Annotated in this window: 41 protein-coding genes and 1 tRNA gene (1 of these 42 only partly in view); 24 read left to right on the top strand and 18 right to left on the bottom strand. The window is 66.8% G+C overall.

Features of this window, described 5'->3' with window-relative positions:
* From ACFOPI_RS11905 to ACFOPI_RS11875, 7 genes are all read right to left on the bottom strand, one after another.
* Window positions 1-4,418, bottom strand: a 4,418-nt coding sequence (locus tag ACFOPI_RS11905; RefSeq protein WP_382174088.1) for a tandem-95 repeat protein, incomplete at its 3' end; no start/stop codon positions are given.
* A 121-nt stretch (window positions 4,419-4,539) separates the two neighbouring features.
* Window positions 4,540-5,334 (bottom strand): efflux RND transporter periplasmic adaptor subunit, encoded by a 795-nt coding sequence (locus ACFOPI_RS11900; protein ID WP_382174086.1) that lies wholly within the window; start codon window positions 5,332-5,334, stop codon window positions 4,540-4,542.
* On the bottom strand, window positions 5,331-6,875 hold the full coding sequence (locus ACFOPI_RS11895) for a TolC family protein (protein WP_382174084.1): 1,545 nt from the start codon (window positions 6,873-6,875) through the stop codon (window positions 5,331-5,333). Before ACFOPI_RS11895 ends, ACFOPI_RS11900 begins: the two co-directional genes overlap by 4 nt.
* A 235-nt stretch (window positions 6,876-7,110) precedes the next feature.
* Window positions 7,111-7,187 (bottom strand) — tRNA-Met (locus ACFOPI_RS11890).
* A 36-nt stretch (window positions 7,188-7,223) separates the two neighbouring features.
* Window positions 7,224-8,651, bottom strand: a complete 1,428-nt coding sequence (locus tag ACFOPI_RS11885; protein WP_382174083.1) for a VWA domain-containing protein — start codon at window positions 8,649-8,651, stop codon at window positions 7,224-7,226.
* Window positions 8,652-8,728: 77 nt separating this feature from the next.
* On the bottom strand, window positions 8,729-10,090 hold the full coding sequence (locus ACFOPI_RS11880; RefSeq protein ID WP_382174081.1) for a hypothetical protein: 1,362 nt from the start codon (window positions 10,088-10,090) through the stop codon (window positions 8,729-8,731).
* Between the two features lie 54 nt (window positions 10,091-10,144).
* Entirely contained in the window at window positions 10,145-10,933 is a 789-nt protein-coding gene (locus ACFOPI_RS11875) for an enoyl-CoA hydratase (RefSeq protein ID WP_382174079.1), read from the bottom strand.
* Window positions 10,934-11,085: 152 nt separating this feature from the next.
* On the opposite strand from ACFOPI_RS11875, the gene ACFOPI_RS11870 reads away from it, so the two are divergent.
* The 4 genes from ACFOPI_RS11870 (at window position 11,086) to ACFOPI_RS11855 (ending at window position 14,322) form a co-directional block, all read left to right on the top strand.
* A complete protein-coding gene (locus tag ACFOPI_RS11870; RefSeq protein WP_382174077.1) occupies window positions 11,086-11,892 on the top strand; it encodes an enoyl-CoA hydratase-related protein in 807 nt (268 codons plus the stop codon).
* Window positions 11,892-12,332 carry a hydroxyphenylacetyl-CoA thioesterase PaaI gene (paaI, locus tag ACFOPI_RS11865; RefSeq protein ID WP_382174075.1) on the top strand — a complete coding sequence of 147 codons (441 nt, stop codon included), beginning with the start codon at window positions 11,892-11,894 and terminating at the stop codon, window positions 12,330-12,332. The genes ACFOPI_RS11870 and paaI overlap by 1 nt, the downstream gene beginning before the upstream one ends.
* Window positions 12,329-13,624 (top strand): phenylacetate--CoA ligase PaaK, encoded by a 1,296-nt coding sequence (gene paaK / locus ACFOPI_RS11860; protein ID WP_382174073.1) that lies wholly within the window; start codon window positions 12,329-12,331, stop codon window positions 13,622-13,624. The genes paaI and paaK overlap by 4 nt, the downstream gene beginning before the upstream one ends.
* A 122-nt stretch (window positions 13,625-13,746) precedes the next feature.
* Window positions 13,747-14,322 carry a hypothetical protein gene (locus ACFOPI_RS11855; RefSeq protein ID WP_382174071.1) on the top strand — a complete coding sequence of 192 codons (576 nt, stop codon included), beginning with the start codon at window positions 13,747-13,749 and terminating at the stop codon, window positions 14,320-14,322.
* A gap of 16 nt (window positions 14,323-14,338) precedes the next feature.
* On the opposite strand, the gene ACFOPI_RS11850 is transcribed toward ACFOPI_RS11855, so the two are convergent.
* The 4 genes from ACFOPI_RS11850 to ACFOPI_RS11835 are packed head-to-tail and all read right to left on the bottom strand — an operon-like array spanning window position 14,339 to window position 18,573.
* Complete coding sequence (locus ACFOPI_RS11850) at window positions 14,339-16,150, bottom strand: M61 family metallopeptidase (protein WP_382174069.1); 1,812 nt, start codon at window positions 16,148-16,150, stop codon at window positions 14,339-14,341.
* Window positions 16,147-16,620, bottom strand: a complete 474-nt coding sequence (locus ACFOPI_RS11845; protein WP_382174067.1) for a DUF3429 domain-containing protein — start codon at window positions 16,618-16,620, stop codon at window positions 16,147-16,149. Before ACFOPI_RS11845 ends, ACFOPI_RS11850 begins: the two co-directional genes overlap by 4 nt.
* A 31-nt stretch (window positions 16,621-16,651) precedes the next feature.
* Window positions 16,652-17,365, bottom strand: coding sequence for a DsbC family protein (locus ACFOPI_RS11840; protein ID WP_382174065.1), 714 nt, complete (start codon window positions 17,363-17,365; stop codon window positions 16,652-16,654).
* A 47-nt stretch (window positions 17,366-17,412) separates the two neighbouring features.
* Entirely contained in the window at window positions 17,413-18,573 is a 1,161-nt protein-coding gene (locus tag ACFOPI_RS11835) for an FAD-dependent monooxygenase (protein WP_382174063.1), read from the bottom strand.
* 39 nt (window positions 18,574-18,612) lie between these two features.
* Here ACFOPI_RS11835 and ACFOPI_RS11830 point away from each other — a divergent pair, with 39 nt between their 5' ends.
* Window positions 18,613-19,512 (top strand): MOSC domain-containing protein, encoded by a 900-nt coding sequence (locus tag ACFOPI_RS11830; RefSeq protein ID WP_382174936.1) that lies wholly within the window; start codon window positions 18,613-18,615, stop codon window positions 19,510-19,512.
* A gap of 8 nt (window positions 19,513-19,520) precedes the next feature.
* On the opposite strand, the gene ACFOPI_RS11825 is transcribed toward ACFOPI_RS11830, so the two are convergent.
* A complete protein-coding gene (locus ACFOPI_RS11825) occupies window positions 19,521-20,171 on the bottom strand; it encodes a nucleotidyltransferase family protein (protein WP_382174061.1) in 651 nt (216 codons plus the stop codon).
* 90 nt (window positions 20,172-20,261) lie between these two features.
* Here ACFOPI_RS11825 and ychF point away from each other — a divergent pair, with 90 nt between their 5' ends.
* The 3 genes from ychF (at window position 20,262) to ACFOPI_RS11810 (ending at window position 22,930) form a co-directional block, all read left to right on the top strand.
* The gene (gene ychF / locus ACFOPI_RS11820; RefSeq protein ID WP_382174059.1) at window positions 20,262-21,353 is read left to right on the top strand and encodes a redox-regulated ATPase YchF; all 1,092 of its coding nucleotides are present in this window, start codon (window positions 20,262-20,264) and stop codon (window positions 21,351-21,353) included.
* A gap of 84 nt (window positions 21,354-21,437) precedes the next feature.
* Entirely contained in the window at window positions 21,438-22,127 is a 690-nt protein-coding gene (locus tag ACFOPI_RS11815) for a hypothetical protein (protein WP_382174057.1), read from the top strand.
* 29 nt (window positions 22,128-22,156) lie between these two features.
* The gene (locus ACFOPI_RS11810) at window positions 22,157-22,930 is read left to right on the top strand and encodes an RNA pseudouridine synthase (RefSeq protein WP_382174055.1); all 774 of its coding nucleotides are present in this window, start codon (window positions 22,157-22,159) and stop codon (window positions 22,928-22,930) included.
* Between the two features lie 15 nt (window positions 22,931-22,945).
* Here ACFOPI_RS11810 and ACFOPI_RS11805 read toward each other — a convergent pair whose 3' ends face one another.
* Entirely contained in the window at window positions 22,946-24,628 is a 1,683-nt protein-coding gene (locus ACFOPI_RS11805; protein ID WP_382174053.1) for a tannase/feruloyl esterase family alpha/beta hydrolase, read from the bottom strand.
* Between the two features lie 144 nt (window positions 24,629-24,772).
* Here ACFOPI_RS11805 and ACFOPI_RS11800 point away from each other — a divergent pair, with 144 nt between their 5' ends.
* A complete protein-coding gene (locus ACFOPI_RS11800) occupies window positions 24,773-25,582 on the top strand; it encodes a helix-turn-helix transcriptional regulator (RefSeq protein WP_382174051.1) in 810 nt (269 codons plus the stop codon).
* On the opposite strand, the gene ACFOPI_RS11795 is transcribed toward ACFOPI_RS11800, so the two are convergent.
* On the bottom strand, window positions 25,564-26,739 hold the full coding sequence (locus ACFOPI_RS11795; protein ID WP_382174049.1) for an MFS transporter: 1,176 nt from the start codon (window positions 26,737-26,739) through the stop codon (window positions 25,564-25,566). The two genes, ACFOPI_RS11800 and ACFOPI_RS11795, sit on opposite strands and share 19 nt — an antisense overlap.
* 33 nt (window positions 26,740-26,772) lie before the next feature.
* Window positions 26,773-27,255 carry a YqaA family protein gene (locus ACFOPI_RS11790; protein ID WP_382174047.1) on the bottom strand — a complete coding sequence of 161 codons (483 nt, stop codon included), beginning with the start codon at window positions 27,253-27,255 and terminating at the stop codon, window positions 26,773-26,775.
* Between the two features lie 143 nt (window positions 27,256-27,398).
* Between ACFOPI_RS11790 and dusB the strand changes: the two genes are divergently transcribed.
* The 7 genes from dusB (at window position 27,399) to ACFOPI_RS11755 (ending at window position 33,889) form a co-directional block, all read left to right on the top strand.
* Window positions 27,399-28,439 carry a tRNA dihydrouridine synthase DusB gene (dusB, locus tag ACFOPI_RS11785; RefSeq protein WP_382174045.1) on the top strand — a complete coding sequence of 347 codons (1,041 nt, stop codon included), beginning with the start codon at window positions 27,399-27,401 and terminating at the stop codon, window positions 28,437-28,439.
* On the top strand, window positions 28,436-28,672 hold the full coding sequence (locus ACFOPI_RS11780) for a helix-turn-helix domain-containing protein (protein WP_382174043.1): 237 nt from the start codon (window positions 28,436-28,438) through the stop codon (window positions 28,670-28,672). Before dusB ends, ACFOPI_RS11780 begins: the two co-directional genes overlap by 4 nt.
* A 50-nt stretch (window positions 28,673-28,722) precedes the next feature.
* A complete protein-coding gene (gene purH, locus ACFOPI_RS11775) occupies window positions 28,723-30,321 on the top strand; it encodes a bifunctional phosphoribosylaminoimidazolecarboxamide formyltransferase/IMP cyclohydrolase (RefSeq protein WP_382174041.1) in 1,599 nt (532 codons plus the stop codon).
* 151 nt (window positions 30,322-30,472) lie between these two features.
* Complete coding sequence (locus tag ACFOPI_RS11770) at window positions 30,473-30,889, top strand: SxtJ family membrane protein (RefSeq protein ID WP_382174039.1); 417 nt, start codon at window positions 30,473-30,475, stop codon at window positions 30,887-30,889.
* A gap of 8 nt (window positions 30,890-30,897) precedes the next feature.
* A complete protein-coding gene (locus tag ACFOPI_RS11765; RefSeq protein ID WP_308328397.1) occupies window positions 30,898-31,050 on the top strand; it encodes a DUF5989 family protein in 153 nt (50 codons plus the stop codon).
* Window positions 31,051-31,053: 3 nt separating this feature from the next.
* A complete protein-coding gene (locus tag ACFOPI_RS11760; RefSeq protein WP_382174037.1) occupies window positions 31,054-32,889 on the top strand; it encodes a carbamoyltransferase family protein in 1,836 nt (611 codons plus the stop codon).
* A gap of 4 nt (window positions 32,890-32,893) precedes the next feature.
* Complete coding sequence (locus tag ACFOPI_RS11755) at window positions 32,894-33,889, top strand: SGNH/GDSL hydrolase family protein (protein ID WP_382174035.1); 996 nt, start codon at window positions 32,894-32,896, stop codon at window positions 33,887-33,889.
* A 27-nt stretch (window positions 33,890-33,916) separates the two neighbouring features.
* On the opposite strand, the gene hemL is transcribed toward ACFOPI_RS11755, so the two are convergent.
* Window positions 33,917-35,215 (bottom strand): glutamate-1-semialdehyde 2,1-aminomutase, encoded by a 1,299-nt coding sequence (gene hemL, locus ACFOPI_RS11750; protein ID WP_382174033.1) that lies wholly within the window; start codon window positions 35,213-35,215, stop codon window positions 33,917-33,919.
* 11 nt (window positions 35,216-35,226) lie between these two features.
* Window positions 35,227-36,177 carry a bifunctional hydroxymethylpyrimidine kinase/phosphomethylpyrimidine kinase gene (gene thiD, locus ACFOPI_RS11745; RefSeq protein ID WP_382174031.1) on the bottom strand — a complete coding sequence of 317 codons (951 nt, stop codon included), beginning with the start codon at window positions 36,175-36,177 and terminating at the stop codon, window positions 35,227-35,229.
* Between the two features lie 127 nt (window positions 36,178-36,304).
* On the opposite strand from thiD, the gene ACFOPI_RS11740 reads away from it, so the two are divergent.
* The 6 genes from ACFOPI_RS11740 to ACFOPI_RS11715 all read left to right on the top strand — a co-directional run bounded on the left by ACFOPI_RS11740 (window position 36,305) and on the right by ACFOPI_RS11715 (window position 46,363).
* The gene (locus ACFOPI_RS11740; protein WP_066158881.1) at window positions 36,305-36,478 is read left to right on the top strand and encodes a rubredoxin; all 174 of its coding nucleotides are present in this window, start codon (window positions 36,305-36,307) and stop codon (window positions 36,476-36,478) included.
* Window positions 36,479-36,554: 76 nt separating this feature from the next.
* A complete protein-coding gene (locus ACFOPI_RS11735; RefSeq protein WP_066255881.1) occupies window positions 36,555-36,950 on the top strand; it encodes a response regulator in 396 nt (131 codons plus the stop codon).
* The gene (locus ACFOPI_RS11730; protein WP_066158730.1) at window positions 36,950-37,315 is read left to right on the top strand and encodes a response regulator; all 366 of its coding nucleotides are present in this window, start codon (window positions 36,950-36,952) and stop codon (window positions 37,313-37,315) included. Before ACFOPI_RS11735 ends, ACFOPI_RS11730 begins: the two co-directional genes overlap by 1 nt.
* A gap of 28 nt (window positions 37,316-37,343) precedes the next feature.
* Complete coding sequence (locus tag ACFOPI_RS11725; protein ID WP_382174029.1) at window positions 37,344-37,883, top strand: chemotaxis protein CheW; 540 nt, start codon at window positions 37,344-37,346, stop codon at window positions 37,881-37,883.
* Between the two features lie 123 nt (window positions 37,884-38,006).
* Complete coding sequence (locus tag ACFOPI_RS11720) at window positions 38,007-40,235, top strand: methyl-accepting chemotaxis protein (RefSeq protein ID WP_382174027.1); 2,229 nt, start codon at window positions 38,007-38,009, stop codon at window positions 40,233-40,235.
* Window positions 40,236-40,258: 23 nt separating this feature from the next.
* Window positions 40,259-46,363 carry a hybrid sensor histidine kinase/response regulator gene (locus tag ACFOPI_RS11715; RefSeq protein WP_382174025.1) on the top strand — a complete coding sequence of 2,035 codons (6,105 nt, stop codon included), beginning with the start codon at window positions 40,259-40,261 and terminating at the stop codon, window positions 46,361-46,363.
* Window positions 46,364-46,395: 32 nt separating this feature from the next.
* On the opposite strand, the gene ACFOPI_RS11710 is transcribed toward ACFOPI_RS11715, so the two are convergent.
* Entirely contained in the window at window positions 46,396-47,865 is a 1,470-nt protein-coding gene (locus ACFOPI_RS11710) for a cryptochrome/photolyase family protein (RefSeq protein ID WP_382174023.1), read from the bottom strand.
* A gap of 55 nt (window positions 47,866-47,920) precedes the next feature.
* Between ACFOPI_RS11710 and ACFOPI_RS11705 the strand changes: the two genes are divergently transcribed.
* Together ACFOPI_RS11705 and ruvX are read left to right on the top strand one after the other, a co-directional pair.
* Complete coding sequence (locus ACFOPI_RS11705; protein WP_382174021.1) at window positions 47,921-48,511, top strand: YqgE/AlgH family protein; 591 nt, start codon at window positions 47,921-47,923, stop codon at window positions 48,509-48,511.
* On the top strand, window positions 48,495-48,708 hold the 5' portion of the coding sequence (ruvX, locus tag ACFOPI_RS11700; protein ID WP_382174019.1) for a Holliday junction resolvase RuvX. The gene runs 206 nt beyond the window's last position; only the first 214 of its 420 coding nucleotides appear in the window; it begins with the start codon at window positions 48,495-48,497; its stop codon lies beyond the right edge, outside the window. Before ACFOPI_RS11705 ends, ruvX begins: the two co-directional genes overlap by 17 nt.

Genomic DNA, 48,708 nt, shown 5'->3' with positions numbered 1-48,708 from the left:
TGCTCGGAGAAACCCAGCGTGTCCTGGTCCAGGTCGGAGGCGGCGATGGTGCCGTTGCGCGGCGTGTCCTCGGGCGTGATGACCTCGTAGCGGCCGTCGGCGCTGTTCCAGTCCGGGTCGTTGACATCGCCGGGCACGGGCGGGTCGTTGAGCGGCGTGACGGTCACGAGCACGGTGACGTTGACGCTGCCGCCGTTGCCGTCGGAGACGGTGACGACGAAGGAGTCGTCGCCGGTGAAGTTCTCGTCGGGCGTGTAGGTCCAGGCGCCGGTGTCGGGGTCGAGCGTGAGGCTGCCGTGGGCAGGGCCGGTCTGCTCGGAGAAACCCAGCGTGTCCTGGTCCAGGTCGGAGGCGGCGATGGTGCCGTTGCGCGGCGTGTCCTCGGGCGTGATGACCTCGTAGCGGCCGTCGGTGGCGTTCCAGTCCGGGTCGTTGGGATTCCCGGGTGTGGGTGCGTCGTTGACGCCGTGGATGGTGACGGTGATCTGGTGCTGCGTGCCGTCGGCGGTGCGCACGATGAACACTTCGTCGAGCGAGTCGCCAGCCGCGAGGTACTGCACCAGCGCGTTGTCGACGGTGTAGGTCCATTGGCCGTCGCTGGTCAGACTGAGGCTGCCCAGCGTGCCCGGGTTGGAGGTGATGTCCGAGGAATTGGTGAGGAAATACGCCTGTCCTGCGTTGGCGTCGCTGACCGTCAGCGTCCCGGTGTCGCTCAACGTCGGGCTGGTGGCGTCCTCCGTGACGCTGCCGGCATCGTCTCCGCCGACCACCGCAGGCGTGTTGCCCGGGTCGGTGACGTTGAGGAATACCACGGCGGGAGCCGACTCGTCGGCACCGTCGCTGATCACGTAGCTGAAGCTGTCGCCGACGCTGTCGTCGGTGGCGGGCAGGTAAGCCAGATTGCCGTCGGCCTGGAGGTAGAGGGTGCCGTGGGCCAGCGGGACTTCCATCCAGCCGCTGGCGGCAGGGTAGTCGACCGCGTTGCTGTTGGCGGTGAACAGCATCCCGTTGACTTTGGTGACCGTCAGGGTGTCGTTCTCGATGTCGGCGTCCGTGCCATCGGTGCTGTCGGTGTCGGTGATCAGATTGACGCCGGTCAGCGCGGTGTTGCTCACCGTGTTGTAGGTGTTGTCGGCCGCCGAAGGTGCGTCGTTGACGGGGGCGATGTTCAGCGTCACCAGGGCCGTCGAAGTGGCGGTGCCGTCGCTCATCGTGTAGACGAAGCTGGCGCTGCCGGTCAGGTTGCTGCTGGGCGTGAAGCTGATCGTGCCGTCCCCGTTGAGGGTGACCACGCCGCCGATGGCGTTGGAAACGCCCACGATGCTCAGGCCGGTGTTGTCGACATCCGTGTCATTGGCCAGCAAGTCCGCCGTCGAAATGTGCACCGGTGTGTCCTCGGTTCCCGAGACGGTGTCGTTCGTGGCATCGGGGTGGTCGTTGGCCCCGTGGAGGTTGATGGTGAGTGTGGCGATGTCCTCGCCGCCGCCGGTGTTGCGGATGCGGTACTGGAAGCTGTCCTGCAGCGTGTCGCCGGTGTTGAGCGCCTCCACCTCGGGGTGGGCATCGTTCGGCGTGTAGGTGTAGGTGCCGTTGGACCACAGTCGCAAGGTGCCGAAGTCGCCGGTCAGGTCGGTGTAGCTGCCTGCGCCGATGGCGGACTCGCTGGCCGAGGCATCGGGGCGGCCCGCCACAACACTCAGCGAACCCGATGGCGTGGTGTCGTTGGTCAGCACCGTGCCGGAAGCGTTGCTGCCGCCGGTGTTGGCGGCGCCGCCCGCTTCGGTGGCGTTGCCGCTGTCGTTGACTGCATTCGGATCGGTGCTGGCCGAGCCGGTGACCGTGATGGAGAGCGTGGCCACGCTGGCGACGCCTGCATCGTCGCGCATGGTGTACTGGAAGCTGTCCACACCGGTGGCGCCCGGGGCCAGTGCGTCGTTGTTCGCAAACGGGGTGTAGACGTAGCCGCCGTCGGCGTTGAGCAACAGGGTGCCGTAGCGACCGGTGAGCGTGGTGCCCGCTGCCGCACTGAAGTTGAAGTTGCCCGAAGGTGTTCCCGTCAACTGCTGGCTCAGCTGCAGCACCAGCTGGCCCGATCCGTTCACGGTGACACCGGTCACGCGTGTGCCATCCGCAATGCCGGTACCGCTGATCGACATGCCGGCCTGGATGGTGCCTTCCGTCTGAGTGACCGTGACGGTCGATGTCACCACCGTGGTGCTGCCGCCGACCTCGGCGGTCCGGGTGTTGCCGCCCGAAGTGACGGTGGCATTGCCCGACGTGGCAAACGCCACTTGCGAACCGCTGTTCAGCGTGTAGTTGGTGGGCGTACCACTGAGGTTGAGGCTGTAGGAGCCGTCGGGCAGCTTGGTGTTGCTGGTCACCATCACCGGACTGCCGCCTGCGGTCAGCAGGGTGTAGTTGCCACCGGTCTGGATGTAGACGTAGTGCGAGGTGCCCACGTTCTGCAGCGTCGACGCGGTTGGCGAGAAGGTCAGGTTGGTGGTCGCGCCGCCCATGAAGTGGGTGACGTAGGTGCCGGCAGCGAACAGGCCGTCGATCTCGGCGGTTTCTCCGTATCGATCGGGGTCGGTGTCGTTGGCGAGCACATTTCCCTCGGCGGTTCGGCCCAGCGGATCCGACGAGGTGTACTGGGTGCTGTCGCTCAACAGCGACTCTTTGGCGGTGTCGGTGTCGTTGGCCGCGGTGGGGGCGTCGTTGGAGCCTTCGATGCGCACGGTCAGGGTCGCGGTGGCGGTGGCGCCTTCGGCGTCGGTGATCTGGTAGGTGAAGGTGTCGGTGAGCGTGTTGGTGCTCAGGCGCAGCGCGTTGACGGCGGTGCTGCTGTTGTCGACCTCGTACCTGTAGCTGCCGTCTGCCGCAATGTAGAGCGTGCCGTAGCTGCCGGTGACGGAGGTGCCGCCGGAGGTGCCGGCACCGCTGGTGCCCGCGGTCACGCTTTGCGTGCCCGACGTTCCGGTGATGGACTGCACACTCAGGGCAGCATTGCCGGTGTCGTTGCCCAGGACATTGCCAGTGGCGTTTCTGCCGGCGTCCGAAAAGCCGGTTTCGATGGCGGACAGGGCTCCGGGGGAGTCGCTGGTGTCGGCGTATGCCGTGGGGGCTTCGTATCCAACCAGCAAGTCGTTGAGGGCGTTGTCCACCGGGTCGCTGCTGGTGCCGTTGTCGGAGCCTGTGACAAAGACCGCGTTGACCTGCAGCAGATAGGCCGTCTCGCCGGCGTCGCCGGTGCCGATCAGTCCGTCGGCTCCGGTGGCGTAGAAATAGATGCCATCGACCGTGTTGCCGGTCTTGAACAGACGGCTGGCCACTCCATAGATGGACTGCGGAGCACCATTGCCGTCGAGGTAGGTCAGGTATCCGGTGACGTTGTTGCCGCTGAAATACGGATCTGACGGATTGGATGAGACGAACTGGAAGTTGCTGCCCACCAGAGGCGCGATGTTGTTGAGCGACTGGGCCTCTTCCGACATCGACGACGGGGTGCCCTGGAAGACGGCCGCGAAAGTGAGCGAAGCCGCTTCCACTTCCACCGATCTGCCGTCGATGAGCAGCGTGGAACCGTCGTCCTCGGCGGCGATGCGGGTCGCCTGCTCTTCGGTCAGGGTGCGTCCGAGCAGCGTCAGCGCGAAGCGCTCACCTTCGTCGCCCGCAGTGTCGGCTCCGCTGTTGAGCTGGTGGTCGATGGCGTGGCCCATTTCTTCCAGCAGCACGCGCGAGACCGTGCTGGCCTCGGTCTGCACGGCCAGCCAGTCGGCGTTGAGGTAGATCACACCTTCAGAATCGGCGGTCGGCGGCGCATAGGCCCCGATCAGTCCGTTCATCGACTGGTGATCGAGCAACACCACGGTCACCGGGGCACCGCCGCTGTGCAGGTGATCCAGCAAGTCATCTGCCTGGGCGGTCCATGACTGGGACGGGGCTTCCTGGCCCCCGTTGAACAGGGTGAACAGCTGCGCAGGAGCGGCGCTGTCCTGGGCGAAGGTGGCCAGTGTGCTGTCGGCCTGCGCCATGGCTTCGGTCAGGATCGGCGGCAGGGTGGCTGTGTTCACCGGTGCGAAGTTCAGCGAGGGGTCTTCAGCGACCGCCACCGGGGTCTCGGGCAGTGCCGTGGCCTCCTGCACTTGAGCATCAGGCTGGGCCGTTGACGTTTCATCCGCTGTGTCTTCCGGCTCGCCCGACGCTTCGGCTTCCTTGGCGTCCTCAGGCTCTTTGGATTCCTGCGGCTCGGCAGTCTGTGCGCCCGTCTGTGGCGTTTCCGCAGGCGGTGTGCTGGCTGCGGTTTCGGTGGACGGCTGGGACGGAGGCTCGCTGGCTGGGGACGTCGGCGCGTCGGAAGACAGCGCGGCCACCTCGAGCGCGGCGGCACCGTCGAACATGAAGCGCTGTTCCAGCGCCATCGGTTGCGGGCGTCTGGAGACCAGGCCCTTCGGTCGAGGACCGGCAGGTGTTGCGGAAGACTCGGAAAGGGCTTTCTGGCTTGTCATGGCAGATGTTTGTCGTTGTTGTTGTTTTCGGAGTTCACTGGGCCGGGGTGGCCGCGATCACCCGGCCACTCATGCCGGCGATCAGTTCCGGGAAGCGGCCGTCGATCGCGGCCGCCACCTTCACCGACTGGCTGACCGGGTCCACACGGGCTCCAATGCGGGTGAAACGGGCTGGATAGGTCTTGCGCGTCTCGTCGATTTGCACAGACAGGACTCCGCCGGGTTTGAGCCAGCTCAGCCAGTGCGACGGAACGAGAAATTCCAGTTCCAGCACACTGTCGTCGATGATGTCCAGCAGCGCCTGGCCAGGCTGCACATACTGCTGTTCGCGGACCTTCTGCTCCGCGATCCGTCCGCTGAAAGGTGCGTTTACGCTGCATTTGCCGAGCACCGCCTGATTTGCCCCCAGCTCGGCGCGGGCCTTGGCGCGGCCCGAGCGCGCCAGCTCCACCTCCAGCTGGCCACCAGCGTTGAGCTCAAAGAGCCGCTCGTGGGTCTTGAGCGACTGCTCGGCGCCGTCGAGTTCGGCGCGTGCCTTGGCCAACTGGGCCTGCTGCAGCGAGCAGTCGAAGCTCACCAGCAGCTGGCCGGTCTTGAAAGACCCGCCTTCGCCCACCGGCATTCGCTGGACCTTGGCGCCGATTTCGGCGGCCACCGTGGTGTAGCGCCGGGGCATGAGCTGAGCCCGGATCTCCCGCTCGCCACTGGGCTTGGCCGGCGCCACCGCCGAGGCCACCGGAGCTGGTGTTGTCGGTGCAGGGGGGGCCGCCAGGGCCGTCCCCAGACCCAGGCAGAGCAGGGGCAGCGTCCAGCAGTGCGATGGCTTCATGGCGCGGTCCTGGGCAGGTCGTTGCTCATTCGCAGCCACAGCGGGTCGAAACCGGTCTGGCCCTTGATCTGCTCGGTCAGGGCCTGCAGGCTGAGCTCGTCGGTGCTGCCGATGCGGGGCTCCAGGCCCAGCTGGGCCAGCAGCCGGTTCTCAGCCGCCTGCACCTGGGCCAGGGCCTGGTAGCGCCGCAGCAGACTGAGGATGGCGGCGGTGTCGTTGCTCACGCGCTCCAGCTTGCTGCTGGCCTGCACCGCCTCGCGGGTGCGCATCAGCTCGCTGATGCGCCGGTCGGTTTCGTGTACCTCTACGGCACGTGCGAACTGGCTGCGTGCGTTGAGGAACTGCAGGCGCACCAGGTGCAGCTGTGTCAGCACCGCCATCTGCGTGGCCATGCGGCGCTGGTCGGCCAGCTTCACCCCCGCCTCGGCCAGCTTCACCTGGGCCGGACCGGTCAGCAGGTTCATGAAGTTGAACGACAGCTGCAGGCCGGCCTCGCGCCAGCTGTTGTTGATAAGGTATTTGTCGGAGTCGTAGTTGAAGCCGTAGTTGAAGCTCAGGTTGGGGAACATGCGCAGCATGGCCTTGCGCGTCTCCTCCTGTGCCACGCGGGCGTTGTAGTGCTGCTCGCGCAAATCGGCGTTCTGGCGCAAGGCGACGGCCTCAAGCTCCTCCACCGGCACGGATACCACGCGGGTGGCGGTGTCTGCCAGCGCCGATTCGGCGATCGGGATCGGCTGGTTCAGCGGGGCGTTGATCAGGGACGCCAGGTCCACCTGGGCCGAGAGCAGTTCCTGGTTGATCGATTCCAGCAGGCGCAGGTTTTCCAGCAGCTGGCGCTGGTAGCGCAGCGCGTCCACCGGGTTTCGCGTGCGCTCCTGCTCCAACTTGCGCGAGTCGGCCAGCGCCTCTTCAGCTACGCGGATCGTGCTGGACACATCGTCCCGGAGCTTCTGGGCGCTGGCGGCGCGCCAGTAGGCAATGCGCACGTCCTGCATCAGCAGGTGCATGGCGCGGCGGCGCTTCTCGGCGGCGATGTACACCCGGTTGGTCTGTTGTCGGGCGTTGTAGTAGCCCACGCCGAAGTCCAGCAGGCTGGCGGTCACGCCCAGGTCGCTCATGTGGTGCGAGCGGTCCTGCGAGATGAAACCATTGCTGGAGATGTCGCCCGTCTCGGGGTCCAGGCTCTGGCTGATGCGGTCGTTGCTGCGCGACTGCGCCGACAGTCGGGCCGCCAGTGTCGGCAGCATGTCGTAGCGCGTCACGTCCAGCTGCCGCAGGGCCACGGCCTCTTCCATTAGCTTGGCGCGCCGGTCCAGGTTGTACTTCAGCGCCCGCGCCATTGCCTCTTCCAAGCGGAGGGGTGTCACGATGGGTTCGACGTCCCGGGTCATGGCCGACCGGTCCGCCAGGCTGGTGCTGACGACGTCGGCATCGGTCATGGCCGGCGGGATGAGCTGGGCACAGGCGGTCAGGCCCAGGACGGCCGAAACGATCAGTCCGGTCCGCAGGGCGGGGGGGAGTTTGTTGTTGTGTGTGGCCATGGAAACATCGGTGGTGAAGGTGGACCACAGACCGGTGACTGCATGGCGGCGTATTGCTTGCGGGGGCAGGCGCCGGATCGGTGGCATTCGCTGGCTTCGCAGACCAGCGTTTCTTCAGTATCGGCAAGCCCTTTTCCGACTAAAGGTCGAATCAGCGGCTTATTCGTGATGTATTTCCCGCGCACGGACAAACAAAAACCCCCTTGAAGCTTGAACTTCAAGGGGGTTCTTTATTTGGTGGCGATAGGTGGACTTGAACCACCGACATCAGCATTATGAATGCTGCGCTCTAACCAACTGAGCTATATCGCCGAAGCCCAGCATTATAAGCCCATTTTTTCGAAGCGCTCAAGCCCCCTTGCGCGACAGCGGGGCTAATTCTTCGCGGATCAGCCGTCCGATGAGCTGGTCCAGAGTCGCCACCGAGTAGTTCTTCACATCGTGCACCGTCTCGCGGCCCGGTCCACTGGCCGGGTCGTCGGCGCGGTCGTAGGTCAGGAACACAAAGCGGCCGCCGGTGTACTGGGCAATCTGGCGCTGGATGAATTCGCCCTGCGGGTCCAGGCCGCTGGCGCCGACGCTGAACACCTTGATGCCCTTGCCCAGCGCCACCTGCATCGCCGCGTCGTAGCGCGGCCGGTCGGGGCCGAGCTGGGGCGGCGCGTCCGCCAGCAGCACCACCATGCGGGTGGCGCCGTCGCCGCGCCAGCTCAGGCGGTGCACCGTCTCGTGCAGCGCCTCGCTCATGGCCTCGGGGGTGTCGCCGCCGCCATCGGCCTGCAGCTGGTTGAGCACCTTCTGGAAGGCGCCGAGGTCGTCGGTGAAGTCGTGGCTGCGCAGCACGAAGGGGTCGGTGGTGTCGCGGTAGGCGACCAGGCCGAAGCACAGGTCGGGGCGGCTGGGCAGGCGCGCGGCGTCCGCGGCGATGCTGTGCAGGCTGCTCTTGAGCTTCTGGATCTCGTCGGCCATCGAACCGGTGGCGTCGATCAGGAACACCAGGTCCAGGCGCGCGCGCTGGGGCGCGACAGCGCCGTCCAGCTGCAGCTCCAGTGCGTCCTTCTGGCCGCGGCGCATCAGGCCTTGGGCGGTCTGGTCGCCGTGGCTGGCCGTCACCTCGTACAGCTTCGATGCGCCGGCGTCGAAAGAGCGGGGATGGAGCCAGACGCGACCGGCGCTGTCGGTGCGTGCGCGCATTGAGGCACCGTTGGGCGAGCGCACCAGCACCTGGGCATCGGGCACGCCACGGCCGGTGCGATCCCGCACCGTGAGCAGGTGGCGCTCGCTGATGTCCCTCGCCTGGTGGGGTACTGGCGTGCGGGCGCGGAAAGCCAGGTACTCGGCGAAGTCGGCGTTGTCGTCGACCATGCCCGCGGTTACCACCGGACGGGCTCCGTGGTTGCCACCGATGGCCGGAGCGGGGGCCGGCGCGACCGCCATGGCCTCCGGCGCGGCCTCCATGGCCAGTGCCGCCGCGGGCGACGCCGCCTTCGCCGCTGCATCGCGCGAGACGCCCGGGGCGCGGGAGCGCGGCAGGGCCTTGCCGATGGATACCGCAGGCTCGGCGACCTTGGGACGGCCGGGCACCTCGTGGGTGCGGATCGGGCGTCGGCAATGGTTGGCGCTGGGCGGCGTGAAGTCGGGCTGGGCGGCCACCGAGGCGGCTGGGGCCACCGCTGGCGTGGGCTGCGCGGCGGTGACGGGTGCGCCGGAGAGCAGCCACTGGCTGGCCAGCAGCGCGGTCAGCAGGCGGGACAGCCGGGGATTCGAAAGAGGCATCGTGAACTCCGTTGGGGTGGTGATGCCACTGAAACGAACCGGCGGGCCGGACGGGGTTGAACCCCGTGAAAAAAAGTTCAGAGCGGCAGGCGGTATTCGCCGGCTTCGCCCAGCACCGGACTCTTGTGACGCAGGACGATGGTCAGTTCACGGGCCTGCGGGTTGTAGGCAAACGGCTGCCGGGTGAACACGTCGCGCATGCCGGGCGGCGCATCTGCCACAAAGGCCGCGAGCGCCTGGCCGGCGAGCCCTCGGCGTCGGGCTTCCAAGGACAACCGGGTGGCCGCCGCCAGGTTGCGCACATCGGCGATGCGGATGCCATAGGGTTCGTAGATGTCGGCCGGAAGGGGTGTGTTGTCTAGGAAGTGGCGGCCGACGGGATTGGGTAGAAGTCCGTAGCACATGATGGCTCCCTTACCTAGCGAAGCGCAGGGGCTCGCACCGGGCATCGGCGTTGTTGCTGACTGAGCCATCGTCGTCGCTTGGGACGCCATGAGCATTCGCTGGCGTGCGACTCCAAACTGGATCGCCAAGCGGTTGAGGGTGTCTTCGCGATGCATCAATCGAAGGAGGGCGGTTGTGACCCAGCCGAGAACGCCAGGACGATCCAACTGCTTGCGCAATTCCCCGAAATCGAACGAAGAGGCATACGTTGCCCACTCCGCGTCCATGGCCTTGAAACCCCTGGCAGGCATGCTGTCCACCGCGTCCAGCAGGTGTCGCAGACGCTGGGCGCTGGCCTCGTCCGATGCCGGGGATGACGCCAAGGCGAGTTGCAGGGCGAGCAGGTTCTGGCTCACTCCGCGCACGGAGACCATGGCCTCTATCAAGGTGTCGTCGGCCGACTGCAGGTTGTCCCCGATGGCGCTCTCAAACGCCGACACCGCATCGTCGGTACGACCTTGTCGCCACAGGGCCAGGGCGTGCGCGCTCTGCCACAGGTTCAACGTCCACAAGGGGCGGAGCGGAGGCGATAGGTCCCCAAGGCGGTAGCCAAAGCTGCGCGGGCCAGCGGCGGCAATGGCCTTCGACCTTGCGAGCAGCGTCTGGTCGGGAACGGCTTGCGCGAGTGCCAGCCACTCCCGCTCCGTCCACCCCGGCGACACCTGGGCCTGTTCCAGTGCAGGAGGCAGGGAAAGCGCGGCCTGTCCCTGGTTGCAGCGTTCCACACCCGCTTGCTTCTCAGCCTCTTTGTCTTTCCGCAGCTGGAGAACAGGGTGGACACACCGGCCGTATTGCGCGGAGTCCAGCGCCACCGGTGCGAACAACCCTTCCACCCGGTACGCGTTGTCGGTCGAGGTCGGCAGCGCCTTGGCGAGTGCCTCGTAGCCCTGCGCCTGCGGCGACAGCGGAGGCGACACCAACCAGTACGCGGTGTGCAGCAGCGCGAACAGGCCGGCGAGCGACAACGCCAGCAGCGTCGTCGCCCAGACCACCATGAGTCCTGCCAACCACATACCGGTCGCTTCAGGGGCTTGTTCGATCTGTGTTGATCAGCCGTGCTTGAACACCGCCTTGCGCTTGTTCACGAACGCGTCCATGCCTTCCTTCTGGTCCTCGGTGGCGAACAGGGCGTGGAACATGCGGCGCTCGAACATCACGCCGTCGGCCAGGCCACCTTCGAAGGCGCGGTTGACGCATTCCTTGGCCGCCATCACGCTGGGCAGCGAGAACTCGCAGATCTGCAGCGCGGCGCCCAGGGCTTCGTCCATCAGCTTGTCCAGGGGCACCACGCGGCTGACCAGGCCGGCGCGCTCGGCTTCGGTGGCGTCCATCATGCGGCCGGTGAGCGCCATGTCCATGGCCTTGCTCTTGCCCACCGCGCGCGGCAGGCGCTGGGTGCCGCCGGCGCCGGGGATGATGCCCAGCTTGATCTCGGGTTGGCCGAACTTCGCGTTGTCGGCGGCGATGATGAAGTCGCACATCATGGCCAGCTCGCAGCCGCCGCCCAGGGCGAAGCCGCTGACGGCGGCGATGACCGGCTTGCGCACGCTGCGGATGGTTTCCCAGTTGCGGGTGATGTAGTCGCCCTTGTAGACGTCGGCGAAGCTGTACTTGGCCATGGCGCCGATGTCGGCGCCGGCCGCGAAGGCCTTTTCGCTGCCGGTCACGATCATGCAGCCGATGGCGTCGTCGGCGTCGAAGGCCTTGAGCGCGGCGCCCAGCTCGTTCATCAGCTGGTCGTTCAGCGCGTTGAGCTGCTTGGGGCGGTTGAGCGTCACGATGCCGACACGGCCCTCGGTGCGCACGGTGATCAGTTCGGGGGTGGCGTTTTCGCTCATGGTGTGTCCTCGGGTGGTGGGGGATGATTGACGTGAACGTCAACTATAGCCGTGCCCACTGGCGGCGCGGCACCCAAGGGAAAACATTAACCGACCGATGGGTCGGTTAATGACAGAATGATCCATTCAAGAACGACAGGAGACAGACTTTCATGAGTGCCGCCCCAGAAGACAGCAGCGTTCTCTATATAGAACGTGGCGCCGTGGCCCTGGTCACGCTCAACCGCCCCGACTCCCTCAACAGCTTCACGCGCCAGATGCACCGCGACCTCTGGGCGGCGCTGGACCGCGCGGAGGCCAACCCGGCGGTGCGGGCGCTGGTGATCACCGGCGCCGGCCGCGGCTTCTGCGCCGGTGCCGACCTGTCGGAGTTCGACTTCGAGCCCGGCCCGGACCTGGTCCAACGCGCCGACCCCGGCCCGGTGATCGACCAGGCCTTCAACCCGACCGCGCGGCGCATCCAGTCGCTGCGCGTGCCGGTGATCGCCGCGGTCAACGGCGTGGCGGCAGGCGCGGGCGCCTCGCTGGCGATGACCTGCGACATCGCCATTGCGGCGCCGGGCGCGAGTTTCATCCAGGCTTTCAGCAAGATTGGCCTGATTCCCGACGCGGGCGGCAGCTGGTTCCTGGTGGAACGCCTGGGTCTGGCCCGTGCCATGGCGCTGGCGATGACGGGCGACAAGCTGCCCGCGGCGCAGGCGAAAGAGTGGGGAATGATCTGGGATGTGCAGGACGACCCGCTGGCCGCCGCACTGGCCCTGGCCGAGAAACTGGCCGTGTTGCCCACCAAAGCGCTGGTGGCCACCCGCGCGCTGCTGCGCGACGCCTCAACCCGCACGCTGAACGAACAGCTGGATGCCGAGCGCGACACCCAGTCTGCGCTGGGCAAGACCCACGACTACATCGAAGGCGTGATGGCGTTCCGCCAGAAGCGCGCGCCGCAGTTCAGGGGGGAATGATGACTCCACAGGAACGGGCTTCCAAGGTCGGCGAGACCATGTTCGCTGTGGACGTTGCCAGCAAGGAAACCATGGGCATGGAGCTTCTCTCCGTCGAGCCCGGCCGGGCCGTGCTGCGCATGGCCGTCCAGCCGCGTCACCTCAACGGCCACCAGATCTGCCACGGCGGATTCATCTTCACTCTGGCCGACTCCACCTTCGCCTTCGCCTGCAACAGCCACAACAAAAATGCCGTTGCCGCGGGCTGCAGTATCGAGTTCCTCAAGCCGGCGTACGCGGGCGACGTGCTGACCTGCGAGGGCTTGGAGCAGACCCTGCAGGGCCGGCATGGCATCTACGACATGAAGGTCACCAACCAGAAGGGCGAGGTGGTGGCCATGTTCCGCGGCAAGAGCGCGGTGATCCCCGGCCAGGTGTTCCCTGAGGAGGCAGGCGCATGAACCACTTTCCGCTCGAACCCATTGAAAGGGCCAGCACAGATGAGCTGCGCGCGCTGCAGCTCAAGCGCCTGCAGGCCACGCTGCGCCACGCCTACCAGAACTCGCCGGTCTACCGCCGCAAGTTCGATGAAGCGGGTGTGCACCCGGACGACTGCAAAAGCCTGAGCGACCTCGCGAAGTTTCCCTTCACCACCAAGAAGGACCTGCGCGACAGCTATCCCTTCGGCATGTTCGCCGTACCGAGAGAGAAGTGCGCGCGCATCCACGCCAGCAGCGGCACCACCGGCAAGCCGACCGTGGTCGGCTACACGCTCAAAGACATCGACACCTGGGCCACGGTGGTGGCGCGCAGCATCCGCGCCAGCGGCGCGCGGCCGGGCGACATGGTGCATGTGAGCTACGGCTACGGCCTGTTCACCGGCGGTCTGGGCGCGCACTATGGCGCCGAGAAGCTGGGCCTGACCGTGGTGCCCTTCGGCGGCGGCCAGACCGAGCGCCAGGTGCAGCTGATCCAGGACTTCCGGCCCGACATCATCATGGTCACGCCCAGCTACATGCTGGCCATCGCCGATGAGTTCCAGCGCCAGGGCCTGGACCCGCGCGAGAGCAGCCTGCGCATCGGCATCTTCGGCGCCGAACCCTGGACCAACGACATGCGCGTGGCCATCGAGGCGCGCATGAACATCGACGCGGTCGACATCTACGGCCTGTCCGAGGTGATGGGGCCGGGCGTGGCCAACGAGTGCGTCGAGACCAAGGACGGCCCGACCATCTGGGAAGACCACTTCTACCCCGAGATCATCAACCCCGACACCGGCGAACCCGTGGCCGATGGCGAGATGGGCGAGCTGGTGTTCACCAGCCTGACCAAGGAGGCGCTGCCCATCATCCGCTACCGCACGCGCGACCTCACGCGCCTGCTGCCGGGCACGGCGCGCACCATGCGCCGCATGGAGAAGATCACCGGCCGCAGCGACGACATGATGATCGTGCGCGGCGTCAACGTGTTCCCGACCCAGATTGAGGAGCTGATCCTCAAGCGCCCGGAGTTGACCGCGCATTACCAGTGCGTGCTCACGCGTGAGAACCACATGGACTGCCTGACGGTGGCGGTGGAGACGCGGCCGGGGCTGTCCCCGGACAGCATCGAGGCGCGCGCCGCGGCCGAGCTGCTGCGCCACGAGATCAAGGTCTACATCGGCTCCAGCGTCGAGGTGTCGCTGCAGCCCGAAGGCGGTGTTGAGCGCAGCCAGGGCAAGGCCAAGCGGGTGGTCGACCGGCGACCCAGGTGATGTTTGCGGCGTACCCGTGAGATTTGTCAGCTTTCCGTAAGTAATTCTTTGGACTACAGGTTAAACCCCGCTATCCGATTGGGAGCACGGTGGCTACAGTGTTTGCCATCTGTTGGGGTTTCATGGACAAGAACACACTGCTCGTCAAGACCGACAAAGGCCGGGATGCGATGGCTCGCCGGGCGCCGGAGCTCGGACCCCGCCTGCGGTCCATGCTGATCCTGGTGGACGGCAAGCGCAACGCCGCCGAACTCGACACGCTCGGGGCAGGGCTGGGCGGTGGTGCCGCCTTGCTGGAGCAGCTGCTGGCCCAGGGCTGGATCGCGCCCCATGATCCCAACGGTCCCTCTTTCCAGAACACGGCGCCGCTGGCCGATGGCCAGCCCCCCGTGGCGCCTGCGCCGGCCCCCGCCGAGGTCCCCACTCCTCCCGCCGCGCCGCCAGCGCCTGTCGCCGCCCCGCCGTCTGCGGCGCCGGTGCTGCCCTTTGTCGACGCCCGTCGCCTGGTGGTGCGTTTCATCAACGACGCCGCCGGCCCCATGGGCGAGCTGACGGCGATCAAGGTCGAGTCCTGCAAGACGGCGTCCGAGCTGCAGGCCCTGTTGCCCCGCGTGCGCGAAGCACTGCAGAACTACCGCGGTGCGGCCACGGTGCAGCGTTTCGACCAGGAGATCGTGCCGCAACTGCCGCGCCACTGAGGCGGCCGGGCGCTGCTCAGCCGGTGGTTCCGCGGGTCAGCCAGTGGCCCAGGCGGGTGGCGTCGTCGACTGTCAGTCGCACCGCGGTGTCGTCGGCGGGCCAGGTCAGCGGGCAGCGCAGCAGCCGCCCGTCGCGCGCGACCAGAGCGGTGAGCGCGCTGCGGGTGCCGCGCAGGGCCGCCACCTCGTCGAGTTTGCGCACGCGCCAGGCCTCGGGCGGTTGACCGCGTTTGGCCGGGGCGAACTCCACGCCCAGCCACTCGTCACCCGCTGCCAGACCGGCCGCCTCGCCTGCCCCGCCGCGCAGCACGTTCTTGACCGTCAGGGCGCCGCCGTCGGTTGCGACGCGCAGGCCCAGCGTTTGCGCCAGCGGCGCCTTGTCGCGGTGCACCTTGGCGCCGGCCGCCGCCAGCAGGTCCAGCACCGGCAGGTCGGCCGTGCCGTGTACCCAATCGGCCAGTTCGGCGGCAAAGCTGCGCTTGCCGAGCTGGCGCAACACCGTGGACAGGTCGGACTCGCGCATCGGCCCGCCCTGGGTGCGATGCCACAGTGCGCGCATCACCTCGTCCAGCGAGCCGCGGCCTTCGGCGCGCAGCGTGAGATCCAGGCACATCGCCACCAGCGCGCCCTTGGTGTAGTAGCTGATGGTGGCATTCGGCGTGTTCTCGCCGACGCGGTAGTAGCGCGTCCAGGCGTCGAAGCTGGCCTGGGCCACGCTCTGCACGCGCTGGCCGGGGCTTTGCTGCACCTGGTTGATGGTCTTGGTGACCAGGTTCAGGTAGGTCGCGTCGTCGATCAGGCCGGCGCGGCGCAGGAACAGGTCGTCGTAGTAGCTGGTGAAGCCTTCGAAGAACCACAGCAGCTCGGTGTGGTTCTCGCGCGTGTAGTCGTAGCGCTTGAACTCGGCCGGGCGCAGGCGCTTGACGTTCCAGGTGTGGAAGTACTCGTGGCTGATCAGGCCCAGCAGCGTGGTGTAGCCGTCGGTCGCCTTGAGCGCGGCGGGTTTGTCGTCCTTGGCGCGTGTCTTCGGGAGATCCGTGCGCTGCGCGATCAGGGCTGTCGAGTTGCGGTGTTCCAGCCCGCCGTAGCCCTCGCCGCTGGCGTGCAGCATGAACACGTAGCGCTCGTAGGGCGGCTGACCGTCGCCGTGCCAGAAGCGGATCTGCGCCTCGCAGATGCGGCGTGTGTCGTCCAGCAGGCGCTGGCCGTCGAACCAGCCGCCCGCGCCGCTGACCACGAAGCGGTGCGGTACGCCGCAGGCACTGAACTCGCCGCTCCAGAACGTGCCCATCTCCACCGGGCAGTCGGCGAGTTCGTCGTAGTTCTGGGCCAGGTAGGTGCCGAAGCCCTGCTCGTTGGCTTTCACCGGGCTCAGGCCGGTGGCGACCTGCCAGCCGGCGGGCGTGTCGCCCGGCGCGATCTCCAGCGTGTGCGGCTCGTCCTCGCGGCCGGCGACCATGAGGCACAGGCTGGTGGCGTTGAAGAAACCGCGCGTGGCGTCCAGGAAGGCGGTGCGCACCGAGGCGTCGAAGGCGTAGACCTCCCAGCGCAGGCTGAGCGTGCGCTGGCCGTCGTTGTCCACCTGCCAGCGGTGCTTGTCGAGCTGCTTCACCGTCAGCGCCTCGCCGCCCTGCATCGCCCTCAGGTGCTGCAGGTGCTGCGAGAACTCGCGCACCAGATAGCTGCCGGGAATCCACACCGGCAGCGTGAGCTTCTGCGATTTCGCCGGGCGGGTGATGTCGAGGGTGACCGCGAACAGGTGGGCGCGGTGGTTCAGCGGCTCGACGCGGTAGTGCAGGCCAGGGGGTGTGGTTTTGTTGCGGCTCACAGGGCTCCCGCGCCGATGAAGCAGCTCAGCGCTGCGATGGAAGAAAGGCGGAAGCGCAGCGTGAGCCAGACCTCCAGGCCGGCGCGGCGGTAAAGCGTGCGGTCGGCCAGGTAGCAGATGATCAGCATGAAGCCCAGCCAGGCCAGGCCCGCGAAGGCGGGCATCAGCAGCCCTGGCCAGGCCAGCAGCGAGGGAACGATGCCCCATAGGAGGTGGTTGCGCTGGTGGTGCGGGGTGTGCGGCAGCCCACGTTCATGGCGGCCACCGAGCCAGCCGATGCCCCAGTGGATGCCGCCCAGGAAGGAGATGATCAGCGCCGCGTAGCCGGTCATCGCGATGGCGACCCAGGGCTGCAGGGCCACGTCCACCAGCCACAGCAGCGCGGCGAGCATCACGAAGGGAATCAGGCCGGCCTGGCCCAGGGTGCGGGCCAGCGCCGCGTCGTCGGGGTCGTGCAAAGGCAGGGTCATCGGCGAGGCGGCGTCTTCTTCGTGGAGGGTTTTACTTGGCTTCGGCCAGCAGCTTCTCGACGCGGTCGGCGCCGATGGCACCCGGCACGCGGGCGCCGTTGGCAAAAATCAGGGTTGGCGTGCCGGTGATGCGGTTCTTCTTGCCGAACTCCAGGTTGCGGGCCAGGGCGGCGGTGTCGCAGCTGGCGGGTGCTGGCGTCACGTCCTTGACCATCCAGTCCAGGAAGGCCTTGCCCTTGTCCTTGGCGCACCAGATGTTGCGCGATTTGTCGGCCGAGTCCTGGCTCAGGATCGGGTAGAGGAAGACGTGCACGGTGACGTTGTCGATCTTGGTCAGGTCGCGTTCGAAGCGCTTGCAGTAGCCGCAGTTGGGGTCTTCGAACACCGCGACCTTGCGCTTGCCGTCGCCGCGCACGATGGTGAAGGCGTCCTTGAGCGGCAGGTCCTTGAAGCTGATCTCGGTCAGCTTGGCCTGGCGCTTTTCGGTCAGGTCTTCCTGGGCGCGCACGTCGATCAGGTTGCCCTGGATGAGGAAATTGCCCTGGGCGTCGGTGTAGAAGATCTCGCTCTGGTTGACGCGCACCTCGTACAGACCTTCCATCGGCGTCTTGCTGATCTCGTCAATGGGCGGCAGCTTGGGCAGCCGCTCGGTCAGGTTCTTGCGGATGGTGGCTTCCTGCGCGAAGCTGCCCAGGCTGGCGAAGGCCAGGGCGAGCGCGATGGCCGAAGTGGTGAGAAGTTTCATGGGTCCGCCTGTGGCGTGAAGAAGGTTGATCGAAGGCCGGCGGCGGTTCAGGCCGTCTGGCCCATGGCCTTGCGGGCCAGCCAGTGTTTCAGCGGTCCGAGACGGTCGACGCCGCTCATGCCCCAGTTGCGCAGCGCCTGCACGCGGGTGTCGGTCTGTCCGAACAGCCCGAACAGGCCGTCGGTCAGCCAGCCCATGGCACCCACCTCGGCCTGCCGCGCGCGTTCGTAGCGGCGCAGCAGCTTGAGGTCGCCCAGCTCGCGCCAGAACTCGCGCTCGTGGACCACTCGCGCCAGTTCCGCCGCGTCGGCTAGGCCGACGTTCAGGCCCTGACCGGCCAGCGGGTGCATGGCGTGGGCCGCGTCACCGGCCAGCGCCACGCTGCCCTGGGCCGTCTGCGCGATCCAGCGCCGAGCGCGGGACAGTTCCAGTGGCCAGGCCTGGGCAGGTCCCTGCAGCTGCATGCCGCCCAGCGTCGAACCGCACCGCTCCTGTACCGCCTGCGCCAGCGCCTGGGGATCGGCGGCCAGCCATTCTTCGGATTGCTGAGCAGGGACAGACCAGACCAGGGCCACGGAGTTCCCCTGCGCGCCGTCCAGCGGCAGCAGGGCGAGGATTTCTCCACGCGCAAACCACTGGCGCGCGACGCCGCCGTGGGCTTGTTCGGTGGTGAAGCGGGCGGCCACCGCCTTGTGGGGGTAGGGCCGGACGTCGAATTCCAGGCCCAGTTCCTCGCGGGTGGCGCTGCGTTTGCCCTCGCAGACCACGGTCAGCGCCGCCGGCACGGGTTCGGCCACGCGCTCGATGCCGCCCTGGAAGCCGATGGCGTCGGCCAGGCGCTTTTCCAGCGCCGGCACGTCGACGATCCAGGTCAGGGCGTCGACGCCCTGGTCGGACGCGGAAAAGCTCAGGTCGCCGCCATCGTCGCCGTGCACCTCCATGCGGGTGACCGGCGTCACGGCCGCAGGCGCTGCGTCGCCGTCTTCGGGCCAGGCGCGCAGCGACTGCAGCAGGGCGCGGGCGCTGGTGTTGAGGGCGTAGGCCCGAACGTCGAGCGCGGCGGCCGGTGCACGGGGGGCCGAGACCAGGGCCACTTTCAGTCGCTCGCGCGCCAGCAGCAGGGCCAGGGTCTGCCCGACCACGCCGGCGCCACGGATGCACACATCAAAACGCCGCGCGGCGGCCGGGGACGGGGAGGGGAGAGCCATCCGGGGATTTTAGGAGCAGGCCACAATCCGGGCATGAACATGCCCACCGAGTCCCCTGTGACCGCCGCCGATGTGCAGGCCCGCATTGCCCAGCTCTGGATCTACCCAGTCAAGTCCTGCGCCGGCGTGCCGCTGGAGCAGGCGGTGCTCACACCGACCGGCCTCGAATGGGACCGGGCCTGGATGGTGGTGGACGCGCAGGGCGAGTTCGTGACCCAGCGCGAGCTGCCGCGCATGGCGCTGATCCAGCCCGCCTTCAAGCTCGACCAGTTGGTGCTGCGCGCGCCGGGCATGCTGGCGCTGCACCTCTCGCTGGACGGCGTCGAGTCGCCGCGCCGGGTGCGCGTGTGGGACGACGAGGTCGACGCCTGGGACATGGGCGACCTGGCGGCGCAGTGGTTCTCCGACTTCCTCGGGCCGGACGCGCCCGAGGACCTGAAGAAGCTGCGGCTGGTGCGCTTCGACCCGGAGGTCCGGCGCCTCTGCAGCCTGAAATGGACCGCCGGCCGCGAGTCGGTGACCCAGTTTGCCGACGGTTTTGGCGTGCTGGTGGCCAGCACCGCATCGATGGACGAACTGAATGCGCGGTTGGTGAAGGCGGGCGAGGCGCCGGTGGACCTGCGGCGTTTCCGGCCCAACATCGTGCTGTCGGAAGTGGAGCCGCACGACGAGGACCGCATTGCCGGGTGGCGCGTGCAGACCGAGGGCGGCGTGGCCGCGCTGGAGAACGTCAAGCCCTGTGCGCGCTGCCCGATCCCGAACATCGACCCGGCCACCGCCACCTCGACCCCCGCGGTCAGCGACGCGCTGCAGACCTACCGGCAGGACCCGCGGCTGAACGGTGCCATCACCTTCGGCATGAACGCCATCGTGCTGGCGGGGGACGGCCTGGTGCTGAAGGTCGGGCAGGCCGTGGGCGCAGACTGGGCGTTCGACTGAACCCAGCCTCAGGCCACCGGGTTGTCGGGCCACCGCAGCGCCACGCCCTGCGCCGCCAGGGCATCCAGATCCTCCGGACGGTCAACGTCGGTGACGTAGGCCCGAAGGTCCGTCTCCCAGCGGTGCACCCGTTCCGGGTGGCGGGCCGCCCACTGCTGGCCCGACAGGTCGGGGCCGCCCGACAGCAATTCGTGCCGGACCGATGCGTCCAGCAGCACCGGGTTGCCCGGCTGCCCGTGCACCCAGGGGCGCACGAAGACGGTGCCGGCGGGGCGCTGCTGCCAGGCCGCGACGAGGGCGGCGATCTCGGATGGCCCGACCAGCGGCAGGTCGGCCAGGGACACCAGCACCGCGTCCAGCCCCGCGTGCAGTGCGGCCAGGCCCTGGTGCAGTGAGTGGCTCTGCGGTGCCTCCGGGTCAGGGTTGACCACGCGCTTCACCGGCAGTCCGTCCAGCGCGGCGGCCACCTGCTCGCGGTAGTGGCCCAGCACCACGACGACCGGTGCCAGACCCGCGCCCAGCAGCGCCTGCGCCTGCCGCTGCACGATGGGCTGGCCCTCGCGTTCCAGCAGGCACTTGGGCCGGTGGCCCATGCGCGAGGCCGACCCCGCCGCCAGCAGCACGGCGCCGATGCGCGGGGGCGGTGGGACGTGCGGCATGGGGGGCTTTGCAGGGATGGCCATGGGCGGCCAGATTACCCGTTTCAGGCCCGTCGCTTACACTTTCGGGTTGATTTTTCGAGGTATTCCATGAGTCTCCAATGCGGCATCGTCGGCCTGCCCAACGTCGGCAAGTCCACCCTTTTCAACGCCCTGACCAAGGCCGGCATCGCCGCTGAAAACTACCCCTTCTGCACCATCGAGCCCAACACCGGCGTGGTGGAGGTGCCCGATCCGCGCCTGGCCCAGCTGGCCGAGATCGTCAAGCCCGAGCGCGTCGTGCCGGCCATCGTGGAGTTCGTGGACATCGCCGGCCTGGTGGCCGGTGCCAGCACCGGTGAAGGTCTGGGCAACAAGTTCCTGGCCCACATCCGCGAGACCGACGCCATCGTCAACGTGGTGCGCTGCTTCGAAGACCCGAACGTGATCCACGTCGCCAACAAGGTCGACCCGATCGCCGACATCGAGGTCATCCAGACCGAGCTGTGCCTGGCCGACCTGGCTTCGGTGGAGAAGGCCATCCATCGCGTGAACAAGGTGGCGCGCGCGGGCGACAAGGACGCCATCAAGCAGCTGGCCATACTGGAAAAGTGCCAGACCGCGCTCAACGACACCCAGCCGGTGCGCACCATCGACTTCAGCAAGGAAGAGCGCGCCCAGCTCAAGCAGTTCTTCCTGATCACCGCCAAGCCGGCCATGTTCGTGGCCAACGTGTCGGAAGACGGCTTCGAGAACAACCCCTTCCTGGACCGCCTCAAGGCCTTTGCTGAGAAGCAGAACGCGCCCGTGGTCGCCATCTGCGCCAAGATCGAGGCCGAACTCTCCGAGATGGACGACGCCGACCGGCTGGAATTCCTCAAGGAACTGGGCCAGGACGAGCCGGGCCTGAACCGCCTGATCCGCGCCGCCTACAAGCTGCTGGGTCTGCAGACCTACTTCACCGCCGGCGTGAAGGAAGTCCGCGCCTGGACCATCCACGTCGGCGACACCGGCCCGCAGGCGGCCGGTGTGATCCACACCGACTTCGAGAAGGGCTACATCCGCGCCCAGACCATCTCCTTCGACGACTTCATCGCCTTCAAGGGCGAGCAGGGTGCCAAGGACGCCGGCAAGATGCGCGCGGAAGGCAAGGACTACGTCGTCAAGGACGGCGACGTGATGAACTTCCTGTTCTCGTCGTAGCAAAGACCTGCCCGATGCCCGACGGCCCCGCGCGGGCTGGCCGGTCGCCCGTGTTTCCATGCCACCAACCCAGGGAGAGTCCACATGAAAAAACTGCTTTCGTTCGCCGCTGTCCTTCTCGTCGCCGTGCTGGGCACCGGCTGTGCGACCAAGACGAAGATGGCCTTCGAGGACGACGGTGAAAAGCTGTCCGACAAGAGCAAACCGGTGCTGCTGATGACCGCGACCATCAAAAACAGCTACAAGCCGGCGTACCAGCCCAAGGTGCTGGTGCTGCATGTGGAGAGACCGGGGGCGACCGATGCCAAGGACCGTCTGAACTTCGTCATGGACGACAAGGCCAAGAACGAGTCGGACGATGCGGCCAAGGGCAGCCAATATTTCATCCGCATGGAGCTGGAGCCCGGCAGCTACGACATCAAGGGGATGACCAGCATGGCCCGGTCGTTCCCGGTGATCTCGTCCTTTTTTACGCCCATGCATGCGCTGCTGGAAGTCAAGGGCAGTGGCGTGATCTACCTGGGTCATGTGGAAGCTACCGTGCGCGAGCGGCAGGGCAACGAGTTCAAGGCGGGGCCCTCCATCCCGCTGCTGGATCAGGCGCTATCCGGCGCGTCGGGCGGGACATTCGACGTCACCATCACCGATGCCTTGGCCACCGACGAGGCGCTGTTCAAGAGCCGGTTTCCGGCGCTCAAGGATGCTGTGATCACCAAACAGATTCTTCCTCCCTTCGACCGCGCCAAAGCCCAGGACTGGTGGGAGAAGAACTGATCGATGCAGCCCATCGCACGCGTCCTTTCATGACCGACTCGACCGACCAGACGGGCCTGCGCCTCGCCAAACGCCTGGCGTCGCAGCTGCCCTGCTCGCGCGCCGACGCCGAGCGCTACATCGCTGGCGGTTGGGTGCGTGTGGATGGTGTGGTGGTCGAGGAGCCGATGGAGCGGGTGCGCGACGACCAGGTCGTCACCCTCGATCCGAAGGCGAAGCTCGAATCGCTGGCCTCGGTGACGCTGATCTGGCACAAGCCAGCGGGGCATGCCCTGCCCGAGGCACAGTTTCTTCCCGATGACATCGCCGCAAGCTGGTTCACCCCGGAGCTGCGTTTTGCCGGCGACCGTTCGGGCGTGCGCCCGCTCAAGGCGCACCGCCACAAGCTGCTGGCCGTGGCGCCGCTGGGCGAGCTGTCCAGTGGCCTGATGGTGTTCACCCAGAACCCGGGTGTGGCGCGCAAGATGACCGAGGACGCGACCCAGCTGGAGCACGAGTGGCTGGCCGAGGTGGCGGCCGATCCGGCGCTGGAGGAGGTGGCTCGGCGCGATGAGGTGCTCAGGTCGCTGGGCAAACCTGCGTTCTTCGACGGCTGGGCGGTGCCGACGGCGCGCGCCAGCTGGCAGAGCGAACTGCGCCTGCGGCTGGCGATCAAGGGCAATATGCCGGGCCAGGTCGCGCACCTGTGCGAGCGCGCGGGCGTGAAGCTGACCGCGCTGCGGCGTCTGCGGCTGGGGCGCATTGCCCTGGCTGGGTTGCCGGTGGGGCAGTGGCGCTACCTACTGGGTTACGAACGCTTCTGAGGCGCCACTGTCGCGTCAGCTGACCGAGCAGGTGAAGCTGCTGGCCTTGTTGGTGTCGCCGCTGCCCTTGTATTTCGGAAAGCTGGGGTAGGGACACAGCGGGCGCTCGAACGTGCCGGCTTCTGACGTGCCGGTGGCCACCAGATGGTCCGGTGCGATGCCTTTTTCCACCCAGGCCACCAGAGCGGTGATGAGGTCGGCCTTGGCCGCTCCCGGGCCTGTCAGGTCGTGCCCCACACCCGGCGAGGTGACAAAACGCGCGAAGCGGTCGAACTTGGCGCTGCCGCTGCTCTGGCGCACCTGGTCCAGATAGGACGCGGTGCGGTACACCGAGACACAGGTGTCGGCCAGGCCGTACCAGACCAGCAGTTTGCCGCGCTGGGCGAAGCGGCCCAGGTCGGTCGAAGGCTCCATGGTGCGGGACAGTTCCTGCCACTTTGCGCTCATGCTCAGCGGGTCGTGGTTCATGGAGTCGGCGGTTTCAGAGCCTGTCAGGGCCTGGATGACCGAGGTGGGGGCGATGTAGCTGAAGCCTTTGCGCAGGAAGTCGCCGTCGTACTCGAAACCGAACGCGTAGACCTGCCAGTCCCCGGTGGCGGCGCCGCCGCGACCGTAGCGTTCATAGCCGGTCATGCCGTTGGCCAAGGGCAGAGGCACGCTCTTGTCGGCGTAGTTCAGCCGGATGGCCTCGATCTGGCCCGAGGTGAGGCAGCTGTCGTCCTGGATGCCGGCGACGTCGTCCGCGCACTTGAGGTCGGTGGGCACGTAGGTGCAGGCCTCGACGTTGCCGATGATGCCGTCGGCCAGTCCGTCCAGCGTGTCGCAAGCCGCGATCTCGGCTCGGGCGTACAGCGCCGACTTGGCGGGGCTGATCCAGTTGGCCTGCGCGGGCACGGCGGCATTCACGCTGCCGTCCGCGTTGCGGCCGTAGATCCAGCGGTTGAAGTCACCCATGTTGACCTGATGGGCCTGCTGGCTGATGGCGGGCGACATGGCCAGCACGCCGTCGTAGTCGTTGGGGTAGCGGTCGGCCGCGATCAGGCCCGAGCGGCCACCGTTGGAGTGGCCCACCATGTAGCGCCGCGTGGGGGCCTTGCCGTAGAACTGGGTGGCGATGTGCGTGCCCACCTGCAGCACCAGGTGGTTGGCTTCCTGCGCGTGGTTCTGAAGGGCCACCGGGTCAGTGCCCCAGGAAAAGTCCTCCGTCTGATGGCCCGAATCGGAGCTGATGCGCACGAATGGCAGCGCCGCATCCGTCTGCACGTACTTCACGTGCCAGGGGTCGTCCGTGGGGATGAAGCCGTCGAAGCCACCTCCGCCCAGCGTCATGGTCTTGCCGTTCCAGTCCTTGCCCTCCGGCAGCTCCACGGCCCAGTGGATGGTGGAGCCGGGGCCGGACACGATGGTGCCGCGCACGATGCAGGCCCTGGGCAGGGTGATGGCCTCGCCGGTGCCGTAGTGCGATTCGTTCACGGTCTGGGCTTTTCGCAGTTCGGTGCGCTCGAAGCGGGCGTTGACCGGCAGCTTGCTCGGCACATAAGAGGCACACGCCTGGGCCAGCGGACGCGATGCGGGTGGTGGCGCCGCGTCGCTGCCGCCGCAGGCGGCCAGCAGCAGACCGCCCAGGAGCAGGCTGGTCAGGGTCAGGACACGGCGCCCTTGCGGCGCCACCGGGGTTATGCTGAATGAATGTTTCATCCTCGTGCTTCCTTGCAGATTGGGGATCACTCGCGCACGGCCGGGACGGCCCGGGCGGTTGCCACGGTGCGACGGGCGAGGCCCATGCTAGGAATCGGGTTTCCCGACGTCTTGTACGCCGCGGGGAACTGCGGGTAATCACCGATGCCGGACGGACACGCCATTGCCGGGGTGGTTTACCTGGGCCACGACTGGCTGATGTACGCCGACCCCGAGCTGCGCTTCAACCTGTCCCAGAACGTCGCGCCCGCGCTGGTGTGGAGTTCCTGGCCGGGGCCGGCCACGCTCACCTTGCGCAACGGCGATGAGGTCCGCGCACCGCTGTTCATGCATGCGGGCGGCGCCTGGAGTGGCATGGCCCGGCCCCGTGCGATGGCCTTTCTGTATGCCGATCCCTTGTCCGCTGCGGGCGCCGGCCTGCAACGGCTTGCGCAAGCCGGCGTGGCGCCGTGGCCCGATGCGGGTCTGATGGAGCGCCACGGAATGGATCTGCCGGCGCTGTGCACCGGCAGGATGTCTGCCGACCAGGTCGGACGCTGTGTGGGGGAGGTGCTGGCTGAGGTGCTGGCGCAGTCGGGGGCTGCGCTGCTGGATGTCCGGCTGACCGGTTTGCGTGAGCGCCTGCACAGCCGGGGTGAGGGGCGTGCGGACCCTGCCGCCGTGGCCGCGGAACTGGGGCTGTCGGCCGAGCACGTGCGCAAGCTGTTCCGCCAGCAGGTGGGCATGACGCTGTCGAGCTACCAGTCGTGGGTCCGGCTCTACCAGGTGGCCGTCGGCGCCTGCGAAGCACAGCAGCGTGGCGAGGCGCACAGTGCCACCGAGCTGGTCGGTGCCGGAGGCTTCTACGATGCTTCGCACGCGTCCCGGGCAATTCGCCGCTACTTCGATCTGTTGCCGACCGAGATGCTGGCGCCCAGGGCCTTTGTGGATTGCCGTCAGGCTGGACGCGGCTGAGCCTTGGCCGCGCGCTGGCTGACGCCGATCGCCAGCAGCATCAGCGCCAGCCCGACCCAGTGCAGTCGCAGCATGTGGCCTTGCGCAATCAGCGCGCCGCCCAGCGCAGCCCCCAGTCCCTGACCGGCGTACATGGCCGAGGTGTTGAGCGCCACGGACGCCGGCGCCAGCACCGGTGAGAGCTGCACCAGTCGCGCCTGCTGGGCCGAGTTGCCGGCGAAGCAGCCGAGCGCCCAGGGCACCATCACCAGTGCCTGAGCGACCAGTCCCGCCTGGCCGGCGGGCCAGAGCGCCAGGCTGATGGCCATCAGAGAGAGCGCCACCAGCGCGGCCCGTGAGGCGCCCAGACGGTCGACCCAGCGCGTGAGCAAGACATTACCGGCCAGGCCGAAGGCGCCGAACCAGAGGAACAACAGCGACAGCGTGGTCGCGCCAGCCGCGAGGGTTTGCTGCAGGTAGGGTGCGAAATAGGAGAACAGTGTGAACTGGCCAAAGGCGGACAGCAGGGTGACGCCGAGCGCCAGCATCAGCGGTGCCGACCCCAACGTCTGTCCCCAGGCGGCCCGCGACAGGGCCGCCGGCCGTACGCCGTCGGGCATGGCGCGCCAGACCCAGGCGGCGCTGACCACGGCCAGCACCGCGACCAGCGCGAATGCCCAGCGCCAGCCCAGTACGCCGCCAATCCAGGCCGACAGCGGCATGCCCAGCACCGACGCCACCGACCAGCCCAGGAACACGAACGAAATGGCGCGTCCGCGCTGCGACTCGGGCACCAGCAGGCCGATGCAGGCAGCCGCCTGCGGGGTGAAGACGGCCGGCGCGACCACGGCCAGCACGCGCAGCGGCAGCAGCGTCAGGTAGCTGGGGGCGAGGGCGCTGATGCCCATCAGCAGCGCGTACCAGAGCAGGGTCAGGGTGAGCAGGCGGCGCCGGTCCCAGCCGGCGACCAGGGTGGCGAACAACGGCGCGCCCAGGCCCATCATGATGGCTGCGGCGGTGATCAGCTGGCCGGCCTGGGGGATCGACACGCTCAGCGATTGGCTGATGTCGGTCAGGGTGCCCGGCACCGACATCACGCCGGTGCCGATCACGAAGTTGCCGGTCATCAGCGCCCAGAGGGCAGACGACGGGCGCGTACGGGGAGACGGGTTGGACATGGGGGCAGTATCGCGGGCGGTCCGGGGTGTCCGTCAGAACGACAGTCCCCCAGGGAACACCCACAAAAGCAGGGCCGTCAGCACGATGTAGCGCAGCAGCTTGCCCAGGGCCATCCAGGCCACGCAGGGCCAGAACGGAAAACGGAGCCAGCCCGCCACCGCACACAATGGGTCGCCGATCACCGGCAGCCAGGACATCACGCAGGCCTTGGGACCGAAACGCTGCAGCCAGTCCAGCGCGTGCAGCTCAGTGGGCTTGTGGCGGGCCCGGTCGATCATGCGGTGGGCGCCGGCGCCGATGAACCAGTTCAGTGCGCCGCCCAGGGTGTTGCCAAGGGTGGCGATCGCGACCGCGGGCCAGAACAGCTCGGGGTTGAGCTTGAGCAGCCCGAACAGGGCGGCCTCCGACCCCACCGGAATCAACGTGGCCGACACAAAGGACACGATGAAGAGGGTGCTCAGACCCGCTTCGGGCATGGACAGCCATTGCAGCACGGAGGTCAGCCAGTCGGGCATGTGCAGGGTGTGGGTATCAAGGTGCAACCGGTGGTCGGGATATCGTCTGCTGAAAAAACAGGCAGATACAATGCGCATCCCCTTCGCGCGGGCGACGCCGCCTTCGCCGCGACACCCACCCTCCAGACCATTCTCCCATCGCCATGCAACTGGGTCCGTACACCCTGCAGAATGCCCTGTTCGTTGCGCCCATGGCGGGGGTGACGGACCGGCCGTTCCGCAAGCTGTGCAAGCGGTTGGGCGCGGGGTATGCGGTCAGCGAGATGGTGACCAGCCGGCCCGATCTGCAGGACAGCCTCAAGACCTCGCGCCGCGCCGACCACAGCGGCGAACCAGGGCCCATCGCGGTGCAGATCGCCGGCACCGACGCGCAGATGATGGCTGACGCCGCGCGCTACAACATCGACCGCGGCGCGCAGATCATCGACATCAACATGGGCTGCCCGGCCAAGAAGGTCTGCAACAAGTGGGCCGGCTCGGCCCTGATGCAGGACGAGGCGCTGGCGCTGCAGATCGTCGAGGCGGTGGTCGAAGCGGCTGCGCCGCAGGGCGTGCCGGTCACGCTCAAGATGCGCACCGGCTGGTGCGCCAACGTGAAGAACGCGCCGGTGATTGCGAAGGCCGCCGAAGCCGCCGGCGTGCAGATGCTGACCGTGCATGGCCGAACCCGCGAGCAGGGCTACAAAGGCTTTGCCGAGCACGACACCGTGGCCGCGATCAAGCGCGCCGTGCGCATTCCCGTGGTCGCCAACGGCGACATCGACAGCCCGCACAAGGCGGCCGAGGTGCTGCGCCACACCGGTGCCGACGCGATCATGATCGGGCGCGCCGCGCAGGGCCGGCCCTGGATCTTCCGCGAGATCGCGCACTTCCTGGCGACCGGCCAGGAGCTGCCCGCGCCCGACCTGATGGAGGTCAAGTCGTGGCTGCTCGATCACCTGGAAGATCACTACAGCCTGTACGGCGAATACACCGGCGTGCGCAGCGCGCGCAAGCACCTGGGCTGGTATGCCCAGGCGCTGCCCCTGCCCGTGGGCGAGGCAGGGACGTTCCGCCAGCGCGTCAATGCGCTCACGACCGCCCAGGCGCAGCTGGACTGCGTGCGCGACAGCCTCGACGCATGGGCCGCCGCAGACCGACAAGAAGACAACCCGACCCGAGAAGACTGGAAACTGGCAGCATGAGCAACCACAACCTGCACGACTGTGTGCGTGCCAGCATCGAAAGCTATTTCCGTGACCTCAACGGCACCGACCCGGCCGGCCTGCACGACATGCTGGTCAAGGCGGTGGAGAAGCCCCTGCTTGAAGTCGTGATGCAGCAGTCGCAGAACAACCAGTCGCGCGCCGCGCAATGGCTGGGGCTCAATCGCAACACGCTGCGCAAGAAGCTGCTCGAACACAAACTTATCGACTGAGCGCTGCCAGTCCCCGCACCCGAATTTCAAACCTCCCCAGAGCACATCCCATGCGCGCACTTCTCTCCGTCTCCGACAAGACCGGCATCGTCGAATTCGCACAGGCCCTGCACAGCCTCGGCGTGACGCTTCTTTCCACTGGCGGCACCGCCAAGCTGCTGGCCGACAAGGGCCTGCCGGTCACCGAAGTGGCCGAGGTCACGAACTTCCCTGAGATGCTGGATGGCCGCGTCAAGACCCTGCACCCCAAGGTGCATGGCGGCCTGCTGGCCCGCCGCGAGTTGCCCGAGCACATGGCAGCGCTGAAGGAGTACGGCATCGAGACCATCGACCTGCTGGTGGTCAACCTCTACCCGTTTGAAGCCACCGTGGCCAAGGCCGGCTGCACGCTGGCCGACGCGATCGAGAACATCGACATCGGCGGCCCGGCCATGGTGCGCAGCGCGGCCAAGAACTGGAAGGACGTGGGCGTGGTCACCGACGCCGGCCAGTACCAGGCCGTGATCGCCGAACTCAAGGCCGCCGGCAAGCTCTCCGACAAGCTGCGCTTCGCGCTGTCGGTCGCCGCCTTCAACCGCATTGCCCAGTACGACGGTGCCATCAGCGACTACCTGTCGTCGGTGACGTTCGAAGAAGAGAAGCTGAGCGAAAGCTACGTGCCGGCGCGCAGTCTGTTTCCCGGTCAGTCCAACGGACAATTCATCAAGGTGCAGGACCTGCGCTACGGCGAGAACAGCCACCAGCAGGCCGCGCTCTACCGCGACCTGTATCCCGCCCCCGGCTCGCTGGTCACCGGTGTGCAGCTGCAAGGCAAGGAACTGTCCTACAACAACATCGCCGACGCCGACGCGGCCTGGGAATGCGTCAAGAGCTTCGAGGCGCCGGCCTGCGTGATCGTCAAGCACGCCAACCCCTGCGGCGTGGCCATCGGCAAGGACGCGCATGAGGCGTATGCCAAGGCCTTCCAGACCGACCCGACCAGCGCCTTCGGCGGCATCATCGCCTTCAACCGCACGGTGGACAAGGCGGCGGCCGAGGCCGTGGTCAAGCAGTTCGTCGAGGTGCTGATGGCGCCCGACTTCACCGCCGAGGCGCTGGAGATCTTCAAGCCCAAGGTCAATGTGCGCCTGATGAAGATCGCGCTGCCCAAGGGCGGCGCCAGCGCCTGGGACCAGGGCCGCAACGCCATGGACGCCAAGCGCGTGGGGTCGGGTCTGCTGCTGCAGACGGCCGACAACCACGAACTGGCGCTGGCCGACCTCAAGGTGGTCACCGTCAAGCAGCCGACGCAGGAAGAACTTCAGGACCTGCTGTTCGCCTGGAAGGTGGCGAAGTACGTCAAGTCCAACGCCATCGTGTTCTGCAAGAACGGCATGACCATGGGCGTGGGTGCTGGCCAGATGAGCCGCCTCGACTCGGCCCGCATCGCCAGCATCAAGGCCGAGGCCGCCAAGCTGTCGCTGCAAGGCACGGTCGTGGCGAGCGACGCCTTCTTCCCCTTCCGTGACGGTCTGGACGTGGTGGTGGACGCGGGGGCAACCTGCGTGGCCCAGCCCGGTGGCTCGATGCGCGATCAGGAGGTGATCGACGCCGCGAACGAGCGTGGTGTGGCGATGGTGTTCACGGGCGTGCGCCACTTCCGCCACTGAGACACGCTCCCGACTGTACGCAAAAGGGCTCTTCGGAGCCCTTTTGCGTTGTTAAGAGCGAGATAAGTTGCAGCAGATACAAACGCGGCACCCGTCGTGACGGGGTGTTGAGCGCCGGACCGGCCCTGCCCCGTGACCCACAAGGCCTGCCATGCGTTCTGCTTCTTCCTTCGCTCCTTCCGATTCGTTCAACCGTTCGTTCGGCTTCCTGGCCATGGCGTTGTGTGTGGCCGGTGCGGTGATTGCGCAGACCCGTCACGCGGTCATTGGCTGGAGCGTGGCCGCGGTGGCCGCTGCCTTGTGCATGGGGGCTCTGGCCCTGTGGGCGCCGCGCAAGCTGACACCCCTCAGCAAGGCCTGGATGGGACTGGGCAGGCTGATGGGCCGGGTGGTCAATCCGCTCGTGTTCGGCCTCATGTTTTTCCTTCTCATCACGCCCGTGGGCTGGGTGATGCGCCTGCGGGGGCGGGACGCGCTGAAGCTGCGTCTGGACCCTTCCGCGCACTCGTACTGGGTGGACCGGCGGCCGCCGGGTCCCCGCCCCGAGTCGTTCAAACATCAGTTCTGAGGTCGGACATGCTGGAGATCGTCAAGGAGTTGTGGGCGTTCCTGCGCTCGCGCAAAAAGGTGTGGCTCGCACCCATCATCGTGATCGTGGTGTTGCTGGGGCTGCTGCTGATCGCCGCAGAGACCTCGGTCATCGCGCCCCTGATCTACACGCTGTTCTGAGCGATGAACATCATCGGAATCTCCGCCTACTACCACGACTCGGCGGCCTGTCTGGTGCAGGACGGACGCATCGTGGCAGCGGCCCAGGAAGAGCGGTTCACCCGCAAAAAGCACGACGCCGGCTTTCCACTGCGGGCCATCCGGTACTGCCTGGCCGAAGCGTCGCTCAAGGCCGCCGACATCGACCATGTGGTGTTCTATGACAAGCCCTTCCTGAAGTTCGAACGCCTGCTGGAAACCTATCTGGCGTTTGCTCCCAGGGGCTTCCAGAGTTTTGCCACGTCGCTGCCGGTGTGGATCAAGGACAAGCTGTTCCAGAAGAGCATTCTGGTGCGCGAACTCCAGGAACAGCTGGACCCAGGTGTCGACTGGTCGGCGAGGCTGCTGTTCTCCGAGCACCACCACAGCCACGCGGCTTCGGCATTCTTCCCCTCGCCGTTCGAGGAGGCTGCGGTGCTCACCATGGACGGCGTGGGCGAGTGGACCACCACCTCGCTGGCGATCGGCAAGGGCAAAAGCCTGGAGATCCACCGCGAGATCCACTTTCCCCATTCGCTGGGACTGCTGTACTCGGCCTTCACCCACTACACCGGCTTCAAGGTCAACTCCGGCGAATACAAGGTCATGGGTCTGGCGCCCTATGGCGAGCCGCGTTTCGCCGACAAGATCAAGGAACACCTGATCGACCTGCGAGAAGACGGCTCGTTCCGGCTGAACATGGCCTATTTCGACTACTGCACCGGCCTGACCATGACCAACAGCCGCTTCGACGAGCTGTTCGGTGGGCCGGCGCGCAAGGCAGAGGCCCAGCTCACGCAGCGCGAGATGGACCTGGCGGCCTCGGTCCAGGCGGTCACCGAAGAAGTGGTGATCAAGCTGGCGAAGGGCATTCGCAAGAGCACCGGGCAGCGCAACCTGTGCCTGGCCGGTGGCGTGGCGCTCAACTGCGTGGCCAATGGCAAGCTGTTGCGCGAGCGGGTCTTCGAACACATCTGGGTGCAGCCCGCATCGGGCGATGCGGGTGGCGCGATCGGCGCGGCCCTGGGCGCTCACCACATCCTGCTGGGCCAACCCAGGTCCGTGGGCCGGGGCGACACCATGAGCGGGTCGTACCTGGGCCCGTCGTTTGCGCAGGACGACATCGAGTCCCGCCTGCGCCAGGCAGGGGCGGTCTTCACCACGCTGGACGACGACGCCCTGATCGACGCCACCGCCGACGCGCTGGCCCGCGGCTGCGCTGTGGGCTGGCACCAGGGCCGCATGGAGTTCGGCCCCCGGGCGCTGGGTGGCCGTTCGATCCTGGCCGACCCCCGCTCACCCTCGGTCCAGAAGCAGCTCAATCTGAAGGTGAAGTACCGGGAGTCCTTCCGGCCGTTTGCACCCAGCGTGCTGCGCGAGGACGTGCAGGACTGGTTCGACATCGACGTGGACAGCCCCTACATGCTGATGGTGGCCGACGTGGCCAAGGAGCGGCAGTCGCTGATGACCGAAGAGCAGCAGCGGCTGTTCGGCATCGACAAGCTCAATATCCCGCGCTCGTCGATTCCCGCGATCACGCACGTGGATTACTCCGCGCGCATCCAGACGGTTCACGCTGACACGAATCCGCGCTACCACCGGCTGATTTCTCGGTTCAAGGATTTGACCGGCTGCCCGGTGCTGGTGAACACCTCGTTCAACGTCCGTGGCGAACCGATCGTCTGCACACCCGAAGACGCCTTCCACTGCCTGATGGGCACCGGCATCGAGTTTCTGGCCGTGGGCAACTGCGTGATGCGAAAGGAAGACCAGAACCCCGCGCTGCTGAGGGACTACCGCAATGCCTACGAACTCGACTGAAACCTTGTCCTTGGGCAAGCGCCTGGTGTTCTACCTGGTGCTGCTGAGTCCTTTGCTGGCCATCGTCGGCGGGGGGCTGTACCTCGTGCTGGGCACGTCCCTGATCCAGGATGTGTACCTGGCGTCGTGGCGCAACCTGGAAACACCTTGCATGCGGTGGACTGATGAGGGGTATGGCTACAAGGCCAAGCCGGGGCCTTGCGTTCTGAACAATCTGGAATACCAGACGGTGATGACGTTCGACGAAGAGGGCTTTCGCAACGCAGACACCCGGGCACCCGCCGATGTGGTGCTGATCGGGGACTCGCACACCCAGGGCTTTGGCGTCAACGACTCGGAGACCTTCGCGGAAGTCCTCCGGACCCGATACCACTTCCGCACCAGAAACCTCGGCATTTCCTCGTACGCCACCCTGCGCGAGTTGGAGTCGCTCAAGGCCTACTCGGATGGAGCGAAGGTGGTGGTCCTTCAGTTCTGCAACAACGACGCGGACGAGAACAAGCGGGCGGTGGAGAGCACGCGGGACGAATTCCTGCGCCAGGTCCACTCGCGCTGGCTGCACATGCAGGCCCGCTACCACGACAACAAGGCGCGCGGCCCCATCGCTCCGGTGCTGGACTTGGCGCATGCGATCTACAAGGGCGACTACAAGAGCAAGGCACGGTTCGAGGCGCGCAGTCTGGCGCGCAACATGCCCTGGGAAGCGGACAACTTCGCCAAGGTCGTCGCGCGCTACCGCCCAGTGCTCGAAGGCAAGAAGCTCATCGTGTTCGAGTCCAGCGGCTACGGCTTCAACCACCCTCGCTTCAAGAGCACATTCGAAGCGGCCCTGTCACAGCAGGTTCCCGGTCTGGACGTGGTGGTGCTGGACAGCCAGGCCCTGCTGAAGCGCTCGGACTACTACCGCATCGACGACCACCTCAACCCTCAGGGGCATGAGCACTTGGCGCAGATCCTCTCGCCTCTGATCGCCGACGGCCTCAAGTCCCCCGCGCCCTGAGGCGGCCGCAGGCGGACAGCGGGGCCGTTACCGGAGTAAGGCGAACACCTTGCGCGCCGCCGCGACCGTGGCCGCGATGTCGTCCGCAGTGTGCGCCGCGCTCACAAAGCCGGCTTCGTACAGGGCCGGCGCGATGTACACGCCGCGGTCCAGCAGACCATGGAACAGCTGGTTGAACTTCGCACCCTCGGTCTGCATCACGGTCGCGTAGTTCTGGGGGAGCTCGGGCATCAGGAAGAAGCCGAACATGCCGCCCTGGCAGTCCACACTGAACGGCACACCTTCGGCATCGGCGGCTGCCTTCAGGCCGTCGACCAGCGAGCGCGTGGTGGCCGACAGGGCCTCGAAGAAGCCTGGCTTCTGGATTTCTTTCAGCGTGGCCAGACCGCAGGCCGTGGCCACCGGGTTGCCCGACAGCGTGCCGGCCTGGTAGACCCCGCCCAGCGGAGCGAGGTGTTCCATCACCGCGCGCTTGCCGCCGAACGCTGCCAGTGGCATGCCGCCACCGATCACCTTGCCCATCACCGTCATGTCGGGTTCAAAGCCGGGAATCAGCGACGCATAGTGGCCTTGCGCGCTGCCCAGACCGACGCGGAAGCCCGTCATCACCTCGTCGAACACGAAGAGCGCGCCGTGCTGAGTGCACAGTTCGCGGATGCGCTTGACGAAGGGCACGCTGGCGCGCACGAAGTTCATGTTCCCAGCGATCGGCTCGATGATCACGCAGGCGATGTCGGCACCGTGCTCGGCGAACGCGGCTTCGATCTGTGCCACATTGTTGTATTCGAGGACCAGGGTGTGCTGCACCACCTCGGGCGGCACCCCGGCGCTGGTGGGGTTGCCGAAGGTGGCCAGGCCCGAACCGGCCTTGACCAGCAGGGCGTCGGCATGGCCGTGGTAGCAGCCTTCGAACTTGATGATGGTCTTGCGGCCGGTGGCGCCACGCGCCAGGCGGATCGTGCTCATGCCAGCTTCGGTGCCCGAGCTCACCAGGCGCACCATCTCCAGGCTGGGCACCAGCTTGACGATCTCTTCGGCCAGCTCGACTTCGCGCTCGGTGGGTGCGCCGAAGGAGAAGCCTTCCATGGCGGCCTTCTGCACCGCTTCCAGCACAGCGGGGTGGCCATGGCCCAGGATCATCGGGCCCCAGGAGCCGATGTAGTCGATGTATTTCTTGCTGTTGGCGTCCCAGAAGTAGGCACCCTGGGCGCGCTGCACGAAACGCGGCGTGCCACCGACCGCGCGGAAGGCGCGCACCGGGGAGTTCACGCCGCCGGGGATCAGTTGCTTGGCGCGTTCGAAAAGGTCAAGGTTGCGGTCGCTCATGGGTGGTTCGTTCAGTGCTTGGTGGTGTCCAGGGGAAAGTCGTCGGCGTCCAGCTGGCTGTCCGGCGAAGGTGTTTCGCTGGCGGCGCCTTCCTGGGCTTCGTCGCCTTCGTCTTCATGTGCCCAGAACAGCCGGTCGGGAACGGCGTGACCCATGCCAGGCTGGAAACCGGCGTCCAGACACTGGTCCAGATAGGTCAGCGCCTCGGCGCAGGCCGATTGCAGGTCGGCGCCAGCGGCGATCAGGGCACACAGTGCGGCGGACAGCGTGTCACCCGCGCCGCCGAAGGTGGCTTCGAAGCGTTCGTAGCGGGCAGTGGCCAGCACGGCTTCTGGGCTGGCCAGGTGGCTCTCGAGGTACTGGTCGGCCGCGTTGAATCCGGTCACCAGGGTGTAGGGCACACCATGCACTGCCGCCGCCCGGGCCACCTCGCGGGCGTTGGGCGGACGGTCGCCCTCCCACTCGGGCAGCAGCCAGCGGCAGAGGGTGCTGTGGTTGCCGACCAGCACGGTGGTCTGTGGCAGCAGCAGCTCGACACAGGCGTCGAGGTAGGTCTCGATGGCAAGCTCGTCCCACCAGGACAGGTCCGGCATGTAGGTGACTACCGGGACATCGGCGTAGTCGGTGGTGATGCCGGCGATCGCGCTGAGGTTCTCCGGGTTGCCGACAAAACCGACCTTGAAGGCCTTGACCGGCATGTCCTCCAGAGCGCAGCGGGCCTGGTCGGTGACCGCCTCTTCATCGAAAGCGAAGTGGTCGTGGATCTCCGAGGTGTCCCGGACATAGGTGCCCGTCACCACAGCCAGCACATGGGCGGATGCGCTGGACATGGCTGTCAGGTCCGCCGCCAGCCCACCGGCTCCGCTGGGGTCGTTGGCGTTGAAGACCATGACGCATGGCAGCGAAGTTTCACCAGGCTCCACTGCACTGGCAGGCAGGGGAGGGTCGGGGTGTTGGGGCATTGTGGACGCAGCGTGTTACGCGTAGATCGGTATCAGGCGCCTTGGGGATTTCCACCAGCGCGAGCTCAGCGGCGGCCCTCCGTGGCTCGATACAATGGCCGGATTCTATGACAATGCCTTCGCTGACATGACCGAAACCAAGACTTGGATGTGCCTGATCTGCGGGTGGATTTATGACGAGGCCGCAGGCTCGCCCGAGCACGGTATTGCACCGGGAACCGCGTGGGCGGATGTGCCGATGAACTGGACATGCCCTGAGTGCGGTGCCCGCAAGGAAGATTTCGAGATGGTCCAGATCTGACGCGCCATCGCCGCGGCGTATGCTGCGGGCTGGCACCCCGTCACCTTCCCTCCACACCGTACAGGAGCGACCAGCAGTGAATCCGACGCCCACATTCAAAGTTCTGGTGGTGGACGACAGCAACACCATTCGTCGCAGTGCAGAAATCTTTCTCAAGCAGGGCGGGCACGAGGTGCTGCTCGCGGAGGATGGTTTTGATGCGCTGGCCAAGATCAACGACTACCTGCCCGATATCGTGTTCTGCGACATCTTGATGCCGCGGCTGGATGGGTACCAGACTTGCGCAATCATCAAGCGCAACGCCCGATTCGCCAACATTCCGGTCGTGATGCTGTCGTCCAAAGATGGCGTGTTCGACAAGGCGCGCGGCCGCATGGTCGGCTCGCAGGAATACCTCACCAAACCATTTACCAAAGACCAACTGCTGCAGGCCGTGCAGCAATTTGGCGCCCAACTCACCGGAGCCGCATGATGCCGATTCAAAAGATTCTCGTTGTGGACGATTCCAAGACAGAGCTCATGGTTCTGTCCGATCTGTTGGTGAAAAATGGCTACAAGGTGCGAACCGCTGAGAATGCGGAAGAGGCCTTTCGTCGGCTCGGGGAGGAAAAGCCGGAATTGATCCTGATGGACGTGGTGATGCCCGGTCAGAATGGATTTCAGCTGACGCGGGCCATCACCCGCGACCCCCAATATTCCGATATCCCCATCATCATGTGCACCAGCAAAAACCAAGAGACGGACCGCGTCTGGGGAATGCGCCAGGGTGCACGCGACTACGTGACCAAGCCCGTCAACGCAGAAGAACTGATCTCCAAGATCCGTGCTCTCGGTTGACGCGGCAACCGGGTGAACGACTGAACGCATGGCCAACCGTCAATCCCTCAAAGACCTTCAGGTGCGCCTCGCGGAGCGCCTGACCGCGGCCAGAACCGAGGGAGCCTCGGCCTCCTGGCTTGCTTTGGAGGCCGGCGGCGGGCGTTTCCTGGTGCCGCTGGTTCAGTCGGGCGAGATTTTTCCTTGGACCAGTCTGCAGACCGTCCCGTACACCAAGCGGTGGTACGCGGGGGTGGCCAGTCTCCGGGGCGGTTTGCACGGTGTGGTTGATCTGGCGCTGCTGTCAGGGCGGCTCGCTGTGGCTTCTGCCGCCAGGGTGTCTGATCGCGTGACGTCGGAGTCGCGCCTCGTCAGCCTGCATTCCGCGCTGGGTGTGAATGCCGTGCTGTGGATCGACCGCCTGCTGGGGCTGCGCAACCCCTCCATGTTTGCGGCAGTGATGGAGCGGGATGCTCAGGCGCCTGCCTGGTTTGCTCGCCGGTTCACCGACAAGGATGGTCAGGAGTGGCAGGAGCTGAACCTTCAGGCGCTGTCCCATGACCCGGAGTTTCTCGCCATCGCGGCCTGATGTGCATCGCCATGCGGTGCACGGGTGGCAGGTCGTCATCAATAACGTGTGAGCGGATCCCGTTGGATCCCGTCTTTTCTGTTGGAAGGTTGTTTCATGGCCATGCTTGATCGAATCCAGGGGATGTTCCGCAAGAACGGGGCCGACGATCCCGATCTGAGCGACCTCGCCGAACAGGATGTGGCCCGCATCGCTGCCGAGCGGCTCGCGGAGTCGCGCAACGATGCAGATTTTGCGGAGAGCCGCCTGAGCACCGACGGCCCGGATCCGGCCGACCTGGAGCTTGGGGTGCTCAGCCTGCCGGTGCTCGGCCGGCGAAGTGCGGAGCAGCATCGCCGCACCTTGGGTACCTTGCTGTTGTTTGCGGTGGTGCTGCTGACGGCGGTGGTGTTCTTCGTGCTGAACAAGACCGAGAAAGTGGGTCAGCAGGTGGCCGCCAGCGGTCAGGCGCTCATGCAGTCGCAGCGGCTGGCCAAGAGTGTGTCCCAGGCCCTGATTGGCAACCCGGCGGCTTTTGCCGAGGTGAAGGACAGTGCCGACGTGCTGTCTCGCAACGTGCGTGGCTTCAAGCAGGGTGATGACGCTCTGGGGCTGAGCCCTCTGGGTCCCGAGTTTGAGGGGCTGCTGGGTGAGTTGCTGCCCAAGGTGGATTCCGCCGAGCGCAATGCTGGCGTGGTGCTGTCGCAGCAGAAGATCCTGACCCAGGTGGGTGACGCGCTTCGCTCCATCAACCGCCAGTCGTCCGACCTTCTGGAAATTGCTGAAACGGTGTCTTCGCTGAAGCTGCAACTTGGCGCCGCCCCGACCGAAATCTCTGCGGCGGGCCAGTTGGTGATGCTGACGCAGCGCATCGGCAAATCGGCGAACGAGTTCCTGACCATGGAAGGCGTAAGTCCCGAGGCCGTGTTCCTGCTGGGCAAGGACTTGAACACTTTCAAGGAAATCGCCGAGGGCTTGCTCAACGGCAGCGCCGAGCTGCGCCTGAAATCCACCACCGATCCCCAGATCCGCGAGCGGCTGGAAGCCTTGCTGAAGCTGTACGAGCAGACCCGCACCGACGCAGGCGCCATCCTGGGCAACCTGCAAGGCCTGGTGGCTGCACGTGAAGCGCAGGCCGGCGTGATCGGCGACAGCGAGCCGCTGCGCACGGGGCTGGAAACCCTGCAAAGCCAGCTGTCCGCCGCTTCCGGTCTGGGCGGGGGTGAGCTGTTCGCCATGGTGGCGTCGGCTCTTTTTGCTCTGGCCTGCGGCGCGGCACTGGCGTATGTCCAGCTGCTTGAAAGCCGCCAGCGCCAGCTGATCGCCGAAAGCCAGCGTGTGGCTGCAGAAGCCCAACAGCAGGATGCCAAGCGCGTCAACGATGCCAACCAGGCCGCCATTCTGCGGCTGATGAACGAACTGCAGACGGTGGCCGAAGGCGACCTGACGCAGGAGGCCACGGTGACGGAAGACATCACCGGCGCCATCGCCGACTCGGTGAACTACACGGTGGAAGAACTGCGCTCGCTGGTGGGCAACGTGCAGGCCACGGCTACCCGGGTGGCGCAGACCACGTCGGCGGTGGAAAGCACTTCGACCGAGCTGCTGGCGGCGTCCACCGAACAGCTGCGCGAGATCCGTGAGACCGGTCAGTCGGTGCTGGACATGGCGCAGCGCATCAACGACGTGTCCGGCCAGGCGCAGGAATCGGCCCGTGTGGCCCGCTCGTCGCTGCAAGCCGCCGAGTCCGGTCTGCAGGCTGTGCAGGACGCCATCGGCGGCATGAACGCCATCCGCGACCAGATCCAGGAAACCTCCAAGCGCATCAAACGACTGGGTGAGTCGTCGCAGGAGATTGGTGAAATCACCGAGCTGATTTCCGACATTACCGAGCAGACCAACGTGCTGGCCCTGAACGCCGCCATCCAGGCCGCATCGGCCGGTGAAGCCGGTCGCGGCTTCTCGGTGGTGGCGGAAGAAGTGCAGCGTCTGGCCGAACGCTCCGCGGATGCCACCCGCCAGATTGCTGCGCTGGTGAAGGCGATTCAGACCGACACGCAGGACGCAGTGGCCGCCATGGAGCGCTCCACGCAGGGTGTGGTGGAAGGAGCCAAGCTGTCCGACAACGCCGGTACTGCCCTGTCCGAGATCGACCGCGTTTCGCGCCGTCTGGCCGAGCTGATTGAGCAGATCTCCACCGCCACGCTCCGCGAAGCCGAATCTGCCAACGAAGTGGCCGGCAACATCCAGCACATCTTCGCGGTGACCGAGCAGACCGGTGAAGGTACGCGTTCGACCGCTGCGCAGGTGCGTGAGCTGTCCTCCATGGCCGAGGAACTGAGGCAATCGGTGGCCCGATTCAAGATCGCCTGATCGGCCGTCAGGCCCGACCCATCATGCTCGATACCCAAGATCACGCCCCGACCGATACGCCTCTCAACGACCTGGGGCCGCTGGCCTGGGTGTTCGAGGAGTTGCGCAAGTCACTGGAGGGCGCCAACAAGGCCATCCGGCGATTCATCCGGGAGTCCGAGCAGGCGCGCCACAGCGACCTGGAAGCGGTCGACCCCGGGTCCTTGCGCGTGGCCCGGCAGCAGCTCCACCAGGCGGTGGGTGCGCTGGAGGTGGTGGGTCTCGCGGCGCCAGCTCAGGTGCTGCGGGGCATGGAGGCGGCTGTCCAGCGGTTCGTGCAGCGCCCGCTCAGTTGCACCGATGAGGCAGCAGGGAAGGTCGAGCGCGCGAGCTTCGCCCTGATCGAGTACCTTGAGGCGGTGCTGAACGGCAAGCCGGTGCCGCCGGTGGCGCTGTTCAGCCAGTACCGCGAGGTGCAGGAACTGGCCGGTGCCGAGCGCGTCCATCCGGCCGACCTGTGGTCGTTTGACCGGCGCGGCGTGGAAGTACCTGCGCCCGCCGGGGTGCCGCCGATGAAGGTGGACCCGCAGGTGCGCTCGCTGTTCGACCGGCTCGTGCTGCTGGTGGTCAAGACCAACAGCCGCGCGGCCTCGACACAACTCTCTCGCATGTGTGCCAGTCTGGCCGTTGGTGCTCAGCAGCCTCGTGCGATCACCTTCTGGAGAGCGGCTGCGGCCTACTTCGAGGGTTTGTCACAGAACCTTATCGCCCCGGATGTCTACGCGAAGAGGGCGGCCTCCCGCATCCTGCTGCAACTGGCCGGTCTGGTGCAGGGCGGTGCGCGCGCCGATGTGTCCGAGACGCTGCTGCACGACCTTTTGTTCTTCTGTGCCCAGGCGCGTCCTGTGCCCGGCACACCCGCACCCCACCTCGAAGCGGTGCGCGCCGCGTTCGGTCTGAGCGATGCCGCACCGGTGGACTACAACCAGGCCACGCTGGGGCGTTTCGATCCCGCGTTGCTGGTGCAGGCCCGCAAGCGGATCAACGCGGGCAAGGAGTCCTGGTCGCTGCTGGCGGGCGGTGATCTGAGTCGTGCGCGGTCGGTGCTCGACCAGTACACCCTGATCGGCGAGTCGCTGCTCAAGCTGCATCCGGCCAGCACCGGTCTGGCCCGTTCGCTCGTCAAGGCTGCCGAGCACGTGGCGCGTTCCCCCGGGAACGTCAAGCCCGAGCTGTCGATGGAGGTCGCGACCACCACCCTGTATCTGGAAGCGGCGTTCGACGACTTCGATCCCAACGATGCGGCCCTGACCGACCGCACCCAGCTGTTGGCCGATCGTCTGGAGAAGGTGTTGGCGGGTGAGCCCGCTCAGCCACTCGAGCCGTGGATGGAGCAGCTCTACCGTCGCGTCAGTGATCGCCAGACGCTGGGCAGCGTGGTCGGCGAACTCAAGGTGGCTCTGGGCGAGGCGGAAAAGTCGCTGGACCAGTTCTTCCGGGCACCGAAAGAAAAGGCGGGCCTGCACGTGGCGGTGTCCCAGCTGGTGCAAATGCGCGGCGTGCTCTCGGTGCTGGGGCTTGAACAGGCGGTGCAGACCGTCACCCGCATGCGTGCGACCGTCGAGCAGATCCTGGACACCGAAATCGACGAGGACATGGCCCGAGAGGCTGGGACCTTCCAGCAGCTGGGCAACAACCTCAGTGCCTTGAGCTTCCTCGTGGACATGCTGAACTACCAGCCAGCGCTGGCGAAGAAGCTGTTCGTGTTCGATGACGAGGCGGGCGAGCTCCGGCCGCTCATGGGACGAATGGCACCGGAAGTGTCGGTGGCCCTCCCTTCCCAGCACGCGGCCGAGGCGCTGAGCCAGGACGTCCAGCGCGTGGTCGAAGGCGCCCAGAACAATGTGGACCTGGCCGAGCTGAGCGAGCAGCTCGGCTCTCTGGCCGACCAGGCATCGCTGGCCGAACAGGAAGGTGTGGCACGTGCCGCCCGTGAGGCGGCGCAGGCCGTGGTAGGCAACGACGCAGCCGCTGGTGCCCAGGCACTGGTGGGACTGGCTCAGTCGGGTGTACCGGCGGCGCCTGTGGAGCAGGCGGTCCCAGCCAGCACGCCGCTCGATGACGATGGCGAAGACGATCTGCGCGACATCTTCCTGGAGGAAGGTCGTGAAGTGGTGGGTAACGGACTGGCCGCGCTCAAGGCGCTGCGCCACGAGCCCGGTCAACTGGAGCAGCTGACGATCCTGCGCCGTGCATTTCACACCCTCAAGGGCAGCTCCCGCATGGTCGGGTTGGGTGAGTTCGGTGAGGCTGCCTGGGCGATGGAACAGGTTCTCAACTCTGTGTTGGCCGAGCAGCGACCTGCCGAACCGGCGCTGCTGTCGCTGGCGCAGGAGGCGATGACCGAGCTGGGCCGCTGGGTAGAAGACATTGACCAGAACCAGGACGCGCACTGGAAGGCACAGCCCTTCCGCAACAGCGCCCAGGCCTGGCGCGATCGACGCGAACACCTGCCGTTGGCTGGCACCGGGGCAGAGTCCGCGGTGGAGGCTGTCGAGGTGGTGGAACTGACCGAGCCGGCGACCGAAGAGCCGGTGACGTCGATCGAGGTTGAAGCGCAAGACGCGCCTGCGGTGGACATGGCCGCGCCAGCGCCTAGCGACGCCCAGGTGATGGAGTTTGATCTTCCTGGGTCGGTGCCGTCGGAGCATGCACCTCTCACCGATTCGGTCGAATTCGTGGCGAGCACCGACGAGACGGCGCCGCCTGCGCAGACGGACCCCGCGGACGAGAACCCGTCCATCTTCGACGAGATCTCGCTCGATCTGGAAGCGGAACTTCCCCAGGCGCAGGATTTGCAGGACTCCATGCCTGCCGCGCTGTTCAATCCAGCCGAACCGGACAGTGTGCAGGTGATGGAGCCCGACGCTGTGGCGACGCCGGAGCCGGCGCTGATTGACGAGCCCATGAGCGTTTCGGAGCCGGCCCAGGACGACGAGGCGCCGGTCGCTCAGGCAGTGGACGCGGCAGAGGTTGACGCGCCTTCCGATGCTGTGGCGGACGAGATGCTCGACGAGCAGACCCGTGCCATCGGGCCGCTGCGGATCGGCATCCGCCTCTACAACGTCTATCTCAACGAGGCCGACGAATGGTCACGTCGGCTTGGCGTGGCGTTGTCCGAGTGGTCGCTGGAGCGGCACGAACATCTGCCCGATCAGGCCGAGGCGCTGGCCCATTCGCTGGCCGGAAGCTCGGCGACGGTCGGCTTCCAGCCGCTGTCGGACATTGCACGCGCGTTGGAGCACGCACTGGCGCTGGTCGGCTCGCACCAGCGCGCGGGCCAGCCGGCGACCGATGCACAGGCGCAGCTCTTCGTGGCCGCCGCCGAGGACATCCGCCGTCTGCTGCACCAGTTTGCAGCTGGTTTCTACAAGGAACCCAATCCCGAGCTGCTGTCGGGCCTGGAGGCCTTGTTGCACCTGCCCACGCCGACCGAGTCGGACGCCATCAGCGAGCCCGCGACCGATGAGTCGTCACTGGACGCTGATGCGAACACGCCATGGGATGCGTCCTCAGTGGATGCCGAGACCCCGGTCGAAACCGTGGAGCCTGCCGCGGTGGTGGAGGTTGAGCCACTGCACGCAGAGCCCGAGGTCTTTGACGCCGAGCCGCTCGTTCTGGCGGACGACGACACGGTGCTGTCGCCCTTATCAGAAATGGACGAGCCCAGGGGGCCTGTTCAGGACATCGACGACGACATCGACGAGATGGACACAATCGATGTCGACCTGTTCCCGATCTTCTCCGACGAAGCACAGGAGTTGCTGCCTTTGCTGGGCGGCGCCCTGCGCCAGTGGATTGCACGACCGGACAACGGCAGTGCCCGTGCCGAGGTGCTTCGCAACCTGCACACGCTCAAGGGCAGCGCCCGGCTGGCGGGCGCCTTGCGCCTGGGCGAGATGGCGCACCGGATGGAAACCTCGGTCGAACGCCTGGGCACCGACACCCCGCAGACCGGGGAGCTGGAGCCCCTGCAGTCCGCCTACGATGCCCTGTGCGCCCGCTTCGATCTGCTCCGCAGCACCGATCCCGCCTCTCATGGCGTGGTGCAGACCGCGCCGGAACACGCCACCGAGCCACCGCTGTCGATCACGGTCGTGGACGAGGTCGCGGAGGGCTCTGGAGGCGCCGTGGCCTCGCCGGAAGTGGCCGCCCCGGTGCCCGTATCTCAAAGCGCTGGCCTGAGCGGTCTGTCCCTCCAGCAGGCGCCGGTACCAGTGCCGCAGCGTGCAGGAGCCGCCGTCCGGGTGCGCCCCGAGCTGCTGGACCGGCTGATGAACCAGACCGGTGAGGTCATGATCACGCGCTCGCGGATGGAGTCTCAGCTGGTGACCCTGCGCGGCTCACTCAAGGATCTGACGGGTAACCTGGACCGTCTGCGCCACCAGCTGCGAGACATTGAGCTGCAGGCCGAAACACAGATGCAGTCGCGCCTGGCGCAGGCGCGCGATGCCGAACTCGCGTTCGACCCGCTCGAGTTTGATCGTTTCACGCGCGTCCAGGAACTGACCCGCATGATGGCGGAGTCGGTGAACGACGTGGCCACGGTGCAGCGCAACCTGCAGCGGGCGGTCGAAGCGACCGAGGACGGGCTGGTCGCGCAGGGGCGCCAGACCCGCGAGTTGCAGCGCGACCTGTTGCGCACCCGCATGGTGGAGTTCGAAGGCATTTCCGAGCGCCTGTACCGCGTGGTGCGGCAGGCCTCGAAGGAGACCGGCAAGCAGGTGCGGCTGGACATCACGGGCGGTCACATTGAAATGGATCGTGGCGTGCTGGACCGGATGACGGCGGCGTTCGAGCACCTGCTGCGCAACAGCGTGGTGCATGGCATCGAGTCACCCGAGCGCCGGCTTGAAAAGGGCAAGCCCGCCGAGGGTCACATCGAGATCCGGCTGGCCCAGGAGCTCAACGACGTCTCGGTGACGTTCGAGGACGACGGCGCGGGTATCGATCTGGCGCGTCTGCGCGAAAAGGCCTTGGCCCAGGGGCTGGTGCCCGCAGACGCGGTGCTGTCGGATGATGAAGCGGCGCAACTGATCTACACCCCCGGCCTGAGCACGGCTGCCGAGGTGTCCTCTCTGGCGGGGCGCGGTGTCGGCATGGATGTGGTCCGTAACGACGTGGTGGCGCTCGGTGGTCGCATCGAGACCCATTCGCAGGCCGGTCAGGGCACCAGCTTCAAGCTCGTGCTGCCGCTGACCACCGCTGTGACGCAGGTGGTGATGCTGCGCGCTGGTGAGCTGACGGTCGGTGTGCCGTCGACGCAGGTCGAACTGGTTCGCCGCGTCAGCGCTGCCGAGCTGGAGCAGGCTTACGCAAGGAAGACCCTCACGGTGGGCGGTGAGGAAGTGCCGTTCTACTGGGCGGGGGCCTTGCTCCAGTCGACACCGAAGTCTCTGGAAACACAGACCCGCACGCTGCCAGTGGTGATTTTCCGAAGCGCGGCGCAGCGCGTGGCGATGCACGTGGACGAGGTTCTGGGCAACCAGGAAGTCGTGGTGAAGAACCTCGGACCTCAGCTGTCGCGCCTGCCCGGTCTGGCCGGCATGTCGGTGTTGGCGTCTGGCGCGGTGGCGCTGATCTACAACCCGGTGGCGCTGGCCACGGTGTACGGTGACCAGGTGCAACCCTGGATCGAGGGCCGGCTGCACCGCGACGCCGCGTCTTCCGAGGGCACCCCCGAACTGCAGGTCGAGGCGGCTGTCAGCGCCGTGCCGCTGGTGCTGGTGGTCGACGACTCGATCACGGTGCGCCGCGTGACGCAGCGCCTGCTGCAGCGCGAAGGCTACCGCGTGACGCTGGCCGCCGACGGGCTGCAGGCACTGGAGCGCCTGCAGCAGGAGCGCCCGACCGTGGTGCTGTCGGACATCGAGATGCCGCGCATGGACGGCTTCGACCTCGTGCGCAACATCCGCAACGATCCGCGCCTGTCCGACCTGCCGGTGATCATGATCACATCGCGCATCGCGGAAAAGCACCGTGAGCACGCCCGCGAGCTGGGCGTGGACCACTACCTGGGCAAGCCCTACTCGGAAGACGAGCTGCTGGCCCTGGTGGCGAACTACGCACAGGCTGCTGCCAACGCCTGATCAACGGGCGGTTGGCGGCCTGACGGCCCGGGTCAGCGCTTGACCACCGCATAGCGTTCCAGCGTGCGCTCGCGGGCAATGGCGTGGTCGACGATCGGGTTCGGGTAGTTCTGGCCCAGGCGCACGTCCGCCGCCACCAGTTCCAGTTCAGGCGCCTTCCAGGGGGCGTGGATCGCCGCGTCCGAGAGCCCGGCCAGCTGGGGCAGATACCGGCGGATGAATTTGCCCTGCGGATCGAATTTTTCGCTCTGCGTTACCGGGTTGAAGATGCGGAACCAGGGCTGGGCGTCGCAACCGGTGGAGGCCGCCCACTGCCAGCCGCCGTTGTTGGCGGCCAGGTCGAAGTCGATCAGCTTCTCCGCGAAATACCGTTCACCCCAGCGCCAGTCGATGCCCAGATCCTTCACCAGGAAGCTGGCCACCACCATGCGCAGCCGGTTGTGCATGTAACCGGTCTGGTTGATCTGGGCCATGGCCGCGTCCACTAGCGGGTAACCGGTGCGGCCCTCGCACCAGGCCGTGAACAGCGACTGTGCGTGTTTGCCATGTTCGAAGCGCACCTTGTCGTACTCGGGGCGGAAGGCGTTGCCGACCACGTGCGGAAAGTTGGCCAGGATCTGGTGGTAGAAGTCGCGCCAGATCAGCTCCGACAGCCAGGTGCTGGCCCCCTTCATGTCCTGCAGGTGCATCTGCCAGGCCAGCGAGGCCAGCTGGCGCGCGGACACGGTGCCGAAGCGCAGGTGCACGCTCAGGTAGCTCGGGCCCTTGATCGCTGGAAAGTCGCGCGCTGTGTCGTAGCGCTCGATGCGGTCCATGAAATCTGCCAGCAGGGTCTGGGCGCCGCTGGCGCCGGTGGGCATGGGCAGCTTCGACAGATTGGTGGTTTCGAAGTCCAGATCGGAGAGGCGCGGCATCGGCCCATCCATCGCCTCGGGCAGGGGCGCGAAGGCTGTTGAGTACTTGTCGACCGGGTAGGCCTTGAGGAAAAACGGTTCGATCTTGCGCAGCCAGGCGTTCTTGTACGGCGTGAACACGCCGAAGGGTTGGCCGGCCTGGGTCAGCACCTCGCGACGCTCGAAGATCACATGGTCCTTGTGGCTGTGCAGCATGACGCCAGCGTGCGCCAGCGCACCCAGCACCTGGGCATCGCGGGCCAGCGCCGCGGGCTCGTCGTCGTGGTTCGTGAACACCGCCTGCACGTGCAGCTGCCGGGCCAGCCGCGGGATGTCCTCGCGCGCCGCGGCGTGCCGCACGATGAGGCCGGTGCGCTCGCGACCGTGCCGGGCGCCCAGGGCGCGCAGCTCGGCATCGAGTTCGAGCACGCTGGCGTGGATGAACTCCACCCGTCGGTCGGCGCGGGGCAGCGGGTCGAGGATCTCGGTGTCGAACACGAACACGCACCAGACCTGGCGGCAGTGCTTGAGCGCATGGTGGAGTGCGGCATTGTCCTGCACCCGCAGGTCGCGCCGGAACCACATCAGTCCTCTGTCGTAGCGTGTCATCGGGTGCTGCCAGGTGGGGGCGGGGCGGGCACGGGCCGCCGCTTAAAATTGCGCCATGTCTGCGGATTCTGCCCCGATCAATCTCACCAATCACTTCCTGATTGCAATGCCCGGGCTGAACGACGAGCTGTTCGGCCGCAGCGTGGTGTTCATGTGCGAACACAGCGAGCGTGGCGCGCTCGGACTCGTGATCAACAAGCCTTCCGACATCCTGCTGCCTGGCCTTTTCGCCAAAGTCGATCTGGTGCTGGGACGCGACGATCTGCGCGACCAGCCGGTGTTCCAGGGCGGTCCGGTGCAGACCGAGCGCGGCTTCGTGCTGCACGAGGCCATTGATGCGGGCGAGGGCGAGTCGGTCTACGCGTCCACGCTGTCGATTCCCGGCGGGCTGGAGATGACGACCTCGCGCGATGTGCTCGAAGCCATCGCCTCCGGCGCGGGACCGCGCAAGGTGTTGGTCTCGCTCGGCTATGCGTCCTGGGGCGAAGGGCAGCTCGAATCCGAAATCACCGAGAACAGCTGGCTCACGGTGGCCGCCGACCCGGCACTGATCTTCGACACGCCGGTGGAGCAACGCTACGAAAAGGCGATGGGCCTGCTGGGTCTGGCGCCCTGGATGCTGTCCCCCGATGCCGGGCACGCCTGACGCCATGGACGTGCCGGCCGCCTGCCAGACCTTTCTGGCCTTTGACTTCGGACTCAAGCGCACCGGTGTGGCCAGCGGCAACCGCCTGACCCGCACCGCCACGCCCCAGGCCACCATTGCAGCCGAAGGCGACGCGCGCTTCGTGAAAGTCGCCGAGCGCATCAAGGAGTGGCAGCCCGACGCCCTCGTCGTCGGCG

This window comes from Hydrogenophaga luteola, assembly GCF_042648585.1.
GTDB classification, from domain to species: domain Bacteria; phylum Pseudomonadota; class Gammaproteobacteria; order Burkholderiales; family Burkholderiaceae_C; genus Hydrogenophaga; species Hydrogenophaga luteola.
The sequence above is the reverse complement of the archived record's forward strand: the minus strand, read 5'-3'. Positions and strand labels throughout refer to the sequence as shown.

What these genes read in the sequence shown, in the direction of transcription:
- ACFOPI_RS11900 (WP_382174086.1), bottom strand. Translation starts at nt 5,334, where the DNA reads ATGAAGCCATCGCACTGCTGGACGCTGCCCCTGCTCTGCCTGGGTCTG.
- ACFOPI_RS11895 (WP_382174084.1), bottom strand. Translation starts at nt 6,875, where the DNA reads ATGGCCACACACAACAACAAACTCCCCCCCGCCCTGCGGACCGGACTG.
- ACFOPI_RS11885 (WP_382174083.1), bottom strand. Translation starts at nt 8,651, where the DNA reads ATGCCTCTTTCGAATCCCCGGCTGTCCCGCCTGCTGACCGCGCTGCTG.
- ACFOPI_RS11880 (WP_382174081.1), bottom strand. Translation starts at nt 10,090, where the DNA reads ATGGTGGTCTGGGCGACGACGCTGCTGGCGTTGTCGCTCGCCGGCCTG.
- ACFOPI_RS11875 (WP_382174079.1), bottom strand. Translation starts at nt 10,933, where the DNA reads ATGAGCGAAAACGCCACCCCCGAACTGATCACCGTGCGCACCGAGGGC.
- ACFOPI_RS11870 (WP_382174077.1), top strand. Translation starts at nt 11,086, where the DNA reads ATGAGTGCCGCCCCAGAAGACAGCAGCGTTCTCTATATAGAACGTGGC.
- paaI (WP_382174075.1), top strand. Translation starts at nt 11,892, where the DNA reads ATGACTCCACAGGAACGGGCTTCCAAGGTCGGCGAGACCATGTTCGCT.
- paaK (WP_382174073.1), top strand. Translation starts at nt 12,329, where the DNA reads ATGAACCACTTTCCGCTCGAACCCATTGAAAGGGCCAGCACAGATGAG.
- ACFOPI_RS11855 (WP_382174071.1), top strand. Translation starts at nt 13,747, where the DNA reads ATGGACAAGAACACACTGCTCGTCAAGACCGACAAAGGCCGGGATGCG.
- ACFOPI_RS11845 (WP_382174067.1), bottom strand. Translation starts at nt 16,620, where the DNA reads ATGACCCTGCCTTTGCACGACCCCGACGACGCGGCGCTGGCCCGCACC.
- ACFOPI_RS11840 (WP_382174065.1), bottom strand. Translation starts at nt 17,365, where the DNA reads ATGAAACTTCTCACCACTTCGGCCATCGCGCTCGCCCTGGCCTTCGCC.
- ACFOPI_RS11835 (WP_382174063.1), bottom strand. Translation starts at nt 18,573, where the DNA reads ATGGCTCTCCCCTCCCCGTCCCCGGCCGCCGCGCGGCGTTTTGATGTG.
- ACFOPI_RS11830 (WP_382174936.1), top strand. Translation starts at nt 18,613, where the DNA reads ATGCCCACCGAGTCCCCTGTGACCGCCGCCGATGTGCAGGCCCGCATT.
- ACFOPI_RS11825 (WP_382174061.1), bottom strand. Translation starts at nt 20,171, where the DNA reads ATGCCGCACGTCCCACCGCCCCCGCGCATCGGCGCCGTGCTGCTGGCG.
- ychF (WP_382174059.1), top strand. Translation starts at nt 20,262, where the DNA reads ATGAGTCTCCAATGCGGCATCGTCGGCCTGCCCAACGTCGGCAAGTCC.
- ACFOPI_RS11815 (WP_382174057.1), top strand. Translation starts at nt 21,438, where the DNA reads ATGAAAAAACTGCTTTCGTTCGCCGCTGTCCTTCTCGTCGCCGTGCTG.
- ACFOPI_RS11810 (WP_382174055.1), top strand. Translation starts at nt 22,157, where the DNA reads ATGACCGACTCGACCGACCAGACGGGCCTGCGCCTCGCCAAACGCCTG.
- ACFOPI_RS11805 (WP_382174053.1), bottom strand. Translation starts at nt 24,628, where the DNA reads ATGAAACATTCATTCAGCATAACCCCGGTGGCGCCGCAAGGGCGCCGT.
- ACFOPI_RS11800 (WP_382174051.1), top strand. Translation starts at nt 24,773, where the DNA reads ATGCCGGACGGACACGCCATTGCCGGGGTGGTTTACCTGGGCCACGAC.
- ACFOPI_RS11795 (WP_382174049.1), bottom strand. Translation starts at nt 26,739, where the DNA reads ATGTCCAACCCGTCTCCCCGTACGCGCCCGTCGTCTGCCCTCTGGGCG.
- ACFOPI_RS11790 (WP_382174047.1), bottom strand. Translation starts at nt 27,255, where the DNA reads ATGCCCGACTGGCTGACCTCCGTGCTGCAATGGCTGTCCATGCCCGAA.
- dusB (WP_382174045.1), top strand. Translation starts at nt 27,399, where the DNA reads ATGCAACTGGGTCCGTACACCCTGCAGAATGCCCTGTTCGTTGCGCCC.
- ACFOPI_RS11780 (WP_382174043.1), top strand. Translation starts at nt 28,436, where the DNA reads ATGAGCAACCACAACCTGCACGACTGTGTGCGTGCCAGCATCGAAAGC.
- purH (WP_382174041.1), top strand. Translation starts at nt 28,723, where the DNA reads ATGCGCGCACTTCTCTCCGTCTCCGACAAGACCGGCATCGTCGAATTC.
- ACFOPI_RS11770 (WP_382174039.1), top strand. Translation starts at nt 30,473, where the DNA reads ATGCGTTCTGCTTCTTCCTTCGCTCCTTCCGATTCGTTCAACCGTTCG.
- ACFOPI_RS11765 (WP_308328397.1), top strand. Translation starts at nt 30,898, where the DNA reads ATGCTGGAGATCGTCAAGGAGTTGTGGGCGTTCCTGCGCTCGCGCAAA.
- ACFOPI_RS11760 (WP_382174037.1), top strand. Translation starts at nt 31,054, where the DNA reads ATGAACATCATCGGAATCTCCGCCTACTACCACGACTCGGCGGCCTGT.
- hemL (WP_382174033.1), bottom strand. Translation starts at nt 35,215, where the DNA reads ATGAGCGACCGCAACCTTGACCTTTTCGAACGCGCCAAGCAACTGATC.
- thiD (WP_382174031.1), bottom strand. Translation starts at nt 36,177, where the DNA reads ATGCCCCAACACCCCGACCCTCCCCTGCCTGCCAGTGCAGTGGAGCCT.
- ACFOPI_RS11740 (WP_066158881.1), top strand. Translation starts at nt 36,305, where the DNA reads ATGACCGAAACCAAGACTTGGATGTGCCTGATCTGCGGGTGGATTTAT.
- ACFOPI_RS11730 (WP_066158730.1), top strand. Translation starts at nt 36,950, where the DNA reads ATGCCGATTCAAAAGATTCTCGTTGTGGACGATTCCAAGACAGAGCTC.
- ACFOPI_RS11725 (WP_382174029.1), top strand. Translation starts at nt 37,344, where the DNA reads ATGGCCAACCGTCAATCCCTCAAAGACCTTCAGGTGCGCCTCGCGGAG.
- ACFOPI_RS11720 (WP_382174027.1), top strand. Translation starts at nt 38,007, where the DNA reads ATGTTCCGCAAGAACGGGGCCGACGATCCCGATCTGAGCGACCTCGCC.
- ACFOPI_RS11715 (WP_382174025.1), top strand. Translation starts at nt 40,259, where the DNA reads ATGCTCGATACCCAAGATCACGCCCCGACCGATACGCCTCTCAACGAC.
- ACFOPI_RS11710 (WP_382174023.1), bottom strand. Translation starts at nt 47,865, where the DNA reads ATGACACGCTACGACAGAGGACTGATGTGGTTCCGGCGCGACCTGCGG.
- ACFOPI_RS11705 (WP_382174021.1), top strand. Translation starts at nt 47,921, where the DNA reads ATGTCTGCGGATTCTGCCCCGATCAATCTCACCAATCACTTCCTGATT.